This is a genomic window from Dehalococcoidia bacterium, from assembly GCA_025054935.1.
Classification (GTDB): domain Bacteria; phylum Chloroflexota; class Dehalococcoidia; order SpSt-223; family SpSt-223; genus JANWZD01.
Genome location: JANWZD010000001.1, coordinates 228,629 through 286,299, shown reverse-complemented (window position 1 = coordinate 286,299; position 57,671 = coordinate 228,629). Strand labels below are relative to the sequence as shown.

General features: G+C 65.8%; 45 protein-coding genes, 1 tRNA gene, 1 other RNA gene and 2 pseudogenes (1 of these 49 cut by a window edge). 28 read left to right on the top strand and 21 right to left on the bottom strand.

The annotated features are described in order from the left end of the window. A protein-coding gene (locus NZ773_01245; protein MCS6800557.1) for a DUF1684 domain-containing protein crosses the window boundary here: on the bottom strand, positions 1 to 710 show its 5' portion. It extends 28 nt beyond the left edge of the window; the window shows 710 of its 738 coding nt (coding positions 1-710); the start codon lies at positions 708 to 710; its stop codon lies beyond the left edge, outside the window. 16 nt (positions 711 to 726) lie between these two features. Further along, positions 727 to 2,025 (bottom strand): PEGA domain-containing protein, encoded by a 1,299-nt coding sequence (locus NZ773_01240; GenBank protein MCS6800556.1) that lies wholly within the window; start codon positions 2,023 to 2,025, stop codon positions 727 to 729. A 704-nt stretch (positions 2,026 to 2,729) separates the two neighbouring features. Here NZ773_01240 and rpoD point away from each other — a divergent pair. The 3 genes from rpoD to NZ773_01225 all read left to right on the top strand — a co-directional run bounded on the left by rpoD (position 2,730) and on the right by NZ773_01225 (position 5,048). Further along, positions 2,730 to 3,773 (top strand): RNA polymerase sigma factor RpoD, encoded by a 1,044-nt coding sequence (gene rpoD / locus NZ773_01235; protein MCS6800555.1) that lies wholly within the window; start codon positions 2,730 to 2,732, stop codon positions 3,771 to 3,773. Between the two features lie 141 nt (positions 3,774 to 3,914). Next, positions 3,915 to 4,721, top strand: coding sequence for an SH3 domain-containing protein (locus NZ773_01230; GenBank protein ID MCS6800554.1), 807 nt, complete (start codon positions 3,915 to 3,917; stop codon positions 4,719 to 4,721). Positions 4,722 to 4,745: 24 nt separating this feature from the next. Then, positions 4,746 to 5,048, top strand: a complete 303-nt coding sequence (locus NZ773_01225; GenBank protein ID MCS6800553.1) for a hypothetical protein — start codon at positions 4,746 to 4,748, stop codon at positions 5,046 to 5,048. A gap of 20 nt (positions 5,049 to 5,068) precedes the next feature. Here the strand turns inward: NZ773_01225 and rnpB are convergent. The 4 genes from rnpB to NZ773_01205 form a co-directional block, all read right to left on the bottom strand. Next, positions 5,069 to 5,432: RNase P RNA component class A (rnpB, locus tag NZ773_01220), an RNA gene on the bottom strand. 7 nt (positions 5,433 to 5,439) lie between these two features. Next, positions 5,440 to 6,210 (bottom strand): 50S ribosomal protein L11 methyltransferase, encoded by a 771-nt coding sequence (locus NZ773_01215; GenBank protein ID MCS6800552.1) that lies wholly within the window; start codon positions 6,208 to 6,210, stop codon positions 5,440 to 5,442. Further along, positions 6,192 to 6,323, bottom strand: coding sequence for a hypothetical protein (locus NZ773_01210; protein ID MCS6800551.1), 132 nt, complete (start codon positions 6,321 to 6,323; stop codon positions 6,192 to 6,194). The genes NZ773_01215 and NZ773_01210 overlap by 19 nt, the downstream gene beginning before the upstream one ends. Further along, positions 6,320 to 10,753 (bottom strand): DUF2298 domain-containing protein, encoded by a 4,434-nt coding sequence (locus tag NZ773_01205; protein MCS6800550.1) that lies wholly within the window; start codon positions 10,751 to 10,753, stop codon positions 6,320 to 6,322. Before NZ773_01205 ends, NZ773_01210 begins: the two co-directional genes overlap by 4 nt. A 117-nt stretch (positions 10,754 to 10,870) precedes the next feature. Between NZ773_01205 and NZ773_01200 the strand changes: the two genes are divergently transcribed. From NZ773_01200 to NZ773_01180, 5 genes are all read left to right on the top strand, one after another. Beyond that, the gene (locus NZ773_01200) at positions 10,871 to 12,274 is read left to right on the top strand and encodes an FAD-binding oxidoreductase (GenBank protein ID MCS6800549.1); all 1,404 of its coding nucleotides are present in this window, start codon (positions 10,871 to 10,873) and stop codon (positions 12,272 to 12,274) included. Between the two features lie 166 nt (positions 12,275 to 12,440). Beyond that, the gene (locus tag NZ773_01195) at positions 12,441 to 12,890 is read left to right on the top strand and encodes a single-stranded DNA-binding protein (protein MCS6800548.1); all 450 of its coding nucleotides are present in this window, start codon (positions 12,441 to 12,443) and stop codon (positions 12,888 to 12,890) included. Positions 12,891 to 13,316: 426 nt separating this feature from the next. Then, positions 13,317 to 14,726 (top strand): MFS transporter, encoded by a 1,410-nt coding sequence (locus NZ773_01190; protein MCS6800547.1) that lies wholly within the window; start codon positions 13,317 to 13,319, stop codon positions 14,724 to 14,726. After that, positions 14,723 to 15,022 (top strand): DUF4190 domain-containing protein, encoded by a 300-nt coding sequence (locus tag NZ773_01185; protein ID MCS6800546.1) that lies wholly within the window; start codon positions 14,723 to 14,725, stop codon positions 15,020 to 15,022. The genes NZ773_01190 and NZ773_01185 overlap by 4 nt, the downstream gene beginning before the upstream one ends. A gap of 162 nt (positions 15,023 to 15,184) precedes the next feature. Continuing rightward, on the top strand, positions 15,185 to 15,517 hold the full coding sequence (locus NZ773_01180) for a hypothetical protein (protein MCS6800545.1): 333 nt from the start codon (positions 15,185 to 15,187) through the stop codon (positions 15,515 to 15,517). Between the two features lie 62 nt (positions 15,518 to 15,579). Here the strand turns inward: NZ773_01180 and NZ773_01175 are convergent. Continuing rightward, a tRNA-Asp gene (locus NZ773_01175) sits at positions 15,580 to 15,653 on the bottom strand. Positions 15,654 to 15,788: 135 nt separating this feature from the next. On the opposite strand from NZ773_01175, the gene NZ773_01170 reads away from it, so the two are divergent. Next, positions 15,789 to 17,210: an OB-fold domain-containing protein gene (locus NZ773_01170; GenBank protein ID MCS6800544.1), complete on the top strand. Its 1,422-nt coding sequence runs from the start codon at positions 15,789 to 15,791 to the stop codon at positions 17,208 to 17,210. Between the two features lie 82 nt (positions 17,211 to 17,292). On the opposite strand, the gene NZ773_01165 is transcribed toward NZ773_01170, so the two are convergent. Then, the gene (locus tag NZ773_01165) at positions 17,293 to 18,099 is read right to left on the bottom strand and encodes a transcription elongation factor GreA (GenBank protein MCS6800543.1); all 807 of its coding nucleotides are present in this window, start codon (positions 18,097 to 18,099) and stop codon (positions 17,293 to 17,295) included. Positions 18,100 to 18,211: 112 nt separating this feature from the next. On the opposite strand from NZ773_01165, the gene thrC reads away from it, so the two are divergent. Further along, positions 18,212 to 19,576: a threonine synthase gene (gene thrC / locus NZ773_01160; GenBank protein ID MCS6800542.1), complete on the top strand. Its 1,365-nt coding sequence runs from the start codon at positions 18,212 to 18,214 to the stop codon at positions 19,574 to 19,576. 50 nt (positions 19,577 to 19,626) lie between these two features. Here the strand turns inward: thrC and NZ773_01155 are convergent, their stop codons facing one another. After that, positions 19,627 to 21,486: a cellulase family glycosylhydrolase gene (locus NZ773_01155; GenBank protein ID MCS6800541.1), complete on the bottom strand. Its 1,860-nt coding sequence runs from the start codon at positions 21,484 to 21,486 to the stop codon at positions 19,627 to 19,629. A 73-nt stretch (positions 21,487 to 21,559) separates the two neighbouring features. Between NZ773_01155 and NZ773_01150 the strand changes: the two genes are divergently transcribed. Further along, positions 21,560 to 22,222, top strand: coding sequence for a carboxymuconolactone decarboxylase family protein (locus tag NZ773_01150; GenBank protein ID MCS6800540.1), 663 nt, complete (start codon positions 21,560 to 21,562; stop codon positions 22,220 to 22,222). A gap of 134 nt (positions 22,223 to 22,356) precedes the next feature. Here the strand turns inward: NZ773_01150 and rsmG are convergent. The 8 genes and pseudogenes from rsmG to NZ773_01110 all read right to left on the bottom strand — a co-directional run bounded on the left by rsmG (position 22,357) and on the right by NZ773_01110 (position 27,375). Next, positions 22,357 to 22,911 (bottom strand): annotated as a pseudogene (rsmG, locus tag NZ773_01145) (16S rRNA (guanine(527)-N(7))-methyltransferase RsmG). A 68-nt stretch (positions 22,912 to 22,979) separates the two neighbouring features. Then, entirely contained in the window at positions 22,980 to 23,177 is a 198-nt protein-coding gene (gene rpmF, locus NZ773_01140; GenBank protein ID MCS6800539.1) for a 50S ribosomal protein L32, read from the bottom strand. Between the two features lie 3 nt (positions 23,178 to 23,180). Further along, positions 23,181 to 23,702: a DUF177 domain-containing protein gene (locus NZ773_01135; GenBank protein ID MCS6800538.1), complete on the bottom strand. Its 522-nt coding sequence runs from the start codon at positions 23,700 to 23,702 to the stop codon at positions 23,181 to 23,183. 124 nt (positions 23,703 to 23,826) lie between these two features. Then, on the bottom strand, positions 23,827 to 24,315 hold the full coding sequence (locus tag NZ773_01130) for a hypothetical protein (protein ID MCS6800537.1): 489 nt from the start codon (positions 24,313 to 24,315) through the stop codon (positions 23,827 to 23,829). 14 nt (positions 24,316 to 24,329) lie between these two features. After that, positions 24,330 to 24,818, bottom strand: a complete 489-nt coding sequence (gene coaD, locus NZ773_01125; GenBank protein ID MCS6800536.1) for a pantetheine-phosphate adenylyltransferase — start codon at positions 24,816 to 24,818, stop codon at positions 24,330 to 24,332. Between the two features lie 3 nt (positions 24,819 to 24,821). Then, positions 24,822 to 25,370: a 16S rRNA (guanine(966)-N(2))-methyltransferase RsmD gene (gene rsmD, locus NZ773_01120; protein ID MCS6800535.1), complete on the bottom strand. Its 549-nt coding sequence runs from the start codon at positions 25,368 to 25,370 to the stop codon at positions 24,822 to 24,824. 4 nt (positions 25,371 to 25,374) lie between these two features. After that, positions 25,375 to 26,502 (bottom strand): trypsin-like peptidase domain-containing protein, encoded by a 1,128-nt coding sequence (locus NZ773_01115; GenBank protein ID MCS6800534.1) that lies wholly within the window; start codon positions 26,500 to 26,502, stop codon positions 25,375 to 25,377. A 69-nt stretch (positions 26,503 to 26,571) separates the two neighbouring features. Beyond that, on the bottom strand, positions 26,572 to 27,375 hold the full coding sequence (locus NZ773_01110; GenBank protein ID MCS6800533.1) for an SDR family oxidoreductase: 804 nt from the start codon (positions 27,373 to 27,375) through the stop codon (positions 26,572 to 26,574). Positions 27,376 to 28,124: 749 nt separating this feature from the next. Here NZ773_01110 and NZ773_01105 point away from each other — a divergent pair. The 5 genes from NZ773_01105 to NZ773_01085 are packed head-to-tail and all read left to right on the top strand — an operon-like array spanning position 28,125 to position 33,702. Continuing rightward, the gene (locus NZ773_01105) at positions 28,125 to 28,904 is read left to right on the top strand and encodes a hypothetical protein (protein MCS6800532.1); all 780 of its coding nucleotides are present in this window, start codon (positions 28,125 to 28,127) and stop codon (positions 28,902 to 28,904) included. After that, complete coding sequence (locus NZ773_01100) at positions 28,904 to 30,709, top strand: fumarate reductase/succinate dehydrogenase flavoprotein subunit (GenBank protein MCS6800531.1); 1,806 nt, start codon at positions 28,904 to 28,906, stop codon at positions 30,707 to 30,709. The genes NZ773_01105 and NZ773_01100 overlap by 1 nt, the downstream gene beginning before the upstream one ends. Then, positions 30,709 to 31,464 carry a succinate dehydrogenase/fumarate reductase iron-sulfur subunit gene (locus NZ773_01095; GenBank protein MCS6800530.1) on the top strand — a complete coding sequence of 252 codons (756 nt, stop codon included), beginning with the start codon at positions 30,709 to 30,711 and terminating at the stop codon, positions 31,462 to 31,464. Before NZ773_01100 ends, NZ773_01095 begins: the two co-directional genes overlap by 1 nt. Positions 31,465 to 31,519: 55 nt before the next feature. Continuing rightward, positions 31,520 to 32,548, top strand: coding sequence for a glycosyl hydrolase (locus tag NZ773_01090; protein ID MCS6800529.1), 1,029 nt, complete (start codon positions 31,520 to 31,522; stop codon positions 32,546 to 32,548). Between the two features lie 14 nt (positions 32,549 to 32,562). Continuing rightward, entirely contained in the window at positions 32,563 to 33,702 is a 1,140-nt protein-coding gene (locus NZ773_01085) for an LLM class flavin-dependent oxidoreductase (GenBank protein ID MCS6800528.1), read from the top strand. A 6-nt stretch (positions 33,703 to 33,708) separates the two neighbouring features. On the opposite strand, the gene mgtE is transcribed toward NZ773_01085, so the two are convergent. After that, positions 33,709 to 34,992 (bottom strand): magnesium transporter, encoded by a 1,284-nt coding sequence (mgtE, locus tag NZ773_01080; protein MCS6800527.1) that lies wholly within the window; start codon positions 34,990 to 34,992, stop codon positions 33,709 to 33,711. A gap of 150 nt (positions 34,993 to 35,142) precedes the next feature. Between mgtE and NZ773_01075 the strand changes: the two genes are divergently transcribed. The 6 genes from NZ773_01075 (at position 35,143) to NZ773_01050 (ending at position 47,558) form a co-directional block, all read left to right on the top strand. After that, positions 35,143 to 35,502 (top strand): hypothetical protein, encoded by a 360-nt coding sequence (locus NZ773_01075; GenBank protein MCS6800526.1) that lies wholly within the window; start codon positions 35,143 to 35,145, stop codon positions 35,500 to 35,502. Positions 35,503 to 35,564: 62 nt separating this feature from the next. Then, a complete protein-coding gene (gene ftsY, locus NZ773_01070; GenBank protein ID MCS6800525.1) occupies positions 35,565 to 36,503 on the top strand; it encodes a signal recognition particle-docking protein FtsY in 939 nt (312 codons plus the stop codon). A gap of 3 nt (positions 36,504 to 36,506) precedes the next feature. Further along, a complete protein-coding gene (locus tag NZ773_01065; protein MCS6800524.1) occupies positions 36,507 to 38,846 on the top strand; it encodes a DUF2298 domain-containing protein in 2,340 nt (779 codons plus the stop codon). Positions 38,847 to 38,850: 4 nt separating this feature from the next. Further along, on the top strand, positions 38,851 to 40,596 hold the full coding sequence (locus NZ773_01060; GenBank protein ID MCS6800523.1) for a glycosyltransferase family 39 protein: 1,746 nt from the start codon (positions 38,851 to 38,853) through the stop codon (positions 40,594 to 40,596). A gap of 57 nt (positions 40,597 to 40,653) precedes the next feature. Then, positions 40,654 to 43,737, top strand: a complete 3,084-nt coding sequence (locus NZ773_01055; GenBank protein MCS6800522.1) for a TIGR03663 family protein — start codon at positions 40,654 to 40,656, stop codon at positions 43,735 to 43,737. Positions 43,738 to 43,742: 5 nt separating this feature from the next. Beyond that, the gene (locus NZ773_01050) at positions 43,743 to 47,558 is read left to right on the top strand and encodes a glycosyltransferase family 39 protein (GenBank protein MCS6800521.1); all 3,816 of its coding nucleotides are present in this window, start codon (positions 43,743 to 43,745) and stop codon (positions 47,556 to 47,558) included. Between the two features lie 79 nt (positions 47,559 to 47,637). On the opposite strand, the gene typA is transcribed toward NZ773_01050, so the two are convergent. Then, positions 47,638 to 49,500, bottom strand: coding sequence for a translational GTPase TypA (gene typA / locus NZ773_01045; protein MCS6800520.1), 1,863 nt, complete (start codon positions 49,498 to 49,500; stop codon positions 47,638 to 47,640). 129 nt (positions 49,501 to 49,629) lie between these two features. On the opposite strand from typA, the gene NZ773_01040 reads away from it, so the two are divergent. From NZ773_01040 to NZ773_01025, 4 genes are all read left to right on the top strand, one after another. Next, positions 49,630 to 50,631, top strand: a complete 1,002-nt coding sequence (locus tag NZ773_01040) for a Gfo/Idh/MocA family oxidoreductase (GenBank protein MCS6800519.1) — start codon at positions 49,630 to 49,632, stop codon at positions 50,629 to 50,631. 101 nt (positions 50,632 to 50,732) lie between these two features. After that, positions 50,733 to 51,854 carry a DUF362 domain-containing protein gene (locus NZ773_01035; GenBank protein MCS6800518.1) on the top strand — a complete coding sequence of 374 codons (1,122 nt, stop codon included), beginning with the start codon at positions 50,733 to 50,735 and terminating at the stop codon, positions 51,852 to 51,854. 10 nt (positions 51,855 to 51,864) lie between these two features. Beyond that, positions 51,865 to 52,857: a flippase-like domain-containing protein gene (locus tag NZ773_01030; GenBank protein ID MCS6800517.1), complete on the top strand. Its 993-nt coding sequence runs from the start codon at positions 51,865 to 51,867 to the stop codon at positions 52,855 to 52,857. 20 nt (positions 52,858 to 52,877) lie between these two features. Next, positions 52,878 to 53,324: a MaoC family dehydratase N-terminal domain-containing protein gene (locus tag NZ773_01025; protein MCS6800516.1), complete on the top strand. Its 447-nt coding sequence runs from the start codon at positions 52,878 to 52,880 to the stop codon at positions 53,322 to 53,324. 135 nt (positions 53,325 to 53,459) lie between these two features. Here the strand turns inward: NZ773_01025 and NZ773_01020 are convergent, their stop codons facing one another. Beyond that, positions 53,460 to 54,281, bottom strand: a complete 822-nt coding sequence (locus NZ773_01020; GenBank protein MCS6800515.1) for a methyltransferase domain-containing protein — start codon at positions 54,279 to 54,281, stop codon at positions 53,460 to 53,462. Then, complete coding sequence (locus tag NZ773_01015) at positions 54,253 to 56,547, bottom strand: DEAD/DEAH box helicase (protein MCS6800514.1); 2,295 nt, start codon at positions 56,545 to 56,547, stop codon at positions 54,253 to 54,255. Before NZ773_01015 ends, NZ773_01020 begins: the two co-directional genes overlap by 29 nt. Positions 56,548 to 56,669: 122 nt before the next feature. Here NZ773_01015 and NZ773_01010 point away from each other — a divergent pair, with 122 nt between their 5' ends. Further along, the gene (locus NZ773_01010) at positions 56,670 to 57,416 is read left to right on the top strand and encodes a YebC/PmpR family DNA-binding transcriptional regulator (protein ID MCS6800513.1); all 747 of its coding nucleotides are present in this window, start codon (positions 56,670 to 56,672) and stop codon (positions 57,414 to 57,416) included. A 22-nt stretch (positions 57,417 to 57,438) separates the two neighbouring features. Beyond that, positions 57,439 to 57,618 (top strand): annotated as a pseudogene (locus NZ773_01005) (methytransferase partner Trm112). Positions 57,619 to 57,671 lie beyond the last annotated feature (53 nt).

Below are 57,671 nucleotides of genomic sequence, written 5' to 3'. Positions count from 1 at the left end.
AACCGCTTCTCCCCGGCGCGGATGGCGACAGGAAGACGGTTTTCGGCGGGAGGAAGAGGGCAGCTCCACTCGTCGTTGTAAGCGCAGTAGGGGTTATACGCCCGATTGAAGTCGAGCAGGTAGCTGCCATCTCCCCGGTCGAGCAGTTCAAGATAGCGCCCGCCGCCGTAGGTCTCGCTGCCGTTGGTGGTGTCGGCGAACGGCACAAACAGGGTGGGGTCATCGGGGTCGGCCCGATAGACCGTCAGCCGGCACGCCACGCCTTGCCAGACAAACCGGACCTCCCCCCAGCGGAGATACTCCATCACCTGCCCGGCGTTTGTTACCAGCGGCACCGCCGGATGGTCGGCGAACTCCTCCACGTGGACGGTCAGCACTGCGGAAGGATCGACGGGGTAGTAGCGAAGGCCCGCAAAGCGCTCCCGCTGCTCCGGTCGGAGCGGCGACCCCGGATCGTAGCGGAAGAGGCGGTCGCGCTCTGCCCGGAGCGCTTCGAGCGGCTCCCCGTCCTCGGCTGCGCGCACAGGGTCGCGCAGCGGAGCAGCGGGGAGAGCGCGAGGAGCGCGCAGCCAGAGCCCGATGCCGATGGCGCCGAGGAGGATCGCTGCGCCGACCCAGATGGCCGTCGGGACGAGGAGGCCGATCGGGCTGAGGAGAAACGCCGCCAGCGCAGCAAGAAGGAACAGCGAGGAGAGCGCGCGTACCCGCATGGCCTCAGTATAGGAGCTAGCGCGCGAGCAGCGCGCCCACCGCGCCAAGCGCGGTCGCGAGCCCGAGCAGCTGGAGGGGCGTCGTTCCCGTTGCCGTCCCGATGACGATCGCCGCGCCGCCCGCGCCGAAAATCGCCCACGGATGCCAGCGCCGCCACCACCGACGGCGCGGCGGCGTGACATCGAGGTCGAACGGCGCGTCGGCTGACGAGAAGCGGACTGCGCTCTGGCCAAGCGCGCCGTCAGCAGGCGGCGAGACGGGAGCGAGGGCGTACTGCACGGTCACATCGCCGCCCGGCTCAATGGCTATCTGTTGGGGAAGGTAGCCGTCCGCCTCGATCGTGATGCGGTGCGCGCCGCGGTCGCGGTCAACGACGACGAGCGGCGTGACCCCTGCCTCGCGACCGTCCCAGCAGACCCGCGCCCCCAGCGGCATACCGATGATCCGGATCGAGCGGGGTGCAGCCGGCGCTTCTCCAGTCACCGTCGCCGGTTCCTCGCCGCCGGACGCCGGTTGCGCAGGCGCGTCGGCACTCGACAACGTCTCGTGCGGAGGCGAACTCGGAACCAGCTCGCGGCCGACACGCCACGCCTCGATCGCCTCCAGCAGGGTGTCGCGGGCAGCGTCAACGCTCTCAAAGCTCGCAGGCTGCCCCGAGACGAGACGGCTCAGCACGTCGACGAGCGCGCCGCCGTGATGAAGCTGCTGACGCGCTGCCCGAGGGTCAAACCGCTCCCCGAGGCCGAGCGCAAGTGCCAGCACCGTGCCGGCATGGCGAAGCTCGGCAGCGAGGGCGAGGTCGTCCTCCTCTGCTGCGGCAAGTCCGGCATCGACCACCACCGCTTCATTGTCGGTGTCGTTGTCACCGCTGAGGATGATGTTTCGTGCCGAGAGCGCGCCGTGCCGCAGACCAGCGCGCTCCAGGGCCGAGATCGCCTCCAGCAGCGTGCCGGCCAGCTGAGCGAAGGCAGGGGGGCTGAGCGGACCGCGCTGAGCGACAACCGCCGCCAGCGGCGCACCCTCCACCCACGCCCGGACAGCGAGCGACCAGTCGCCCTGTTCATCAAAAGAGAGAAGCGGCGCAATCGCCGGCGTGACGACTGCACTGAGACGCCCTGCGCGCTCGCGAACCCGCCGCCGGATCGCCTCATCGACCGTCGGTCCATACAGCCGAAGCGCCACCGCCTTTTGGCGCAGGAGGTCGAAAGCGCGGACCGTTCCTCCCGCTGCGGCGGTGGCGTGAAGCAGCCGGTAGCGGCCGCGAAGCACGGTCCCGGCGTCTAATCCCGTCAGCGTATCTGGTTCGACAATCATGGCGGCATCATACCGCAGCGGCGGACGCGGCCGAAGAAGATACCCGCGGCCGACACGCATTTTTCCCTCGGGAGGAAACGCGCATCGGCCGGTACCGCTTCATCGAGAGCACCGCAGCAGCCGGAGGACGGGGGAAGCGAAGTCCTTGCCGAGGTCATCCGAACCTGCGGCGGCGCGCCCTTGCCCGCGAGGAGCGCTCCTCACCTGATTCCCGCGGCGCTGCAGCGCGAAGCGCCGTTGCCCTCGAGACTGGGTCGAGCCCGACTGCGCCTAGTGAAGGCGGCGCCCGCCTCCCGCAGCGCCGCAGCACTGTTGCGCCAACGGCTCTCAAGAGCGCCACGATGACTGCCGCTCGTCCGGCTGGCGCTGCCGGGAACGAGGTCGGAAAGGCGCCCCAGCGTGCAGGGAGCAGCGGCGCGCTCAACTCATTCGCGTCATCCGCGCAAATTCTCGTGACAACTACGTTGCAGCAGGCATCTTGACAATGATGTGCTGCTTTGGTAGGATGCGACTACGTTTGAAGATGGCGATCCGGTCGGGATACCACCTTCCCGTCCGACACGGAGGTTGAGGTGAGTCATCCCACCTCGCAACCGGCGCCCCACCTTCCGGCCGACAGCCGTCTCCCATCCTCGGCGCGCTCTGCGCGATCGTCTCGCTCCCGAGAAGAGAGTGAGTTCCTCTCGTGGGCGCATTTCGAAGCGATGTCGGCGGGCTCCTCCGATGACGATCTTCCTTCCGAAGCGGAGCTGATCGCAGCCGAACGAGGCGACGACCCGGTCGCTGCTTTGCTCGAGGCGGAGGAAGACCTAGAAGCGGCCTTTGAGCAGGCGCGCGACAGCGCAGACGGCTCGATCCGGATGTATCTCCGCGAGATCGGGCGGATTTCCCTCTTGACCGCGCAGGATGAAGTCGAACTGGCAACCGCCTACCGGGCGGGCCGCGAGGCAGAGCAGCGGCTTGTCGCCGCCGAGTTGTCGGACTCGGAGCGAATCGAGTTGCGCCGAGCGATCGAGCGCGGACGAGAAGCGGAGCGCCGCTTGATTGAAGCCAACCTGCGGCTCGTCGTTTCGATCGCGAAGCGGTATATCGGCCGTGGCCTCTCGCTTCTAGACCTGATCCAGGAAGGCAATATCGGGCTGATGCGGGCGGTCGAGAAATTTGACCCGACGCGAGGGTTTAAGTTTTCGACCTACGCGACCTGGTGGATCCGCCAAGCGATCACGCGCTCGATCGCAGATCAAGCGCGCACGATCCGCGTCCCGGTCCACATGATCGAGACAATCAGCCGCCTGATCCGCGCTTCTCGAACCTTGCAGCAGCAGCTCGGGCGCGAGCCGACTGCTGAGGAGATCGGCGGAGAACTTGGGATCAGCGCCGACCGTGTCCGCGAGATCATTCGCTTCTCGCTGAAGCCAGTGTCGCTCGAAACGCCGGTGGGCGAAGACGAGGATGGCGTGCTTGGCGACCTGATCGAGGATAAGAGCGCGCCGGCCCCCCTCGAAGCAGCATCGAAACGGCTCCTCCAAGACCAAGTCGGGCGTGTCCTGCACTCGCTCAGTCCGCGTGAACGCCGTGTCCTCGAGCTGCGCTTTGGGATTGATATCGGCCGGAGCCGAACGCTTGAGGAAGTCGGCCACGAGTTGGGCGTCACCCGCGAGCGGATCCGCCAGATCGAGTCGAAAGCGCTGCGCAAGCTCCGCCAGCCGAGCCGGCGCAAGCGTCTGCGCGAATTTTTCAAGGACTAGCCACATCTAGCAACGAGCCAGGCATCAGCCGTCAAGCTATGGCGTCTTGCTCCCGGGTTGGATAGACTTTTTGCGTCGCCCATCCCAATCAGCGCGGTGTGATCGTGCGGGGGCCGGCGCGCCGCAAGGTCGGAGGAGCGGATGAGCTTGCCGTTTACCGGGGGAGGACGCCGCTGTGGCACCTGCCGGTTCTACCGCCCATCGCCGATCCCGGGGCAGGGGTGGTGCACTCATCCCGAGCTCGTCAAGCCCCCCGCGATGGTCCTAGTCAAGGCGCGCGAGCTGAACTGCGCGCGTCCCCTTTCCGAAATCCCCGACCGCTGGGAGCCCGCCGACCCTCGGCATGCGGCTGCGCCTCGCCCCTCCCTGCGAATCCGCGCTGTCGCCCCTGAGCCGGTCGCGCCGCCGCGCCAGCCTGCCACCGTGCCGACCCGCCCTCTCGCTGTCGACCCGTCCTTCGACCTGCCGGAGCAGGCTGCGGAGGCGCCTCCGGAACTCGGCAACGAGGAGCGAGAGCGCGCCGGGGCAGTTCCTCCCACGCCGGCCGATCCCTTCCCAGCAGCGCCGCAGCGCAGCGCCCGTTGGCTGGCGGTGCTGGCGGTTCCCCTCGTTCTCTGCCTGCTGCTCGGCATCGGCGGCACGGTCGGGTTCCTAGCGACAAACGGGTTTGGCACGGGGCTCGTCGGCGGAGCGGTGGCGACCCCGACCCGGCCTGCGGGCGTCGCGGGGATCGCGAAGCAAGATTTTCGCCTGCGAAGCGAGGCGCGAAGCGACAGCGAACAGCGCAGCGTCGTCCGCAGCGGAACGCGGCTGCGGCTGATCAACAGCGCGGCCGGCGAGATCCTCGACCCCACGTTGCCTGAGCCAGCGAAGTGGTATCTTGTCCAGACGGCGGATGGCACGGCACAGGGATGGGCCTACTCGGGGTGGATCGAGCGCCAGTCCTAACTGCCCCGAGGAGAGGAGTTCCGGATGAACCATGAGGAACGAGTGAGCGTCCTCTTCGACCGCTATGTCGGCGCGCTCAGCATCACGATGGGGTCGCGTCAGATCACCGTCGATTCGCTCCCCGCAAACACCGAGTTCCTGCTCAGCGGCGATAGCGAAGAAGACTTGCGGGCGCTGTGGCTGTCATCCGAGGAACTGGACTATCTGATCAAGATGATCCGGCACATCCTAGACAGGATGAAGATCAGCGAGGGGGCGCGGGAGGCGCTGAGCCGCCTCCTCCCGCGGGCGGAAGCCCTTCTCGACGAGGCAAAGGCAGCGCGCTAGCGCGTAGCCGAAAAACACATGACCCGACCGGGCCTATAAGCCGAGTTCTGTACGGAATGCTCCGCGGCGACCATCTCTCTGGGACGACGATTACTCGCCGCCTCATGCGGCCTACCCGGGGGCGGGGCGGGCACCCTCCTGCGGCCGAGGTATGCGGCCGCCCCCCTATTTGGCCTTGCTCCGGGTGGGGTTTGCACGGCCGACCGGTCACCCGGTCGCCGGTGCGCTCTTACCGCACCATTTCACCCTTACCCGCTGATGGCGGGCGGTATGTTTCTGTTGCACTTTCCGTGGGGTCGCCCCCCCTGGGTGTTACCCAGCACCCTGCCCGCTGGAGCTCGGACTTTCCTCTCGCCACTGGCGAGCGGTCGCCCGGCCCGGTCGAGTCTATTTAAGTATATCCGAGAGAAAGGGGAGGAAGTTCGCTCTCCTCGCGAAATCGCCAGACGGTTGTCCGCTTTACCGGCCGATCCTCGAGCGCCGCCTCCACCGGCACCTCATACACCGCAAGCGGCATCAGCCAAGGACGCGGCAGGTAGCGCCGGCCGAGGTCGCCGATCAGGACAGCTGCCCCCGACGCATGCGCGCGACGCAGAAAGCGCTGTACCCGTTCAGCGGTCTCGCGCTCATAGAAGATGTCCCCGGCGAGCACGACCTCCCAGTCGACCCTCTCGCTGCCGAGCAGGTCGCGCCCGTCCATCTCGACCGCAACGCCGTTCACCTCGGCGTTCAGCTGTGCTGCGGTCAGGGCAAAGGGGTCGATGTCGTTCGCGACAACCCGCCTCGCGCCCGCACGCGCCGCCGCGATTGCAGTGAGTCCCGACCCTGAGGCGAGGTCGAGAACGGTACGCCCTGAGACAGTTTCTGGGTGGTCGAGCAGATAGCGCGCAAGGGCGAGCCCGCCCGCCCAAGCAAATGCCCAGTAGGGAGGCGGCAGTTCGGCCCCTCCTGCCTCTTCGGTCCGCTGCCAGACAGTGAACGGCTCCTCAGCAAGATAGAGCGCAAGCTCCGGCACAAAGGCGGGACGCCGTATTGCGGTCGCATCGCGGATCAGAGCAGCGCGTTGGCTCGGCGTGAGGGTGACCGGCGCTCCTTGGGGCTGCCAGCGCTCGAATCGCGCCGCCGCCGCTTCAACCGCTCGTCTCAGCGGGTCGTATGACATGCTCCGGCACAGGGGGCGACATTAAATGTCGTCGCGACAGGCGGATGAAGAACGAGGAAGAGGAAGAACAGCGCCACTGCAAGGCCGACGACCCAGCTGAGGCGAGCGATCACAGCTTGACTCGATAGATCGTGGTGCCGGCATTTCTGTACACCGCTTCGAGCCGGTCCGTCATCTGGTCGAACTTGGCGAGACCTGCCGGCGGATAGTAATTCCGTTCCACTGTTCCCACGATCACATAGCGGACGCCGTAGCGGGCGAGAAACGCTGCCGCCGCATTCGGATCGGTCCCCGTATAGAAGGCGGTGACGTCGGCGATCCGCTGATCGACAAGGTGCTGATAGCCCCACCGCTGCTGTTTCTGGTGCCAATCCCAGCCGATGACGGTCGGCAGGCCGGTATAGACCGTAACCCGGGACCCCCAGCGATAAAACGGGGTCACGCCTTCAACAATGATCGGCGTCCCGTCGAGGTTGTCGCGCAGCCAGCGGATCGCGTCGAGGTCATGACGCAGTTCGATCGGCCCCCGCTCATCCTGGTAGACCGCGTGCGCCATGTAGGCGGTTCCGTCCAAGGTGGGCGGCAGGGGGAGAAAGCGGTCGCGCAGCCGCGCCGGGGTCGCCGCGACCGGGTAAATGAGGGCGCCGGCGAGCAGGAGCGCAAGGGCTGTCGTCCAAACCGCGCGGCCAGCCATCGCCGCGCGGGACGCCGTTCCGACAGCCAACGGTCCGTCGAGCACAAGCCGCCAGAAGGCGTAGGCTGCTGCCACCGCCAGCAGCACCCACGCTTGGAGGTAGAACTTGAAAACCGTGTTCATCCGAGCGATGTCGCCCCGAACGGTAACGATGTCGACGAGCGCTCCAAGCGCAAGCCCGAGGACCAGCAATGCAAGCACAGCTAGGTCGCGTCGGGTGTCGTGGTCCGGGCGGAGCGTGCGCCGCAGCGCAAGGAGCAGCGCCGGCACAACGAGGAGAACAATCAGTGCGGGCGTCGGCAATCCGAGCAGCGCGAGGAGCGCCGCCACGAATGCGACCGCGCCGAGCCCCATCACCGCCGCGCCGACCGGGGCGCGGCCGAACCGAGCGGCGAGGGAGAGGACATGCGGCAGCCGGTCCCAATGGCGCGCCACGATAGCAGCAAGGCGGTCGAGGCCCGTGCCGCGAGCGCAGCGAGCGCTTTCATAGGCCAGCCACGAAACGCCAAGAAAGAGAAAGAGGCCGTGGACGGCGAGATATTGGTGCAGCGGCGTCGTCTCCTTGGACAGTTCGACCCCGCTGTAGAACAGTTCATAGTGTTGGTGAAATGGCAGAAACGCGAGGTAACCGACGGCGAGAATAACCGCTGCCCGCCACGCGACTCCCCATCCCCACGCCGCAAAGGGATGGGAGGGAAGCGGAAGCCGAAGGGAGGCAAGGGTACGCGCCACTACGCCGCTGCGCCGTCGCTGTAGCCCAAGCGGCAGGGTGCCAATGCCGACCGCAGCAATGGCGAGGACGGTGTAAGTCGGATAGTCCCAGGTATTCGCTGCCCGCAGCATGCCCGTTGCGAGCCCGACAAAAAGCAACGGCACGATCCCTCGCCCGCCGAGGGCAATGTTGAGCGCGAGGCTGATGACGAGGAGCGTAAACGGCAGCGCGATCAAATGGGCGTGGAGGTCGGCGAACAAGAAGGTGAAGTAGGGAAACTCGGTGATAGAGATCTGAGGCGGCATCATCCGCGAACTGCGCCAGAAGTCGAAGGCCGGCATCGTCGCTTCACCCGCCGCGATCCGAAGAAGACCGCTCCACGCTTGCGCCGCGCCGCTGAGGAAGGGCAGCTGCGTCCGGACGGCGGCGGCACCAGCAGCGCGAAGCCCGTCGAGCAACTGCGCCAGACCGTCCAGGTTGCCGGCAACGCAGACAAAGATGGCGGCGATCACGCCGCCGGCGATTGCCGCGCCTTCCCCGCGCCGGTCGGTGCGGCCGACGCGCGTGAGGGCGAGCACGACCGAAAAAGCGAGCGTGGCGGCGAAGGCGAACAGCGTCGCAACAGCGAGGTTGTAGGCGATCTCGGGAACGATGCCGGTCAGCTTGATGACCGTCGCGACGATCACTTGGCCGAAGTAGTAGTAGTTCAGGTAGCCGCCTGCGAACCAAGGGTCGTAGGCGGGGAAATACGTGGAGCGGACGACTGCGGTCAGGTAGGCGAGGTCCATCGGCTTTTCGCCGCCTCGCGCAGGGTGCCACAGGTCAGGATTGAGCGCCCGGATCCAGACAAAGGCGAGAAAAGCGGCCAGAAAGACGGCCTGCCCGGCGAGGATCATGCGCTGGCGGCCGCGCAGGTCCGCAAGCAGGCGATGCCCTCCTCGCCAGAGCACCGCTGCCGAGCCCGCCGCAATGACCGCGGCGGCGAGGAGAATGCTCCACCGCTCAAACGGCACGATGCGGGTGCTTGCGCCGAGAAAGGGGAGCCACGCGACAAGCAGCAGGCCGAGAGGTTTGGCGAGCAGAACGCCGCGGTCGGGCAGCGCGCGGCCCGCGACCATCGCCAGCGGCAGCGCGAGAAGGCCGATCGCCTCAATCGCGACAAGCCACAAGAGCAGGGGCACCCGGGCAGCAACCCCCTCGTCGGGGAAGATCGCACGCCAAGTCCCCCCGGCCCACTGCGCGGCAGCGAGCGACGGGGGAAGCATCAGCCCCGTTGCGGGGCGCGCCGTGCCGGCGGGGGGGGTGGGCCCGGCGGGGAGAAACGGTGCCAGCTGCTGCTCGATCTGGGCCGCCGTCAGCGGCTCGGTGCGCCTGAAGAGCAAAACGAGCGGATGGTCGTAGACGCTGTACGACTCATCGGCGAAGCCAAGGTCGAGTCGCGGCGAGGGGAGAAAACGCTCGAGCCCCGCGGGCACCGGCAGCCCCGGGCGGACAAAGGGGTTCTCCATCAAGGCGATGCCGGCGAGCGAGGGATATCTCGCCTCAGCATGGACGAGGGTGAACCCGAGTTCTCCCCCGAAGAGCCGGCGGTAGTATTCGGTGGTCATCGGATAGCGCTCGGGCAGCCGCGGGATCGTGCCGTAGAGCCGGTTGCTGTAGAAGAGGAGGTAGTCGGCAGTCGCGAGCGCTGTCGCCATCGCCCGCAGCTTGGCAGGGTCATCGGGGTCGTAGAGGTTCAGCTCGACGATCCGGTACATCCCGAGATTGGGCAGCCCCTCTTCCCAATGCTCTTTCGCAATCGTGGCGCCGGCAGGAACATTCGCTGTCATCCAGGCGGCCATCGCGGTGGCCGGATGGGGGCGCGCGTAGATCTGCACATAGGCAAGACCCCACAGCGCCGTTGCGCCAACGACGCCGCTCATCAGCGCGCCCCCTGCTGCTCGGCCTCGCGGGCTGAGGCGGGCGAAAGCGCTGGTCAGGTCGAGCAGGAATCGAGCGGCGAAAAGCGCCAAAAAGGGGATAAGCGGCAGCAGGTAGCGGAGAAACTTGACCTCAAAGGCGCCATTGATGGCGAAATACGGAACCGCCCAGAGAAGGAGAACAATCTCGCCGCGCTGGCGCAGGACTGCCGCTCGCCCGACCGCCCAGAGGAAGCCGAGCCAGCCCGCAATCCCGAACGGCAGGCCGAGCCCGAACAGCGATAGCTGGTGGATGTGATACCAATACTTCGGCGTATCGATGTATTGGCGCGTGTAGGGATAGTCGCGGATGCGGCGGACCATCTCGCTCTGCTCGGTGATGTTGGCGAGAAAGGTCTCCCGGTCGAGGAGCGCAAACGGCTGCGTGACGACAAAGAAGAAGGCGGCAGTGCCGAAGGTGACGATCAGCCCCCCCAGCAGCCGCTCAACCGGGCTCAGCCGTCCCTCGGGCGCGCGCTTCCAGACGGCGAGAAGATGCGCTCCGACGATCGCGAGCGCAAGCGGCGCAGCGCTCACCTTCGTGGCGAGAGCGAGGCCGAACGCCGCGCCGAGCAGCGCTGCTCTACCGAATGTCGGCCGCTCGATCAGCAGCAAGCAGAGCAGGGTCGCCGCCAGCAGAAAGAAGACGAGCACGGTGTCGACGGCGTAAAAGTGCGCGAGCTGAATGTGGAGCGCCGCAAAGGCAACAAGCGCCGCGGCGATTGCGCCGAGCAGGCGCCCGCTCAGCTTCAGGCCGACGAAATAGGTCAGCAGCACGGTTCCGGTGTCGAAGAGCGCGCTCAACGCTCGGGCGACCAGGCGGAGATCAGAGGTCGCGAACGTGGGCTGCAGGCTGCTGGCGCCATGGGCAACGGCTTTCAGCAGATAGAGCGGGAACGACCCATAGGCAAAGAACCGGGGATTGAGCGGGCTCAGCGCCGGGTCAAGCAGGACGGCGAGGTCGATCGGCCAGGGCAGGCGGATCCGCCCTTCAACCGTCATCAGGATGAACCGTTCGTCTGGATGGTAGAGACCGCCGTTGTCCCAGTTCAGCCCAATTAGGCGCAGCGCGAGCGCGATGCCGCCGAGCGCAAGAGGGAGCACAATCGAGAGAAGTCGGGAACTCGCCGAGGGGGCAGCGGCAAGAGGATGAGGTGCCTGCTCAGCAACGGACGTCACAACCGGCGATTCTAGCGGACAACTCCCGTCCTCGCCTTGAGCACGCTCGCCGCGCCGCTCCGCCGAACGGTCGCGCTCAGTAGTACGATAGGAGAGCGCGCCCCTTGAGGAGTGACGATGAGCGCGACAGAGACTTTAGCGCGTGAACTGCGCCCGAGGCTGCCCACAGGACGGGTGCTCACCGACCCGGCGCAACTCGACAGCTTCTCGTACGATGCCTCGTTCTTTTCGTTTCTCCATCCGCATCCGCCTGACGTTGTCGTCCAGGCATACACCCGTGACGACGTCGTTGCGGTGCTTCAGGTGGCCCATCGGCTTGAGGTGCCGGTCACCCCGCGCGGCGCAGCGACAGGACAGACCGGGGGGGCGGTGCCAGTGCGGGGAGGGATCGTTCTCGACCTCTCGCAGATGAAGCGGGTTGTCGAACTGGATCAGGCCAATCTGCAGGTGTTCGTCGAGCCGGGCGTGATCCATGCCGACCTGAACGCGCTGCTAGCGCGTCAGCGGCTGATGTTTCCCCCCGACCCGGGGTCGTCGCGGATGTGTTCGATCGGTGGCGTCGTTTCCAATAACGCCCGCGGAATGCGCGCCATGAAGTACGGCGCGACGAGCGAGTGGGTGCTCGGGCTAGAGGTGGTCCTTGCAGACGGCACAGTCATCTGGACAGGATCCCCCGGCTCGCGCGCCCTTCAGTCGGCGAGCGGCTATGAGCTATCGAAGCTGTTTTGCGGCGCTGAAGGGACGCTCGGCGTCATCACGCAGTTGCGGCTGCGCGTTCGCCCGCAGCCAGAGGCGCGGGGATTGACCCTTGCCGCCTTCCCTCGACTGGAAGAGACCGCGACTGCTCTTAGCGCTGTCTTCGACGCCGGCATTCTGCCGTCTGCGGTCGAGATCTTCGACGAGCGCATGATCCAGACCGCGAACCGCTACCGGCCGGACTTAGGCCTGCCGGCCGCGGCTGCGCTCCTGCTCTTTGAGGTCGATGGCAATCCGCCCGGCGTCCGCTATGATGCCGCCCGGGTGGCCGAAATCGTCCGCCCGTGGGCCTCCCACATTGAGTGGGCCGATGCGCCGGACCGGGTCGCCCAAATCTGGGAAGCGCGCTCGGTCGCCGGCGCCGCGGTCGGGCTGCTGCAGCAGCGCGGCGTCCGCGCCTATGCGGGAGAAGATATCTGCGTGCCCATTGCGCGCCTCGGCGAGGCCTTAGAGCGCATTCAGGCGATCTCCTCTGCGTACGGTCTTCCCATCGCTTCCTATGGGCATATCGGTGGCGGGATCGTTCACGCGGCGCTGGTCGCAGACCTGACGGATGTCGACCAGGTCCGGCGGGTTGAACTGGCCGCCGACGCCATCAACCGCCTAGCGCTTGAACTGAACGGCACGGTCACCGGCGAGCACGGCGTCGGGTGCGTGCGCGCCCGCTACCTTCCGCAAGAACACGGGCCTGCGCTGGAGGTGATGCGCGCCATCAAACGCGCGCTCGACCCGAAAGGCATCCTCAATCCGGGAAAGTTCGTCTAGGCGCTGAGGTTGCAGCGGCGGCGCTGGTGCGCAATACTTAACCGAACATGCGTTCGATCTTCTGCTCGAGAAGGCGCTCTCACAAGCAACTGCTAGCCTCGACGGCGCGCATCCGAGAAGATAGGCAGCGTGAGAGGCAAGACCGAAGGGGGATGCAATGGCGGGCATGGCAATCATTCAGATCATTGGAAACCTCGGCCGCGATCCGGAAACGCGATACACGCCGGAAGGGCGGCAGGTGACCAGTTTCACCGTCGCCGTGAACCGCGTCTCGACGCAGGGCGGCGAGCGGCGGGAAGAGACCGACTGGTATCGGGTGAGCGCCTGGGGAGCGAACGCGAAGTTTGCTGAGCAGTACCTCCAGAAGGGACGGCGCGTCTATGTCTCGGGACGGTTTGCGCCTCGCACCTTCATCGGCCAGGACGGCCAGTCGCGGCTGTCGCTCGACATCACGGCGGATCACATTATCCCGGTCGATGCCGCGCCGCGGGCGGATGTGAACGAGCTGCCTGCTGTGGGGGCGAGCCTCCCCGGCCGGGCAAAGCCGAGCCAGCCGGAGACCTTTGGCGAAGAACTGAACGACGAAGAACTGAACGAAGAGGCGATCCCCTTCTAAGCGACGGGCGAGGCTGACGGCAACGTCCCGCGCCGCCCTCTCTCCGAGCGATAACGCAGCGCGGTCGCTGCGCGAGCGCCGCTCTGCTGCCGAAAAGAACGATTGAACCGATCGACACCCTGCCTCGAGGCCGAACCTGCCCGATGCCGTTGCGACGCCGCGCCTGCCCCCGCTGTCGAGGGGATCAATACCTCGCTGGGGAGCAGCCCCCCTGCTGGATTTGTCTCCAATGCGGCCACCGGGTTCCTCTCCCGGGCGCGCCAGTCGCCCAGCCAGCATGGGAACGCATGCTCGACGAGATCCGCGAACGGGCCAACCTGTAGCAGACCGACGTGTTGCGGACGGCGCGCACTCTCTTTGACAATGAGCGGTCGTCGGCGGTTCGCTGTCGCGCGACGTGGACACAAAACTTGAAGGTTTGTCGAAATGCGCGAACAATCTGCCGCCTCGCCTGTGGTATCGCCGCTCCTGCTCCCAACCCTGATGCTGGGCACTTTTATGGGGGCGCTGAACGCCTCCCTCGTCACCCCCGCCTTCACCGAGCTCGGGCGTGCCTTTGCCATCGACGTCCGCGACCTGACGTGGGTTTTTACCCTCTACATCCTCGGCAACGTCGCCGGCCTCTCGCTGATGGCGAAGCTGTCAGACATGTACGGCCGCCGGCCGATTTATATGCTGTGCCTCGGCCTCTTCGGGCTGGGGTCGCTCGTCTGTCTTCTCGCGCTTGATTTCTGGATGCTTCTCGCCGGACGCGCCATCCAAGCGTTCGGCGCGAGCGGCGTCATTCCGGTGGCGACCGCGCTGATTGGCGATGTCTACCCTCGCGAACGGCAGGGAGCGGCGCTCGGCTTGATCGGAACCCTCTGGGGGCTCTCTGCCATCGTTGGGCCGGCGCTCGGGGGGGCGATCCTTGCCGTCCTTGGCTGGCGCGGCCTGTTTCTGATCAACCTGCCGATTGCCGCCGTGCTGGTGCTGCTGGCGGTCCGCGTCATCCCCGCAGTTCGACGGTCGGTCAGCGGCCGGTTTGATTTCGCCGGTCTTCTCCTCCTCACTGCCGCGCTTACCGCCCTCGTCTACGGCCTCTCGCGCCTCAGCGGCGATCGCCCTTGGCTCGGCCTCTTTGAGCCTGCGGTCGGCGGGGTTCTTCTGCTCGCTCTCCTGCTCGGGGTGCCGTGGGTGCTGGTCGAGCGCCGGGCGGAGAACCCGATCGTCGACCTCCGCCTCTTCCAGAACCGGCAGATCCGCTTGGTCTATCTGCTCAGCATCGTCGGCGGGGCGATGATGGCGACGCGAGCGTTTGTGCCGACAACGGTCGAGGTGCTTCTCGGCGTCGAGCCTGCCGCCGCCGGCGCGATCGCGGCGCTCGTGGCCGCGGTGATGACGGTCGCTACGCCGCTGAACGGGCTGCTCATCGACCGGTTTGGGCCGCGCCTCGTCTTGCTCGTGGGCAGCTTCATTGCCGGGGTCGGCTCGATCTGGATCGGCGTCGCTCAGCAAACGTGGGTCGGTGTCATCGGCGGCTTCGTCGTCAGCGGCATCGGGCTGTCGGCCACGCTCGGCACGCCGCTCCGCTATATCGTCATTCGGGAAACGCGCTCGAGTGAGCGCGCGATCGCCAACGCGCTCCAGTCAGTCATGAACAGCATCGGCAGCTCGGCGGCTTTCGCCCTGACCGGAGCGGCAGTCAGTTCTGCCGCGACGCCCGTCGCCGGCTATGAACTTGTTTTTGTCAGCTTCGGCGTGCTCTCACTCGTTTCGGTGCTGCCGATCCTCCGGCTGCGCGGGAAGGAGCGCGGCTCCCGCCCCCTCCCGACCCCCCAGCATGGCGCGGCATGATCGAGTACCCGCCCCCTGCGCGAACTAACCTGTTCGCCCTCATCAGCCTCCTGACGGGCGCGGGCGGGGTATTCTCGTGCTTCATCTCGCCGCTCTGCAGTTTCCCCTTTGGTATCGTTGCGATGGTGGTGGGTCTCCTCGGCCTCCGCTCCCTTCGCGCCGACCCGAGCCAGACAGGCCGCGAACTGGCGATCGCGGGCATCGCGCTTGGCGCTGCGCAGCTGGTTATCGCTTCGCTTTTCGCCCTTGCCGTCATCCTCGTCATCGGCGCGTTGGCGTTCATCGGCAGCCGCTGACGAGGCTCGCGAGGACGAGACGTCTGGCGGCGGCTCATCCGTTAGACTTTGCTCGGAGAGCGTTCGGAAGGCGAAGGTCGCGCGTGCCGCCGAGCCGTCCTTCAGCCCCTCTTGAACGAAACGGCGCGCCGCACACTACTCAGCAGAGAAGCGAGGACGAGGATGAACGCACCGCACACCGCTCCGACGATCCAAGATCCGCGCCCGCAATACTTCGACGACCCGAATCTCGACCGGCTGATGGCCGTGCTCATCACGATGGCGAACGAGCTTTGGGTGACGAAAGACCGGCTGATGATCCTAGAGCGGCTGCTCGCCAAGCGCGGTAGTGTCACGCCGGAAGAGGTCGACCACTACCAGCCGAATGAGGAAGAGAAGAAAGAGCTTGAAGCGGCGCGGAAAGCGTACATCGCGCGGGTGCTGAGCGGGCTGACGATCGATCCCCGGCCGGTGGAGGAGATCCGTCAGATGAAAGGGATTAAGCCGCTCACCTAGCAGGAAGGCTGGAGAATGCAGAAGAGCCGGGAAACTGCCCGGCTCTTTGTCGCAAGAAACGGCGACCCCGAAGGGATTCGAACCCTCGATCTCCACCGTGACAGGGTGGCATGTTAGGCCGCTACACCACGGGGCCAGAGGAGGCACCCTCATTGTACCGAAGCAGGCAGACCGATTGCAAGGCGCGCGCTGCGCCATGGCTGGCGTTGACGCTCCGAATCCGCGATTCGTATACTGTTGCCCCCATGATGGCGAGAGCTGAGGACTGACCGTGGCTGTTGGGATCTTGTCGTTCGGAGCGCACATTCCGCGGTATCGGCTCGCCCGCAACATTGTCGGCAAGGCCTGGGGATCGTCGTTTGGAGCGGGAGAGCGCGCAGTTGCCAACTTCGACGAGGATGCCCTGACAATGGCCGTGAGCGCGGCTGAGGCGGCGCTGGCGGCACTCTCCGGCCCGCTCCCGGATGCGGTGTTCTTCGCGAGCAACTCATCGCCGTATCACGAAAAGCAAGGCTCGACCCTGATCGCGGCGGTCTGCGGGCTGCCGCGCACCGCCTCAACCCTCGACGTGACGGGCTCGCACCGCGCCGGCACGGCTGCGCTCAAGAGCGCCTTCGACGCGATCCGGGCCGGTTCCGCGCAGCGGGCGATCGTTGCGGCCTCGGAGGTGCGCGTCGGCGAGCCGGGCTCGGACCTTGAACAGACGACCGGCGACGGGGCTGTCGCCTTTGTCCTCGGTGAGGGCACGCCGCTTGCGACCTTCGACGGGATCTATTCGCTGAGCGAGGAGTTCACCGACATCTGGCGCACTGAGCGCGAGCCGATGCCGCAGCGGGGCGACACCGCCTTTGTGACCGCCTATGGCTACCAGCGTATCGTTCGCGACGCGATCGCGGGAGCGCTGCAGCATTTCGGCCTCGCCCCCAGCGACATCGCCCGGGTGGCCGTCGCCGCTCCCGACCGGCGCGCCTATACGAGCGCGCTCGCCGGCCTCGGTTTTCCCGCCGGCAGCATTCCAGACGACCCGCTCCTCGGCCAGGTTGGCGACGTCGGGTCGGCGTTGCCGCTGCTCCTGCTTGCGTGGGCACTTGAAGATCTGCAGCCCGGCGACCGCGTTCTCGTCGTCTCCTACGGGAGCGGCAACAGCGATGTTCTGCTCTTCCGCGCGACGGACGCGATCGGCCAAGCGACGCATGGGCGCGGGGTGACTGCGGAGATTGCGCAGCGCCGGCCGCTTGAGAACTACGAGCGGTTTCTCGCTTTCCGCAACGTCATCGAGCAGGAGCCGCTCCAGCCCTACTCGTCGCTCGCGCTGCTCTGGAAAGAGCAGAAACAAGACCTGCGGCTCCTTGCCACCCGCTGCACCGTCTGCGGCGATATCAGCTTTCCTCGCCAGCGGATCTGCCGCCGCTGCCGCGCGAAGGATCAGATGGAAGATTTTCCGCTTGGGCGCCGCGGAACGGTGTACACCTTCACGCGCGATCACTTATTCCCCACGCCTGACCCGCCGACTGCGATGCTCGTCGCTGACCTTGACGGGGGAGGGCGCTTCTACGGCCAAATGACCGACGCCCCAGCCTCGCTGGCACGGATTGGGCTGCGCGTTGAACTGACCTTCCGCCGCCTGCACGAGGGCGGCGGGTACTACAACTACTTCTGGAAGCTGCGGCCCATTGATCTCGCCGCAGGCTAGCCTCTCCCTGCGGCTGCCTGCTCGCCTCCCTCTGCTCATGGGCGAGGGCCTTGCGGGAGCGCCTGCCGGCCGCGCCAGCCCGCTACTCGATCTTGACGACGCGGTAGCGGACCCGCCCTGCCGGCGCCTCGACCGAGATTTCGTCGCCCACCCGGCGGTCGAGCAGCATGCGGCCCGTCGGCGAGTTGGTCGAGATGCGCCCAGCGCGGATGTCGACCTCACTGGGCGAGACGAGAACGAAGCGGACCTCTTCCTGCTCGTCAAGGTCGATCAGTGTCACCGTTCGGCCGAGAGCGACGCGCTCCGCCCGATCGGTATGGGTGACGACCTCCGCCATCCGGATCTGCGCCTCCAGTTCGCGGATCCGCGCCTCAACCTGCGCTTGGCGGTCGCGGGCGGCATCGAGCGGCGCATTCTCCCGAAAATCTTTGTCCGCCATTGCCCGCGCCAGTTCTTCAGCGATGAGGGGGCGCAGGGCGTAGAGCGCTTGCAAGTCTGCCTTCAGCTGCTCGAGCCCCTCTGCCGTCATCTGGATGCGCTGAACTTCGCGCACCTCATTCTTGCCGTTCTTGCGTGTCGTCGGCCGGCGGACCCGCACGTGCGCTGCGAGGTTCTCGCTCGTATAGCCGTGCTTCTTGGCGTAGGCGAGCATATCTCGCACCGGCTGAAGCTTGCCCGGCGAGCCGGCGGCGGTCCGGGAGACCTCTTCGACGTAGCGCTCAATATCCGACGGGCGGAGCGAGCGCACCAGCTGGTCGGAGTTGAACCACCGCACGAACCGCAGCACCTCCTGCTGCGCATTCGCAAGATCCTGCGTGCTTACTTTTTTCTGCCGCAGGGAGTCGAGATACTCCCTCGAGAGTTCACCAACGGACTTCGAGTCATTCATCGCTGCTTTCCCCACCTCTGTAGCCAGTATAGCCAGCCATTTCCGCGGGAATCAACGCAGGCGCGGCGGGGAAGTGATGTAGAATGGAGCAGCATATCGGGAGTACTGCCGCATGAATCGCGCCTCGTTGCGCTGTATCGCCTGCGCTGCCTCCTTCCCAACAGACCAGCCGCGCTATCGCTGTGACCACTGTGGCGACCTTCTCGACGTCGTCTACGACTTTGGGCCGATCGACCCCGAAAAGCTGAAGCGGCTCTGGACCGAGCGGCTCGCCTCTCCCAACCCCATCGACCGGAGCGGCGTCTGGCGCTACCGCGAGCTGCTGCCGTTTTATGACGACGAGTCGCAGATCGTCACCTACCCTGAGGGGAACACGCCGCTGCTCGATGCCCCGCGCACCGCGCGCTACTGTGGCCTCAACCGCTTGACCGTAAAGCACCTCGGCTTCAACCCGACCGGCTCTTTCAAAGACAACGGCATGGCGACGGGCGTGACGGAGGCGCGCATCCTCGGCATGACGGCTGTCCTGTGCGCCTCGACCGGCAATACCTCCGCCTCGATGGCGGCCTATGCGGCGCGCGCGGGCATGCTCGGGATTGTGCTGGTGCCCGACGGGCAGATCACGTTCGGCAAGCTGTCGCAGGCGCTCGATTACGGCGCCCTGACGCTGATGGTCGAGGGCGATTTTGACGACGCCCAAGAACTGATGCGTGACGTTGCCGACGAAATCGGCATTTACGTGCTCAACTCGATCAATCCGTTTCGGCTCGAAGGGCAGAAGACAATCGCAATCGAGCTCCTGCACCAACGCAACTGGAACCCTCCCGACCGGATCGTCGTGCCGGGCGGCAACCTTGGCAACAGCTCCGCGATTGGAAAGGGCCTAAAGGAGCTGTACGACCTCGGGTTTATCGATAAGCTCCCGCGCGTCACCGTTGTCCAAGCCTCTGGCGCCGACCCGTTCTATCGGACGATCACGAGCGGCGACCCGACGCGCCTTATCACCGTGCATCCCAAAACGCTCGCGACCGCAATCAAGATCGGGCGGCCAGTCAGTTGGAAGAAGGCGATGCGTGCCGTTGACTGGACAAACGGCTGGGTCACTGAGGTAAGCGAGCAGGCGATTGCGGATGCCAAAGCGATGGTCGGCCGCGATGGGATAGGCTGCGAGCCGGCATCGGCAGCTGCGATCGCCGGGATCGCCCAGCTCGTCGAATCGGGCACAGACACCGCCGTCAGCCCGGATGAAGATGTCGTCGCGATCCTGACGGGAAATGTGCTGAAGGACCCCGATTACACGGTCCGCTATCACCTCGGCGAACTCTACGAGGAGTTCGTCACGGAAACCCGCGTCATCCAATGCTCGCAGCCGATCGCGGGAACGTTCGCCAATCGGCCGATCCGCGTGCCGGCGGACCGGGCCGCGATCATCCGGGCTATCGAGCAGTTCCGGCGAAGCGAAGCTCTCAGCCGCTGACGCAGCCTCGGGACCGCCGCCGCTTCCGCGCCCGCAGACTATCCTGGCGCTTACGGCGCGTCGGCACGCGCTCGGCGTCGCGCGTCTGCGGTGATGGCAGTCGGAGGCGCGCCCGGAACGTTCACCAGCGGGAGGAAGCGCCGATCGACTAGGTCGCTGACCTGAACCTCAATCCGGACCGGCCCGCCAGTGCGCCAGGCGTCCCCCCCAAGCACAATCGCGCCGACATGGGTCCCTCGAGGGAGACCGCCCGTCACTGTGACCGTGATCATCGTCCGCTGGCCGCGTTCGAGCGAGCCCCCGGTCGGCGCGACGGCCAGCCACGGCTGGTCGGGAGCCGCGGTCCATGTCAGCGCGGCGCCGCCGACGTTCTGCAGCGAGAGCGTCACCGTGGAGCCGGACGTCGGAGTGAGCCAGAGGGTGACCGAAGCGGGAATGGGCATCAGATAGCCGCTCAGGCTGACTGTCGTGACCCCGCTCTCTGCCCAAGCGCCGCGATTGCCCGCCCAATCCATCGGCTGAACCCGAAACTGATAGGTCTGGCGGTCGGCGACCTCGACATCCAGCAGGGTATCGGCGATGTTGGAGACGAGCGGTTTCCAGGCTCCGTCTGGCAGCACCCGATACTGAACGTCATAGCTGGAAATGCCGCTGATCGCGTCGCTTCCCGTCCAAGCGAGAGTGAACCACGTGTCGGCGATGACAGGCAGGATCGGCCGGACGATCGCCACCGGCGGCTCCTGTTCCCAACGAGGCATGGCGGCGAGAGCGCTCATCGCGAGAGAGGGAGCTCCGTTGCCTCGAACGAGGGAGAAAAAGCGGTTGGGATCACACCGCACTCGCCACGGGTCAATCGCAAAGTCGAGGTTATAGATGAACATCGGCCCAACCCACGGCCAGTTTTGGTGGGCATAGCGGAAGGCGCGGACAAGGTAGTCGGCTTGGGTCGCCTCGCTGACATGCCATGGCGCGCGGTACGGGTCGTAGGTGGCGAGGTCGCACCGCGGTGCCTCGAAGTTGTGCAGCCAGCCAAATTCGGTGATCCACACGGCCGGGTCGTCGCCGAATTGCTCCGCGATCTTCCGATGATCCTCGGCGCGCCGGAAGTACACGCCGAGCGGCGCCGCGCTGGCCGGCGTCTCCGGCGCGTAGGGCCCGCCATAGGCATGGCTGGCGATGGCGTCGAAGAAGCCTTTTGCGCCATGCTCATAAAGCGCGCGGAGATAGACAAGGTCTCCCCACGCCTCGGCTCCTGTTCCAGCGTCTCCCGTCGTTGCGAGGCCGCCGAGCACAATGAGCGCGTTCGGGTCGGCCGCTTTCACCTTGGGGTAGAGCGCTTTCAGCATCCGCGCATATTTCGCCGGGTCGGGGGGCCGCCCGCCCCATTCGAGGCTCGTATTCTGCTCGTTCCAGATCTGATAGGCCTGGATCTTCCCGCGGTACCGTGTTGCGACGGCGGCAAGGAAGTCGGCCAGCGCGCTGTCATCGAGCGGCGGGGCATTGCGCGCCTCTGTTCCGGTGGCCCAGCTCGGCGGCTCGTCCACGCGCAGCAGGATCCGCATCCCCCGCGAGACAGCGCGCTCGACATCGCCATCAAGACCAGCCCAATTGAAAGAGTGACGGTCCGTCGGCTGTACCGCCTTCCATGACCCGATCACCTTCACCCAGTTGAAGCCGATGCTCTTCGCTCGGTCGAGCCGGTCGGGCGCTGCAAGGGTCATTACGCCATAGCCAATCCCTTTCGCCGGAGCAGGAGGCGGGAGGGGCGCAGCGGACGCGCGCTCGGGCAGCTCGCGCAGCAGAAGGGGGATCAGAACGATACTCACGAGAAGAAGAGCGACGAGGACGCGCACGCGCAGATCTTGGTGGAGAACAGCCAAGCAGTCAACTCGGACGTCGTTCTCTGCCAAGCCTGCCGCGCCTCTGCCCGCTGCTCCACCCGCTCGCACGCTAGACTGCGCCGGAGACTCACGAGGAGGAGCAATGGCAGACCACGCGCTGCTGGAGCGGATCCAGCGAGAACGCGGCTACACCCTCAGCTACCACATTGTTTACGGTCACCTTGAGCCGACAGTGCTCGAAAAGTGGGGCGACCTCTACCGGACGCTCAATCTCGTTCCGAGACGCCTGACCAACCGTGAGCGCGAAATCATCTGGATTGCCCTGCTGACCGCCCAGCGACAGCGGGTGGGCAGCCTCCACCTTGACCGTGCCGTTGCAGCCGGCGTTCCCCCTGAGGAGATGCGAGCAGCGGTTGCGCTCGCCGCCGCGGGCGACGGGTGGACCGCGCTCGCCTTCGGCGCGGAGCACTGGGCTGCTTGGCTCCAGAGCAGCCCGGAGGAGCAGTATCAGCGCTTGGTTGACACCGTTCGCGGAACGATCGAGCCTCGGCTCGCCGACCTCGCGCTGCTGACAGTGCAGGCGATCCATCAGCGCGCTGGCGCCTTTACCTATCATCTCCGCCGTCTGCACGATGCCGGTGCCGCGGAAGTCGAGATTGCCGAAGCGCTCAGCTACCTCCTGCCGACCGCGGGCGCCCCAACGCTGCTCTGGGCAACCGACCGTTGGTTCGACGCCCTCCGCGCCGGCGTGCTTCCTCCCAGCCCGACGTTCGGTGTCGCGAACTTCGAAACGCTGCGCGCCTGAGCCGACCGCTCCCCGCGGCTCCCGAGAGGGCGCTTGCTGGGAATGCCCGGACGACGGGGATAGGCAGGGGGGGTCGGCGCATCTTTGCTGACCTCGACGAGGAGCCGGCGGCTGAGGCCGGGCAGGTCCACCGGGATGACGCGCAGGCCGGCAGCGCCGAGCGGGCGCATCGCCTGCTCAGCAGCAGTAAGTTCGCCGCCAAGGTCGCCGGACTTATGCAGGAGCGCCCGGCCGCCGACCTTGAGGAACGGCACTGTCAGCTCCAGCAGGGTCGGCAGGGGAGCGACAGCGCGAGCGAGGGCCCGGTCAAACTGTTCCCGCAGGTCGGGGCGGTGCGCCGCTTCTTCAGCACGGGCAGCAACGACCTGCACTCCTCCAAGTTGAAGAACCCGCACCGCCTCGAGAAGAAAGGCCGCTTTTTTGCCCGTTGCCTCGATGAGCGTGAGCGCAATCGCGGGCCAGACGATCTTGAGGACGAGCCCAGGGAAGCCGGCGCCGCTGCCGACATCAACCACGGTCTCGGCTCGCTTTGGCTGCCAAACGGCGGCCACCGAGAGCGAGTCCGCAAAATGCCGGAGCGCGATCCCGGTCGGGTCGGTAACGGCCGTCAGATTGATACGCTGGTTCCAAGCGAGAATGAGCCGCGCGTACTGGTCGAGCTGAGCGAGCCGATCGTCGTCGAGCGGCACCCCCAGCGGAGCGACCCCAGCACGCAGTGCCGCCACATCGAAGACCGGCGCGCCGTCCGCCACCGGGCTTAGCGTGAGTCTGGCAGTTGCGCCTTCTCGGGAATGACCTCACGGCCGTTGTAGGTGCCGCAGTGAGGACAGGCGCGGTGACTAAGCATGGGCTGACGACACTGCGGACAGGGCTGCAGTTGGGGCTTCGTCAGATGGTGGTGGCTCCGGCGACTCAACTTGTAGGAGCGCGGAGTTTTCTTCTTCGGAACAGCCATCGATTACTCCTGAAGGTGCAGCTGCCAAAGCGCTGCCCAGCGCGGGTCGACGGGCGCGTCGGCGCACCGGCAGGCGGTTTCATTCCGGTTAACGCCGCAGGTCGGGCAGAGGCCAGCGCACTCGGCGTGGCAGAGCGGCTGGATCGGACGCGCCATCACCGCATATTCGCGGATCGCATCGCTCAGGTCGAGCAGATGGTTGTGGTCGATCAGGAAGGGGTCGTCTTCAGGGGGCAGGGGAAGCGGAAAACCGGACACTGGGTCGATGGTGGGATAGAACACTTCTTCGAACGTAATGGTGAGGGGATGCTCAAACAGCGCAAGGCAGCGGCTGCACTCCTCAATCGAGTGGAGGCCGGCAACGACCCGCGCAAGGACCCCCTGGTTGGTGCGGAGCAGTTCGACCGAGCCGGTCACCGCCGTCCGCTGCCGGCGGTCGTCCACGCCGCTGATGTCCCCTTCCACGGGAAAGTGGCGGGTTTCCCCAACAGGACTGCGAAGAAACTGCGAAACGTTGTACTGCATTGTGATCGAGGGTGTTCTCGCCTCCGCCGGCGAGAACGCGCTTTCGTCTTCTCACCTCAAGAGGAAGGAGAGCCGGGGCGCACCCCGGCTCTTTGTCAAGTGTAGCCCGAGGCGGCTATTCGGTTCAACCGCGGCCAGCACCTTGCTGCACCTGTTCAATATAGCGGCGAAGCTGACCTTCCACCGACTCAATCTGCGCCAGCATCCGCCGGATAACGTCGATCGAGTATTCGTCGGCTTCGCGGCGGGTTGCTGCTGCGTCGGCGTTCGCATCGGCCTCGATCAGCTGGGCAGAACGCTGCGCCTGCGCAATGATCTCTTGGGCGCGCTCCTGGGCCTGGCGCACAATGTCGCTCGATTGCAGCCGCTGCTCGATCTCCTCGCGCGCGGCGGCCAGCATCGACTCCGCTTCAGCTCGCGCTTGCGACAAAAGGAGGTCGCGCTCTTCGAGGATCCGCCGTGCCTCATGCATCTCTTTCGGCACCGAGATCCGCATCTGATCGATGAGGTCGAGCAGCTGGTCAGGGTCGACGATGATTTTGCCAAGCCCGGGCACCCGGGTGCCCTGGGCGACCAATGCTTCGAGACGGTCGATCAGATGGAGAATGTCCACGGCCGTCGCCTCCTCTACCGCCGCGCCAGCTTCTCGACGATCGCCCGTTCCACCGGCTTCGGCACGTAATTGCCGACTGGCTCGCCGAGCGCCGCCAACTCTTTCACCCGGCTGGAGCTGATGAAAGAATATTCAAGAAGGGTCATCAAAAAGACCACTTCCACGTCTGGTTCGAGAGAGCGGTTCGTCATCGCCATATCGGCCTCGTAGAGAAAATCCCCCAGCGCCCGGATGCCGCGGACAACGACACTGCAGCCAAGGCGGCGCGCGGTGCGGACAGTCAGGCCGGTGTACGATTGGACGTGGACATTTGCGAGCCCTCGCTCCATGACCGCCGCTTGAAAAAGGGCCACGCGCTCCTCCGTCGAGAAGAGCAGCTGCTTCGGAGGAGCATCGTAAACGGCGACGATCACCTCGTCGAACAGCCGAGAGGCGCGCTCGGTGACGTCGAGATGGCCATTCGTCACCGGATCAAAGGTCCCGGGGTAGAGGGCACGGACCACCGCTCACTCCCCACGCCGAAATAGTGAGACGCAGGTGTCGCCATGGCAGCGCAGCGTGACACGCCGCAACCGCGGCGGAGCTGGGGCTGGGTCGCGCTGCCGAGAATGTTCGAGAACGATAACCGTTTCCGGCCCCACCACCGGCGAGCCGGCAAGCTCGGCCAGTACCGCGTCGACGTCAGGATCGGCGTACGGCGGGTCGAGGAAGATTATAGAGTAGGGGTCTGTCAGCGTTGCGAGCGCCGACCGAACCGCTTGGCAGCGGACAGTAGCCCGGTCGGTGAGGCCGAGCCGGCGCAGGTTCTCCGCTATCGTGCGGCACGCCTCGGGATGACGCTCGACAAAGGTTGCGTGCCCCGCCCCCCGGCTGAGTGCCTCGATGCCGAGTGCTCCGCTCCCCGCGTAGAGATCGAGCACGCGCTCCCACGTCTCCGCTTCGCGCTCAAGCAGGTTGAAAATGACGCCGCGCAGCAGGTCGGAGGTGGGCCGGGTCGCGCCAGTCTTGGGAACAAGAAGCGGACGTCCGCGGCAGGTGCCGCCGGTCACCCGCACGGCTCTAGGAAGGACGCTCGACTAAGGTGATCTCGAGCGTGCGCTCGACGCCGTCGCGATACACCTTGAGAGGAACGCGGTCGCCGACCCGCAGTTTCTGGATCACATCCGCCAGGCTCCGCGTAGCATCGAGCCGCTGGCCATTCAGTTCGGTGATGATATCTCCTTGGCGCAGCCCGGCGCGCGCTGCCGGGCTGTTCGGCTCCACCGCCGGCAGCCGCGGATTCTCCGAGTAGATCACCACTCCATAATCGATCGGCAGTCCTTGCGCCGCCGCTACCGCTTGGCTGTTCGGCAGATAGCGGATCCCGAGCCACGGCCGAACAACGCGATTTTGTTCAAGCGCTGACGCCACGATCGGTTTGGCGCTGTTGATCGCGATCGCGAAGCCGATGTTCTGGGCGCGGCTCGCAATCACGGTGTTGATGCCGATCACTTGGCCAAGAGCATTGACGAGCGGGCCGCCGCTGTTGCCGGGGTTGATCGCGGCGTCGGTCTGGATCAGGTCGTGCAGCGGCTCCCCCCGGTTGGTCTGGTCAGCTTCGATTGTCCGGTTGACAGCGCTCACCACGCCGGCGGTCACGCTATTCTGATAGGAGCCGAGGGGGCTGCCGATCGCGATCACCAACTGCCCCGGCCGGAGCCCCGAGGAATCGCCGAGCTCCGCAGCAGGATAGTCGCCGTCGCGCAACTTGACAATCGCCAAGTCGGTCAGCGGGTCCAGCCCCAGCGTAGTCGCCTCGACCCGACGGCCGTCGGCCAGCACTGCCACAATCTGGCGGGCACCTTCGATGACGTGTTTGTTCGTCAGGACATAGCCCCGGCGATCGAAAATCACCCCCGACCCGAAGCCGCTGATCTCCCCCGTGCGGTAGAAGGAGATCCGGTTGCTGGTCTGCAGAGTGACCACCGCCGGTCCGACGCGCTCGGCGGCTTGGATAATCGCAGACTCTTCTGTCAGCCGGAGCGCAACATTCACCTGCGCCGCCGGCGACCGGTCGATGACCGCCGGCCGATACCCCACGAGCGGCGGAACGAGGATCGCCGCGGCCGCGCCCGCCGCGCTTCCGACGATCAGACTGATGAGGGCGACGAGGCCGAGCTGATAGCACCCCGGTCGACCAGACTGCATGTGCGCGCTCCCAGCAACTGAAATGGTAGCACCGATCGCATCAGGCCGCCGTGCAGGAGAGCCCGGCCGCTAGGGGGCGCCATCGGCTCGGCGGAGCGCCGTCATGTCGATCGTCGGGCCGAGCCATTCCAAGCCGCCCATCACATTCATCACGTGGCCGGTGATATAGGCTGCATCCGGCCCGACCAAATAGGCGACCGCTCCCGCGATCTCCTCCGGCCGACCATAGCGCGGGATCGGTTGCTGCGCGAGCAGGGTCTCCGCCATCGCCGAGCGCGGCCGCCCGCTCTCGGTCAGGTGGGGGGCGACGATGTTCGCGGTAATCCCGAGGCGGCCGTACTCGAGCGCGACCGTCTTCGTCAAGCCGATCAGGCCGGCTTTCGCCGCCGCGTAGTGGGCGAGCCCCATCACCCCGAACTGCCCTGCCGAGGAGATAGAGACAATCCGGCCGTACCGCCGCTCGACCATTGCCGGGAGAACCGCGCGGGTGCAGAGAAACGCTGCTGTCAAGTTCAGATCGAGCACCTGCTGCCAGTCTTGGAGGCGCGTGTCAGCAACATATGCCGGCCGGCCGGCACCCGCCACGCGCACGCCCCCGGCATTGTTCACCAGGATGTCCAACCGACCATGACGCGCAAGAATGCCGCTGACCATGTCGCTGACTGCCGCTTCATCGCGGACATCGGCAATCGCCACCTCAGCATGTCCTCCTGCCGCCGCAAGCGCGGCCGCGAGCTGCGCAGCTTTGGCGCGGTCGCGTCCGTTGATGACGACAGCGGCTCCCTCGCGCGCGAGACGCCGCGAGATCGCCGCCCCGATCAGCCCCGCGCCACCGGTGACAAGCGCCACCTGTCCCTGCAGCGACCCGGTCATCTTCGTCTCCTCACTCGCCGTGCTGGCCCGGCGCACACGTGCGGGCGCAGGTCGCTTCCCAGCCCCGTCGGTCCACGCCTGCGTTCTTCAGGATAGAGAAGAGCGCCCTCGGCAGGTAGCCCAAGGAGATGAACGGCTGCGGCGCCGACGATGTGCTCCGGCATCCTGCTGTAATACGCCCTGTGAGAGAGGCGCTCCTTTTCGTTCCCGCTATCGAGGCGGACGCGCCGTGCCAGAGCGAATTTGGCTCCTCCCGGAAGCAGCCCCGGATTGCAGAAGAGCGCCCGACAACTCTGGCGCGGCACAGCAAGCCGCGGGAAATACTGACCGCCCCTCGGCCGGCGAGTCGCTTCCCGCTGCCGTCGTCTCGGTCAGCATGTGCGCTGATGGCGCTCCCTGGTGCGGCCTTTTCACACGTTGAGAACGGAGTGAACCTTCGGCCATTGACCGCAGCAAGAGCGGGATCTCCGCGCTCTTTCCGCCTCGTTTTCGGAGCAGCAGCGAGAATATTTCGTCGCATCGAGACGAGATGTTTTGCGCGCCGTACGCTGTATATCGTCAGATCGTTGTTGCGTTGCGGAGATGCGCCCCAATTTCGAAAGAGAGGAGCGCTCTCCTCTTCACCCTTTTCCCTTTTGACAATCGGTTCTAGAACGGCTTTGGTATACTGACGACGAGAGTCATTGCCGCACCAGCCAATAGCGCAGGCAAAGGAGGAGCGCGGTGTCTTTGCGAACAGGAGTGAGCAGATGACGACGGAAGCCCTTCGTCCCGGCCAGCAATTCCGTCCCGCAATCGAACGGAAAGACCGTTGGTGGGTCGAGCCGCTGATCTCCGGGCTCGTCTTGGTAGCGTTTGGTCTCTATGCCACGTGGGCAGCCCTCTTCGGCAACGCTGGGTATTACGCGGCGCCCTATCTCTCGCCGTTCTACTCGCCGTGCCTAGTGGTGACGTGCGAGCATGTGAGCTTGCCGCTCTTTGGAGCGTGGTGGGCGTTGTCGCCAGCCATTCTGATCCTCTGGGTGCCGCTCGGCTTCCGGACTACCTGCTACTACTATCGCAAGGCGTACTACCGGGCGTTCTTCTGGTCGCCTCCCGCCTGCGCAGTGCCGGACGCCAGAAAGCGCTACAGCGGGGAGACGAAATTCCCCTTCATCCTTCAAAACCTCCATCGCTACTTCTTCTGGCTGTCGATCCCTATCCTCGTCTTCCTCTGGGTCGACGTCTTCATGGCGTTCAACTTTGACGGGCGCTTCGGGATCGGCTTGGGGACTGTGATCCTTGCGGCGAACACGACGCTGCTCACGCTCTACACGGCGTCGTGTCATGCCGGGCGGCATCTCTGCGGTGGGGGCCTTAAGCAGTTCTCGTCGGCGCCGGTCCGCTTCTCCCTCTGGAAGATCGTCAGCCGCCTCAACGAGCGACACATGCAAATCGCGTGGGTCAGCCTCATCGGCGTCGCGCTGACCGACCTCTACGTCCGGCTTCTTGCCGCCGGCATCATCAGCGAACCACGGTGGGTGTTCTGATGGATGTCACTGCTCGCTACGAGACTCACGAATACGATGTCGTCGTCGTCGGCGCCGGGGGCGCCGGGCTGCGCGCCGCGATCGAGTCCGCCGCTCTCGGCGTGAAAACCGCCATTATCTGCAAATCGCTCCTCGGCAAAGCGCATACGGTCATGGCCGAGGGCGGGATAGCCGCCGCGCTTGGCAATGTCTGGCCGGAAGACAACTGGAAAGTGCACTTCCGTGACACGATGCGCGGCGGGAAGATGCTGAACAACTGGCGCATGGCGCAGATCCACGCCATGGAAGCGCCAGACCGCGTCCTCGAACTGGAGTCGTGGGGGGCGCTGTTCGACCGGACGAAAGATGGGCTGATCCTCCAGCGCGACTTCGGCGGGCATCGCTACGCGCGCCTCGCGCATGTCGGCGACCGGACCGGCCTCGAGATGATCCGGACTTTGCAGCAGCATGCGATTCACCAGCCGATCGACATCTTCATGGAGATGACAGTGCAGCGGCTGCTGCTTGACGGCGGCCGGATTGCCGGGCTTGTCGCGTACTGGCGCGCGAGCGGCGAAATCGCGGTGTTTCGCGCCAAAGCCGTGGTGCTCGCCACTGGCGGCACTGGCCGGGTCTGGAAGATCAACTCCAACTCCTGGGAGTCGACAGGGGACGGCATCACGCTCGCCGCAGATGCCGGCGCCGACCTCATCGATATGGAGATGGTCCAGTTCCATCCCACCGGTATGGTCTGGCCGCCGAGCGTGCGCGGGATCCTCGTCACCGAAGGCGTCCGCGGCGACGGAGGCACCTTGCGCAACAAAGACGGCGAGCGGTTTATGTTCCGCTACATCCCGGAGTATTTCAAGGCGGAGACCGCCGACAACGAGGCCGAGGCCGACCGCTGGTACGAGGATAAGAAAAATAATCGCCGGACGCCCGACCTCCTGCCTCGCGACGAAGTCGCCCGTGCGATCAATGCCGAGGTGAAAGCCGGGCGCGGCAGCCCGCACGGCGGCGTCTACCTCGATATTGCGACGCGGCGTCCCCCGGAGTACATCAAGCGGCGCCTCCCCTCAATGTATCACCAATTCCTCCAGCTCGCCGGCATCGATATCACGAAAGAGCCGATGGAAGTCGGGCCGACCTGCCACTACATCATGGGCGGGGTCCGAGTGGACGCCGAGACTACCGCCGCGACGGTGCCCGGCCTCTTTGCCGCCGGCGAAGTCGCTGCCGGCCTCCATGGCGCAAACCGTCTCGGCGGCAACTCGCTCTCAGACCTGCTGGTCTTTGGACGGCGCGCCGGCCTCGCCGCCGCTGAATATGCCAAGTGCGTCAAGACCCTGCCGGCGCTTGACCCCGCTCAAGTGCAGGCGGCGGTGGCGGCGATGCTTGCCCCGTGGGAACGCCACGAGGGAGAGAACCCGTACGCCATCCATGCTGACCTGCAGGACCTGATGCAGACCCACGTCGGCATCATCCGGACTGAAAGCGAACTGCTCATCGCGCTCGAGGAGATCGCCAAGCTTCGCCATCGGCTCAGCCGGGTCGCTGTCAGCGGCAGCCGGATGTACAACGCCGCTTGGCACCTCGCCCTAGACCTGCACTCCATGCTGACCGTCGCCGAGGCGACGACCCGCTCCGCCCTCGCACGCAAAGAGAGCCGCGGCGGTCATACCCGCGAAGACTATCCCAACGCCGATCCCCAACTCGGCAAGGTGAACTTTGTCACTCGGGTGCGGAATGGCGAGTTCACGGTCACGCCCGAGCCGCTGCCCGAGATGCCGGATGAACTGAAGAAGTTGTTCGAGGAGTCGCACTGATGCCGACCGTCAACTACACGATGCGCGTCTGGCGTGGAGACGCCAGCGGCGGCGCTTTTCACGATTATGTCATGCCGGTCGACGAAGGAATGGTGGTGCTCGATGTCATCCACCGCATTCAAGCGGGCCCCCAGCCTGACCTTGCCGTGCGTTGGAACTGCAAGGCCGGCAAATGCGGCTCCTGCAGCGCCGAGATCGACGGCAAGCCGCGCCTGATGTGCATGACGCGGATGGATCAGTTTCCGGCCGGCGCGACAGTCACCGTCGCCCCGCTGAAAACCTTCCCGATCATCCGCGACCTCGTCACCGACGTCTCGTTCAACTACGAGAAGGCGAAAGAGGTTCCCCCCTTCAAGCCGAAGCCGGTCGACCCCGACGGCAAGCGGCGGATGTACCAAGAAGACATCGATCGCTTGCAGGAGTTCCGCAAGTGCATCGAATGCTTCATGTGTCAAAACGTCTGCCACGTCATTCGGGACCACGAAGAGAACAAGAAAGCGTTCTCCGGTCCGCGCCTCTTCCTCCGGTTCGCCGAACTGGAGATGCACCCGCTCGATACCAATGACCGCATCCCGCTCCTGCGCTATCAGGCGGGGCTTGGATTCTGCAACATCACCAAATGCTGCACCGAGGTCTGCCCCGAGCACATTCACATCACCGATAACGCCATCATTCCGCTGAAAGAGCGCGTTGTCTCGCGCTACTATGACCCCGTGGCATGGGTTGCCCGCAAGCTGACGGGGCGCGGTACGTAGCGCGAGGCAGGGGGCCGGCAGCGCGCGCAAGGACGCTGCGGGGCAAGGGAGAAGCATGACAGACCCCGGCTTTCTTTTCGGCCCGGGGCCGCTTGGAAATTGGGACGACGACCGGGCCTCCAGCCCGGGCGTCCGCCACGCCGCCGACGGCTATCGGATGTGGTATTACGGCCGCGAGCGCGGTTTCCCCGGCGTCACCCCCGAGAATGAGCGCAGCGTCATCCCGATGGGGCGCACCGGTCTTGCGATCTCGCGCGATGGGGTCCAGTGGCAAAAAGTCTCAGGACCGGGGTTCCGAGGCTCGGTGCTCGACCCCAACCCGCAGCCGGGCTGCTTCGACTCGTTCCAGGTCGGCGGGACGGACGTCCTGCTGTGGGAAGGCGAGTACCGTCTCTACTATCAAGGCGGCTGGCAGAGCGAAGGTCTTGTCGGCACGCAGCGGCGCAAGGGGTTCCCGCTCAACGTCGGGCTGGCGGTCTCCCCCGACGGGATCCACTTTCGCCGCGTGCCAGGTTCCTTGCCGGGCGGCGCGATCCTCGCTCACGGTGCTCCCGGGGAGTGGGACGAATGGTACGCCGGCTTTCCCCGCGTCACCGTCCTGAGCGACGGCACGTTCCGCATGACCTATTCCGGGGCGGGCCGAAACGGTCCCGCGATCGGGATGGCCGACTCCCCAGACGGGTTTCACTGGGAGAAACGGGGGCCTATCTTTTTCCCCTCCAGCGACGAGGCAGCGTTCGATGCGCGCTCGGTCGGCTCCCGCTCGATCGTCGCCTACCGCGGCCGGCTGCTGATGGTCTACGAAGCGATCGACGCCGAAGGACGGTTTCGGCTCGGCATGGCCGAAGCCGATGAGTGGCAGTCGTGGCGCCGGGTCGCCGGCCGCGGCCCGAAAGGGTCGCTTATCGACTACGGCGCTGCGGGCTCGTTTGACGAGCGCGCAATGGGAACGCCCTACCTTGTGCCGGAGCCGGACGGCTCGCTCAAGCTGTATTACGTCGGGTTCAGCGCTCAAGGCGTGTCCGGGATCGGGCTGCTCGTCTGCGAGGGAGACGATATCACGCGCTGGGAGCGCTACCGCTAGCGGAGGAGGGAGCGATGCGCTTCTCGATCTACCTGAATCCTCAGACCCCCGGACCGGACGATGACGGCCGCGTTATCGACGAGGTGCTCGGGCAGGTCGATCTCGCGGAGCGGCTCGGTTTCAGCGATGTCTGGCTGACCGACCATCAGTTCACCGGCTACAACGCTTACTCCGAGCCGATCACCCTTGCCGCCGCGATCAGCCAGCGCAACCGCTCGCTGCGGATCGGGTTTGCGGTCGCCGTCCTCCCGCTTCGCCACCCCATCACCTTCGTCACTGAGTGCAACCTGCTCGACCAGTTGTCGAAAGGCCGCTTGGTCGTCGGCATCGGCGCGGGCAACTCGCCGGATGAATTCGCCGGGTTCGGCTTCTCCGCGAGCGAGCGCCATGCGATGATGGAGGAGTTTCTCGCTGTAATGGAACAAGCGTGGAACGCGCCGCCGGAGGGATTTCGGTACGACGGGCGCTACTACCGAGGCGTGGTGAACGGCCGGATTATCCCCGCCCCATATCAGAAGCCGCATCCGCCGATCGCGTACGCCTCGGCGACCCCCGCTACCCTCGAGCGTATCGGCCGGAAGGGATGGTCGCTGCTCGCCGGCCCCCACGACCCGGACAGTCTCGCAAGCCGCCTGTATTACTACTTCAAGGGCCAAGACGAGGCCGGGTTGGACGAGGCGGCGCGCCAGCGGGCTCTCGATCACACAGGCTTCAACCGTCAGATCTACGTCGCTGAGCCCGGCGAGGACTGGCTCGATACGCTCGGCGACGCGATCGAGGTCTATCTCCGCAAGAGCGCGAAAGCGAATGTCGGCATCGACGACCTCTCCAAAACCGACCTTGAGCAGCGCAAGATCGGCTACCTCAAAAACTGGCTCATTGCCGGAACTGCGGACGAAGTGATCGAGCGTCTTCGCCCCTTCGCCCGCCTCGGCTTCCGCAATCTGATGTGCTGGTTCGCCTTCGGCCATCTCGAGGACCGGATCGTGCGCGCTTCGATCGAACGGTTCGCGACGCGCGTTCTGCCCGTGCTGAAAGAGACCCCGGTCGATGAGGACTGGATCGCCCGCATCCGCGCCGGCGAGGTGACCGGGAGGACCCGCAACGTCGACTCCCCGGCCGAGCCGCTCCTTCCGACGCAGCCGATCCCGTAACGGGCGCTAGATCCCCAGCAGCCTGCTCGCGATAACGAAGTAGATAAGCAGGCCGGTGCCGTCGACGAGGGTCGTAATAAATGGGGTCGAGACGACCGCAGGGTCGATCCGGGTCCGGCTGATCAGCAGGGGCAAGAGCGAGGAGACGATCGCCGCCCAGAGAACGATGGTCACGGTCGAAAGGGCAACAACCGGGCCGATCTCGACCCCGACCCCCAAGGTCCAGGCGCGGATGTAGGTCGCTATCCCCATCGCAGTGCCGAGCAGCGCCGCGACCCGCACTTCGCGCCAGAGGACGCGCCCGAGGTGACCCAGATTGACTTCGCCCATGCCGAGCGCTCGAACGAGGGTCGTCACGATTTGCGATCCGGCATTGCCGCCGGTGCCGATCAGCATCGGGATGAAAAATGTCAGCGCCACCACTTGGGAGATCGTCTCCTCGAACGCCGCGATCACCGTTCCGGTGTAGGCGCCGCCGACAAAGAGGATGAGCAGCCAAGGAAGCCGCTTTCGGACGAGATGCAGGATCGATGCCCGAAGATACGGCTCTTCGAGCGGTTGCGAGCCGCCGAGGCGCTCGATGTCCTCTCCTGCCTCCTCCATCAGGACGCTAGCGGCGTCATCGGCGGTGATAATGCCGACAAGGCGGTCCTCCTCGTCGACGACCGGCAGCGCGAGGAGCCCGTACCGGTCGAGGAGGCGAACGGCTTCCTCTTGGTCGGCATCGACGCGGGTCTTGACGATCTCCGTCACCATGAGGTCGCGGACCGGGGTCTCCGGCCGAGTGAGGACGAGATTGCGCAGGGAGAGCACCCCGAGCAGCCGGTTCGTTGCCGGGTCGGTGACGTAGATGTAGTAGATTGTCTCCGCTTCCTCCGCCACGGCGCGCAGCGCGACTAAGGCCTCATCGGCAGTGAGATCGGGACTGATCGCGACGTAATCTGTCGTCATGATCCCGCCGGCGCTGTCCGGCGGGTAATTCATCAGCCGGCGTAACTCCTCGACGTCATGGGGGTTCATCTCGATGAAGATCGCCTCGGCATCATCGTCCTCGAGTTCGCCGGCAATGTCGACGGCATCGTCGGGGTCCATCTCTTCGAGCAGCGCCGCTGCCTGGGCGCGGCTCAGTTTCCCCAAAAGCCGTGCCGCGTCGGCAGGATCGAGCTCGGCAACGATCTCCGCGAGCGCGTCATCCCCCAGCCGGCTCAACAGCTCGGCGAGTTCGCTCGGGCTCCGGCTGAGCAGGTCTTCTGCGAGCTCCTCGCGCGGCAGCGCGCGCAGCGCCGCCACGTCAGTATTCTGTGCTTGGACCAAGCGACACCTCGAGAAGGTGGAACGACATTTCCCTGGCGCCGGAGGCGCGCTCCTGAAGCATATCGAAGTCGGGCGGTCGCATGGGAAACGCTCGATCGGGGAGAGGGGACCTGCTATCTTCCTGGCGTGATCCTTCGCTTCAGCGCAATCGCTGCCGCCCTGATCGTGGTCGTCGGGACAAATCCGGGGGTCGCCGGCGCGGTCACTTTTGTCCCCGCGAAGCAGGTCCGCGTCAGCTACTATCTTCCGACCGGGCGAGCTACCTTTTCCGGCATCCCGCCGTTTGTCGGGGCGGCTGCCTGTTCGTGGGACATCCCCCTCGGCACGGTCGCCGTCTTCAAGGATGGCCGGCCGGTGATCTGCCTCGACCGAGGAAATCTCGGCAGCGAGGGATGGATCGATCTCTACGCTCCCGACCGGGAATTCGGCCGCGATATTGAGCGTGCCTACGGTCAGCGAACAACAGTCCGCCTCTTTCTTCCCTAGCGACATGACGCCGGCAGCGCGATGGTGCTGCGCCGAGAGCGGTGCTAGCATTCGAGAGAGCGATGTTCGAGCGCCTTCGCAAGATCGACTTTGGCCTCCGTCGAACCCGAGACGCGGTCTTCCAGCGCGTTGCGGCGGTCTTTGAGCGCCGTCAGATCGATGATGCTTTCTGGGAAGCGCTGGAAGAGACGCTGATTAGCGCCGATCTCAGCCTGAGCACGACGGAAGAGCTCCTCAGCCGGCTCCGCGAGCGTGTCCGCGAGGAGGGGATTACGGATGCGCACCGCGCCAAGCAGGCGCTGCAAGAAGAGATGAGCGCCGTGCTGCGCGAGGTGGAGGAGGAGGACGACCGCCCCTTTGAGCGGGAACCGCGGCGATTTCCCGACGGCCGACCCTTCGTACTCCTTATCGTCGGCGTCAATGGAACTGGCAAAACGACGACTATCGCCAAACTTGCGCACCGCTGGCACCGGCAGGGGAAGCGGGTACTGATCGGCGCCGCAGATACCTTCCGTGCCGCCGCCATCGAGCAGCTGAAGGTGTGGGCGGACCGGATCGGCGTCCAAGTTGTGGCCCATCAGCCCGGCGCCGACCCCGGCGCTGTTGCCTACGACGCCGTTGAAGCGGGACGCAGCCGGGGAGCAGATGTGGTCATCATCGATACCGCTGGCCGGCTGCACGCGAAGACGAACTTGATGGAGGAACTGCGGAAAATCCGGCGCGTCATCGCTAAGGTCGACCCGACCGCGCCCCATCAGGTGCTGCTCGTCATCGATGCCACCACCGGCCAGAACGGTATCCTGCAGACGGAAGCGTTCGCCCAAGCCGCCGATATCGACGGGATCGTGCTGACAAAGCTCGATGGCACTGCCAAGGGCGGGATCGCTTTCACCATCGCCAATGAGCTGGGCCTGCCGATCCGCTATCTGGGGACTGGGGAACAGCTCGACGATCTTGTCGACTTCGACCCAGCCGAGTACGTGCGGCAATTGTTCGAGTAGCCCATGTCCGCGCTGATCGAGGCAGTCGCGCTGCCAGTTCTCGGCTGGTGGCTGCTCTCCACCCTGATTGGGCTTGCGGCGGCGCCCTTGGCACTGCGCCTCTTTCCGGAGCTTGCCGACCGCGGCCTCAGCCTCGCGCGGCCGCTCGGCATCATTTTCACGGGCTTCTTCTTCTGGATTGGCGCTTCGCTTTCTCTGTTTCCGCCAAACCGCGGGGCTGCGGTGCTCGGCGTGGCTCTCCTCGCTCTCGGCGGGCTGGCAGCGCTCGGCGGACGCGTGCAGGCAGCGCTGCAGCTTGCCTGGATGCGCGACAACTGGCAACGGCTGCTGGCGGGCGAGGCGCTTTTTGCGGTGATCTTCATCGGGTGGGCAAGTGTCCGCGCCTACGCTCCCGAGATTGCCGGCACCGAGAAGCCGATGGAGCTGCTGTTCCTCAATGCGGTGCTGCGCGCCGACGCCTTCCCTCCCCCTGACCCCTGGCTTGCCGGCTACACCGTCTCGTACTACTACTTCGGCTATGTCCTCGTTGGGATGCTCGCCCACCTCGCCGCAACCCCGGCCTCGGTCGCGTTCAATCTCGCCTTGGCGCTCGTCATGGCGCTCTCCGCTCACGCCGCTTTCGGGCTCGTCTCGTCGCTCGTCATTGCGCGCTGGCCTGCGGCCACGCCGCGGCAGACCATGCTCGCCGGCCTGCTTGGCACGGTGCTGCTGGTCGGGATGGGCAACTTGGTCGGCCTGCTCGATTTCGCGCGGTCGCGGGGCTGGGGCACCGCGGAATTCTGGAGCGCGCTTGCCATCGACGGGCTGACGCATCCCTACCGTGCCGCCAGTTGGACCCCAACAGAACACTGGTGGTGGTGGAAGGCGACCCGGGTCATCAACACGTTCCGTGACGGCCAAGGAATCGACTACACCATCAACGAGTTCCCGATCTTCAGCTTCGTGCTCGGCGATCTGCATCCGCACGTGCTGGCCCTGCCGTTTAACCTCCTCGTTGTCGGCATCGCTGCTGCTGCCTTTCACTCTCCGTATCCTTGGGGAATGCGGTGGGCGCGCGCTCACCCCTGGCAGGCAGCGGCACTACCGATCTGCGTCGGCGCGCTCGGCTTTCTCAACTCGTGGGACCTGCCGACCTACGGCGGGCTCGTCGTCGCGGCAGTCGCCCTGAGCGCGTACCGCAAAGCTGGCCATCTCGACCGCCGGCTGATCCGCGATGTCGGCCTGTTTGCCCTCGCGCTTGGAGGAGCAAGTCTCGTTCTCTACCTTCCGTTCTACCTTTCGTTCTCGTCACAGGCGTCGGGCATTCGCCCTGTCGTCCAAGTCGCGACCCAGCCGCACCATTGGGCGCTCTTCTGGGGCCCCCTGGCTCTCCCGGCCATCGCCTTCGTCGGCTGGCAGCTGGGGCAGCTCGATGCCGGCTGGCGCCGCGCGCTTCAGCCGGCGCTCCTCATCGGGGCCGCTCTCCCAGCTGCTTGGCTGCTGGTGACGCTGCCCGCCGCCGTGCGCACTGGGACAGCGCCGCTCGTGATCGACTCTCTGCCGGCGAAGGCGGCGATCTCGCTTCCTCTTGCCGCCATCGTCACCCTTGCGCTCCTAGTTGCCTTTCGGACCCCCTCGCGCCCTGATGCCTTCGCAGCGCTGCTCCTCGGCACCGCCTTCCTCTTGCATCTTGCGGCCGAACACTTTTTCATTCTGGACGTTTTTGGGAACCGAATGAACACGGTCTTCAAGCTGTATTTCCAAGCGTGGACCCTCCTCGCCGTCGCAGGGGGCTACGCTCTTGTCTCGCTCTGGCCGCAAACGCTGCGCCAGTGGAAGCGCGGGGTGATCGTCGCGGCATGTCTTATCCTGATTGCAGGGGGAATGTATTACACGCTTGCTGCAACGTGGAGCAGGGCTGACGGCTTCACCGGGCAGCCGACGCTCGACGGCTTGGCGTTCGCCCGCGCCGCTGCCCCCGGGGAAGCGGAAGCGATCGACTGGCTGGCCGCTCAGGCGAGCCGAGGCGCCGTCGTCGTTGAGGCGACAGGGGGGCAGTACTCCGAGTTTGGGCGGGTCTCGGCGCGCACCGGAATTCCGACGATCCTCGGCTGGGCAGGCCATCAGCGTCAGTGGCGCGGGTCCGACGCGCCGTTCCGCGGCCGCGATGCCGAGATCGACCGCATCTACACTGCTGCAAGCCGCGACGAACTGCTTGCTCTCCTGAAGAAGTACAACGCAGAGTACGTCTTTGTCGGCAGCCTCGAAAGGCAGAAATACGGCGCAGGCGTCGGAGAGCGGCTGGCGTCGCACCTTGATGTGGCATTTCAGAATGGCAGCGCAACGATTTTCCGAGCCCGCTAGCGCGGTGGCAGAGCTGTCGCCCTCCGTCCGCAGCGCGAGCGGCAGCGCGCCTCCCGCTCTCGAGGCGATGCTCAACCGCCCCGCGGTTGCGGTCCCGCTCGAATGGCTCCTCTACGGCGTGGCGATTGTCGTCGCTGCCGGACTGCGGCTTGGGCTCGCCGCGAGCGACCCGCTCTCGCTCGGTGAAAGCGCGACCGCGCTTGCAGCGCTTGACCTCACTCTCGGCCGCCCCGCGGGGAGCAGCGCGCCGCTCGCCGACCTGCTCACTGCGCTGGTTTTCTTCCTTGCCACTCCCTCAGATCTCGCTGCCCGCTTTCCGTCGGTCGTCGCTGGAACGGCGACAGTCGCCCTGATGCCCGCGTTCCGACCGTTCCTCGGGCGGCTTGCCGCCCTTCTGGCCGCGTTTTTGCTCGCCGTCAGTCCCTTCTCGCTCGCCATCTCGCGCCGCGGGGAACCGGACGCGCTCGCTCTTCTGGCGGCGGTGGTGGCGCTGCTTGGTCTCCTGCGCTTCGAGCGGGATGGCCAGGCCGGCTGGGCCGCGACGGCCATTCTCGCCTTCGCCATGCTGCTGACGAGCGGTCCTCGCGCGGTCACCCTCCTCCTCGCGGCTGCCGTCGCTCTCGTCATCGCCCGGCTGCTCGGGACGTCGACGCCGCTCACGGCGCTCCTGACGCGGTGGCGCACTGAGAGGGGGCAGACCCCCTCGCTCGGCGGTGCAGTGCTTGCGGCGCTCCTGTTGTTCCTTCTCGTCTCGACCCGGTTCTTCCTCGACCCGAGCGGGCTCGCGCTGCCCGCGGTCAACGGCTGGGTCCGCGAATTTACGACCGGCGGCAGCGCGCTCCTGCCGCCCCTGGCGTTGGTGAGCTACGACCCGCTCACGCTCGGCGCGGGGACTGCGGGCATCCTGTGGCTGCTGAGCGGGAGAGCGCGCGAGCCGCGGAGCCGGCAGGCGCTCGCTTTTCTCGCTCTTTGGAGCGGTGTCGCGCTTGCCGTCGCGGTGCTCGGCGGACAGCGCCTCGTCGGACCGCTCGCCGCGATCGCGTTCCCCCTTGCCCTCCTCGCCGCCACCGCGCTTGCGGATGTACTTTGCGCGCTGCGACGCGACGACCTCGCGCGAGGAGCAGCGCTGCTCGGCGCAATCCCCCTCTTGGTCTACGCCTATATCCAATCGGCGGTGCTGACACGCAGCGATGGGGGAACGCCGCTGCAGTGGCTGGCCGTTTTTCTCAGTCTTGCCCTCGCCGGCGGCTACAGCGTGCTCGTCGTTGCTTCCCTCGGCCGGAACGCCCTGCCGGTGACGGCACTTGCCGGAGCGGCGCTCCTGCTGATGGGGTCGATCCACGCCTCGTTCGCGCTGAACGCCCGACCGAGCGCCGGGGAGTGGGTGCTGCCAGACGTTCCCGGCCCCGCCGCGCAGATCTTTCCCGAGCAGATTGCGGAACTGCGCGCCGCGCGGGGAGGCATCATCGCCTACGGTGTCGCCCCGGAGCTGCGGGTTCCGTTTGCCTGGCTCCTCCGCGATCAGCCGGGCATGCGCATGCGCGCTGACCTCGCGGGAGGGCTCGATGCAGCGATTGTGCCGGTCGGCACGTCTCTCCCGGAGACGGCAGCAAGCGGGATACGCAGCGTCTACGCTCTTGGAAGTTACGGTCCGCCAGAAGGGGCGCGTTCCTTCTGGCGCTGGTATGTCTGGCGCACGGCCGGCGAAACGGGATTTCGCCGCGAAGCTCTTCTGGTCATACTGAGATGACACCGCTTCGACTTCTTCTGCGAGCTGGCCGCACCCGTGCCAGCGAGGAGCAGGCGCATGACTCGAGCTCTTCTCCCTCTCCGCTCGCTCTCCGCTCGCGGCGACGCTGTTGACCGGGTGTTCAGCGTCGTCAGCGTCACTTGGGAGACGCTGGCCTACGCTGGGCTGACCCTTGTCGCAGCCATCATGCGGTTCTGGGATCTCGGAACGCGCGCGATGCATCACGATGAGAGCTTGCACGTGCTCTATAGCTGGTATCTCTACGCCGGGCGGGGCTACCAGCACGACCCGATGATGCACGGCCCCTTTCAGTTTCACGTAAACGCCCTGATCTACTTTCTGTTTGGCGACAACGACGTCACGGCTCGCCTCCTCTACGCGACCTTTGGGACCGTCCTCGTTCTCCTCCCCTTCTTCATGCGCGACCTCCTCGGCCGCGGCGGCGCGCTCGTCACGGCGGTGCTGCTCGCCTTCTCGCCGACGATGCTGTACTACAGCCGCTTTTCCCGCAACGACATCCTGATGGCGGTCTTCACCCTCCTCTTGGCACTCGCGGCCTGGCGGTACATCGAGCGCAAGGAAGTTCGCTGGCTCTATCTCGGGACGCTGATGATGGCGCTCGGCTTTTCGGCAAAGGAGACCCACTACATTACCGTTGCGGTGTTCGGCAGCTTTTTCACCGCCTATTGGCTGTGGGATCTCGCTGGGAAAGGGCGCCTTCCTCGCTTGGAGGAGGTGCGGGACAACAGGATCTTCGGCGTCCTGATCCTGCTCGGCACGCTCACTCTGCCCCTGCTCGCCGCTTTTGCGAAGCTGACACCCCTCGTCTCGACAGACCCGACTGTCATCGCTTTTGGGCCCTGGGTGACCACGCGGGCGATCTTCTCGCAGTTCGTGATCGCTGGCATCTGTTTTGTCATCTCGACCGCCGTCGGCTTGTGGTGGAACCGAACCGTCTGGCCGGGATATGCGGCGCTCTTCTGGACAGTGTTCGTGCTCCTGTACAGCACCTTCTTTACCAATCTGCCGGGGATCGGGTCTGGGGTCTGGGGCAGTCTCGCCTACTGGCTCGACCAGCATGGGGTGCAGCGCGGCAACCAGCCGTGGTACTACTACCTCCTGCTGCTGCCGCTCTATGAATTCCTTCCGCTTGCCCTTGCCGGCGCAGGGATTGCCTCCCTCGTTCGCCACCGGGAGAGGCTGACACCATTCGTTGCGTTTCTCTTCTACTGGTTTGTCGGCTCGCTCGTTGCGTACAGCTGGGCAGGCGAGAAGATGCCGTGGCTGCTTGTCCACGTCGCGCTGCCGCTGATCGTGCTTGCGGGTCGCTCAGCAGGCTGGTGGCTTGAGGGGGTGCGGTGGAACTCGGACGTGGCGTGGCGGGCCGCCGCGGTGGTTGCGCTCTTCATCGCGGCAGCGGTCGTTCTTGCGGCAGGGGCCGCCGGCCTGATTCAAGCCGCCGCCGACCTCGCACCGGGATGGAACGGCCAAGCGCTCGCCCTGATCGGGATCGCGCTGCTCCTTGTCGGGGCCGCTGTTCAGGTTGGGGCACCGTTCGGGGGCTCGGGGATCGTCCGCGCCGCAAGCGGCGCGATCGTCCTGATCCTGCTCGTCCTCACGATGCGCGCTGCGTGGACTGTCACCTACAAACACGGCGATATCGCCACCGAGATGCTGATCTACACCCAAACCTCCCCGGATATCCCTCGGCTGTACCGCGAAATCGAACGGCTCTCTCTCCGGGCTACAGGCGGAAAAGAGCTGCGCATTTCCGTCGACAGCACCAGCGGCTTTACTTGGCCCTGGGCGTGGTATCTCCGCCACTACCCGAACGTCGACTACCCCTCCTACAGCGGTGCTGCTGCTCCGCCCGCCGGGCAGGTGGTGCTTATCCACGCCAACAATGTGGAGCGGATGCGCCCGTATTTGAGCGACTACACCCCCGGGCAGCGCTACCGTCATCGCTGGTGGTTCCCCGAGGATTACAAGAGCGCTATCGAGTGGGTGGCCGCGATGGGCTCCCCCTTGGCCGCTCAGCCGGGACGCCCGAACAGCGCGTTTGGGTTCAGCGATGCCGTCGCGGCGTCGCTCAGTCCCACCGGGCTAGAACGGCTGTGGCAGTACTTTTTCAACCGCGACCTGGGCAAGCCGCTCGGCTCGGAAGACGGCTATTTCTTCGTCAAGAGCTCCCTTCTCGCCGGCGAGCCGCTGACCGCCGGCCCGGCGCGGCCGGCGCAACCGGATGAATACGCTCTCGCGCTTACCCCTCTTCAGCCGAGCGCAGCCTTCGGCGCTCGCGGCAGCGGCGCAGGACAACTGCTCGAGCCCCGCGGCATCGCCGTCGATGGAGACGGCTTCATCTACGTCGTCGATACGGGTAACCATCGGGTGCAGAAGTTCGATCCCTCCGGCCGCGTGGTCGCTCAGGTCGGCCGCCGGGGAACGCTTGATGGTGAATTCACCGAGCCGTGGGGGATCGCCATCGCGCCTGACGGCACCGTTTGGGTCGCTGATACCTGGAACCATCGCCTCCAGCAGTTCACCGCCGATCTCCGCTTTCTGCGGAAGTTTGGCGAGTTCGGCGAGTCGGTCGGGCAGGTGACGGGAAATCCCGGCCGGTTCTACGGGCCGCGCGCGATCGCCTTCCTCGATGACGGGTCGCTGCTCGTCACCGACACCGGCAACAAGCGGATACAGCGCTTCCGGCCGGACGGGCAGTTTCTCGGCGCCTTCGGCGGCGCCGGCGCCATGCTCGGGCAGTTCCAAGAACCGGTCGGGATTGCCGTTGCTCCCGATGGCACGATCTTCGTCGCCGACACTTGGAACCGACGGATCCAGCGGTTCGACGCGAGCCTGCGCCCCCTGGGGGCGACCCCGATCCGCGGCTGGGAGAGCACCGGCATTCTGAACAAGCCGTATCTCGCGGTCGACCCGAGCGGCAATGTCATCGTCTCCGACCCCGAGAACCACCGGCTGCTCCGGTTCTCGCCGGAAGGGCAGCTTCTCAATGTCGTGGGCCGCTTCGGCGCCGAGCCCGGGAGCTTCAATCTCCCCATTGGCGTCGCCGTCGGGCCGGACGGCGCGCTCTTTGTCGTTGACAGCAATAACGCTCGCGTCCAACGATTTGACCCGCTTCCCTAACCGCGATGGCACCAGCGGCGCCCTCCTCCCGCTCGGCGACCCGGCTCCTCTTCCCGTCGCAGCCGCGCCGCCTCCTCGCTGGGATCGTCGCCATTGTCCTCGCCGTCGCCGCCAATGCTCGCTACCTGAGCCAGCCGCCGGACCTCATCGCTGCTGGGGCGGCGTTCCTTATTGCAATCGCGCTGGCGCAGTACGCGCTGCCCGCCACCGGTCCTGACGGCTGGGAGAGCACAGGCCGTTGGCCGCGGCTGACGGCCGCGCTTCCGTCAGCTTTTGCCGGCGCGGCTGCCTTCCTCTTCCTTGGAGGCTCCCTCTGGCTGTTTTCAAGCGACCGCAATCCAAACCTCGCCTGGCTCCTCTACCTCGCCGCTGTTGCGATGACACTCGGCGCAGCCTTCCTGCTGCCGGCCGGCACGCGGACACCGGTCAGCCCGCCAATCGGCCGAGCTGAACTGGCCATCCTCGCCCTCGCGACCGCAGTCGGGCTCTGGTTCCGTACCGCAGAACTAGCGACGCTCCCCTTCGGAGTGTGGTACGACGAGGCGGTCGTCGGCCTTGGCGCCCAGCAGATCCTCGCCTCGCCGACATACCGGCCGATTTTTTACGTCGAAAACCAAAACCCGGCGGCGAATATCTACCTTGCCGCCCTCGCGATGCTCGTCTTCGGAGAGACTCCTCTTGCCTTGCGGGTGACCACAGCGATTGCGGGAACCGTGGGGATCCCCGCGATCTACCTCCTCACCCGCCGGCTCTTCGGCTCGCCGCGGATCGCGCTCATTGCGGCGTGGTTTCTCGCCGTTTCCAGCTGGCACGTCACCCTAAGCCGCTTTCCGACCAGCACCGCAATCTTCAGCATTACCCTCGAGACGCTCGTCCTGTTTTTCCTCGTGCGGGGACTGCAAGACCGCCGGCCGCGCGACTTCGTTATCGCCGGCCTTCTTGTCGGGTTCGACCTCCAGTTCTACTTCCCGTCACGGATCTTCCCGGTAACCCTCGCCGTTCTGCTCCTCGCGGCTGCGCTCTGGCGGCGATCGCTCTGGCCATCGATCAGCCAAGGCGCACTCCTCCTCGCCCTCGCGGCGCTGATTGCGGCCGGGCCGTTGGCATGGTTTGCAGTCCGCTTCCCCGAGGAGTTCAACCGTAGGCTTGGGGTCGCAAGCGTGATGCCCGAAGTGGAGCGAGCCGGTCACTGGGGCCCGCTGCTCGACAACATCGAGAAGCACCTGCTGATGTTTAACGTGGCGGGGGACCGCAATGGCCGCCATAACCTTCCCGGCCGGCCGATGCTCGACCCGCTTCTGGCGCCGCTCTTCGTTCTCGGCGTGGGGCTGACGTTGGGACTGCTTCGCCGCCCGACTGGGCCGACCCTCATCATCTGGTGGGGAACGATGCTGCTTGGAGGGATCCTCTCCCTCAACTTTGAAGCTCCGCAGTCGCTGCGCGCATCGACCGCGCTGCCGCCGACGCTCATCTTTGCGGCGCTGCCGCTCGGCGCGCTCTGGGACCGCTGGGTGCGCAGCCCCTGGGGGACGTACGGCAACCCGGCGGCCGCCGCGCGCAGCAGCCGCACCCCGCTCTCGCTCGGAGCGCTGCTGGTTGGAACGTTTCCGCGTCTCCCCGCGCGGTGGCATGGCCCGTCGGCATGGTCGCGAGCTTGGCGAGCGGGGGGCACCATCGCTCTCGGCAGCGCCCTCCTCTTCGTCGCCGTCGTCAACCATCATCGCTACTTCGTCGCCTGGGCAAACGACTTCGCCGCCTTTGCGGCCCATTCCGCGGCCGAAACGCTCGTTGCCCTGCGGCTTCGCGAGCTCTCTCCGAACGATGCAGTCTACCTCAGCCAGTTCTTCTCCGGCCGACCGCCTACAATCCGGTTCCTCGCCCCGAAGGCGCCCGAAGGCGCCCTGTTCAACGCCGCAACAGACGTACCGGTGCGCGCCGTTGCTCCGCGGACCTTCTTCTTCCTCGACCCGAGCGAGCAGGCGGCGTTCAGCCAGCTTCGGCTCTATTATCCCAGCGCCCAAGTCGAGGAGCTGCGTCCGCCCTTCGGCGGACCTCCGCTCGTCTACGCTGTTCAGCTCGCGCCGGCCGATATCGTCGCCATCCAAGGCGTTGAGGCGCGCTACTTCGCGCACGGAACTGAACGCGAGCGGCCCGATCTCAGCCGCCGCGAGACCGAGATCAACATCGACCCGGCCACGCTCGGCCTCGCGGTTCCGGTGCTTGCGGAGTGGCGGAGCACGCTCCACGTTCCCCGGCACGGCAGCTACCGGCTGCTCCTTGAAGGACCGAGCAGTGCCGAGCTGTTCCTCAACGGCGCGCGCGTGCTCACCGGAGGCCAGGCAGCGCGGCTGACCCTCGCAGCCGGCAACCACGCTCTCCTGCTCCGAGCTCGTGCCGACCGCCCAGGCCAACCAGTCCGATTGGCCTGGGAGCCGCCGGGCGGCACGCTCAGCCCGATCCCCTCCAACCTCTTCTATCTCCCTCCCGTTGCGGCGACAGGGCTGCTCGGCGCGTATTATCCCAACGCCGAGTGGGCAGGAGAGCCCGCCCTTCTCCGGATCGATCCGCAGATCGGCATGTACTTCCACATTCTGCCCCTTCCTCGCCCCTACAGCGTGGAGTGGCGCGGCACGCTCCGGATCGACCAGCCAGGTGTCTACCGCTTTGGGACAGAGCAGATCAGCACTTCCCAACTCTTTCTCAATGGCCGGCTGATTATCGACAATCGTCGCGGCAGCGAACTCCACGAGGTAGATGTGCCGCTCGAGGCAGGGCTGCACGATCTCCAGCTGAAGTTCGTCGACCGCGATCCCTATTCGCGCATCTACCTCTACTGGACGCCGCCAGGGCGACGACGCGAGCTGATCCCGTCAGCGGTGCTGCTGCCTCCCCAAGGGAGCGATCTTCCCCCGAGCCCGACCGTGCCTGCGGCTCCCCGAGAGGCCGCCGTCCGCGTCCCGAGCGGCGTCGTGCGCTTCGCAAGCGGCCCGCCGCTCTCGCTTCGAGTCGAGATGACCTACGGACTTTCCCCTGAGGGACGGCTTGAGGAGCCGCGCGCTGCTGCTCTTGACCCTACCGGCGCTCTGCACGTGCTTGATGGAGGAGCGCGGCGAGTGCTCGTCTTCGATCCCCAGGGGCAGTTTATCCGCGCGTATGCGGGTCCAGAGCCGACAGCAGGCGGCCTCCAAGAGCCGACCGGGATCGCCATCACCCGATCGGGGCGAGTGTTCATCCTTGATGCGACAACAGCCGGGATCCACGAATACCGCCTTGATGACGGCCGGTTTGTGGGGCGGCTGCCGTTAGCGCGGTCCGACTTCTACAAGCCGCGCGGGTTATCGATCGATGAGGCGGACAATCTCTATATCTCCGACACGGGGCAAAACCGCGTGCTCAAGTTCGCTTCCGACGGCCAGCTGCTGACCATCTACGGCGGGAGAAAGGGCGCCGGTCCGGGCGAGATGCTGGAACCGACCGACGCTGCCCTGCTTCCGACCGGCGACCTCCTCGTTCTCGACACCGGCAACAAGCGTCTCCAATGGTTCGACCCCGGCGGCCGCTATCAAGCGGAATGGCCGATCAACTGGTCTGTCCCGCTGAACGGACCTCACCTCGTGCTCGACGCTGCTTCCCGACCGGTGGTCACCGACCCGGACCGAGGCCGCCTCGTGCGCTACGACGTTCGTGAAGGGGTCCAGCAGGTTGGCGGCGCGCCCGGGCTGTTCACGCTGCCGGTTGAGATTGTCGCGGCGGACGACGGCAGGTTCTATGTCGTCGATACAGGAGGCAGAAAAGTCGTCCGCATCGTGATTGAGAACTAGCCATCCGTCTCCGCCGGGTGCCTGCTCCCGCCTGCAGCCGGGCGGGCAAGCGGCCGCTGCCTGAGGAGAGCGCGAGCGGCTAGAGCGCGAGAGCCGCCTTCGCTTCCTGCTTGCGCGCCCGAGCGCGTTCGTGCTCGCTGAGCAGCCGCTTCCGCAAACGCAAGCTCTTTGGCGTCACCTCAAGCAGTTCGTCGGCGGCGAGAAAGTCGAGCGCATCCTCGAGGCTGAGGCGGCGCGGCGGCGTCAGCTTGACGGCGATCTCTGCTGTTGAGGAGCGAATGTTCGTCGCCTTCTTCTGACGGCAGACGTTCACCGGAATATCCAGTGCCCGCGGCGCCACGCCGACAATCATCCCTTCATACACCTCGGTCCCGGGTTCGATGAACAGCTGGCCCCGCTCTTGGGCGCTCGCCAGCCCGTAGGCGACGGCGCGGCCCGACTCGGTTGCGATCAGAGCGCCGCCGCGCGACGCTGCGAGCGGGCCTTGCCACGGTTCATAGCCGAGAAAGAGAGTGCTCATTGTCGCGTTGCCGCGGGTAGCAGTCAGCAGCTGGGTGCGCAGCCCGATAAGCCCGCGTGTCGGAATGCGGTAGACGAGCCGAACGTCGGTCGTGCCGGCGCTTGTCTCCCGGTGGCGGATATTCACGAGCCGCGCGAGGCGGGGCCCAACAAGTTCGGCGACGGCGCCGACGTACTCGTCGGTCGTGTCGATCACGAGCTCTTCGACCGGCTCCTGAAGCTGACCATCGACCCGCTTCACGATCACTTCCGGCCGCGACACTTCGAACTCATAGCCCTCGCGACGCATCGTCTCGATCAGGATCGAGAGGTGCAGCTCTCCCCGCCCGCTGAGGAGGAAGCGGTCAGGACTTTCGGTCTCCTCTACCCGCAGCCCGAGATTCGTCTCCAGTTCGCGCTCGAGCCGATCGCGCAGTTGGCGGGAGGTCTGGTATTTGCCCTCGCGGCCGGCGAAGGGCGAGGTATTGACGCCGAGCGTGATCCGGACTGTCGGCTCATCGACCGCGATCGCCGGCAGCGGCTCCGGGAATGCCGGGTCGGCGATTGTGTCGCCGATCGCGACGTCGTCGAGCCCGACCAGCGCAACGATCTCGCCAGCCGCGATCTCGGTGACCTCGACCCGTTTCAACCCTTCGAACACGAGAAGCTGCCGGACCTTGCGCCCGCTTTCGGGGGCGATGGCTCCATCGCTTCGCACCCGCACCACCGGCGCGCCGGTTCGAAGCGTTCCGCGCATGAGGCGGCCGATAGCGATCCGGCCGAGGTGCGGGTCATAGTCGAGCGCGGCGATCAGGGCTTGAACGGGCGCATCCCGTTCAACCGTCGGGCACGGGATGGCGGCGAGGATCGTTTCGAACAGGGGGGTCAAGTCCGGCGCGAGCGCGTCGGGCTGAACACCGGCGCGCCCCTCTTTGGCGACCAGATAGACGACGGGAAACTCCAGCTGATCAGCGTCGGTCGCTACTTCAAGGAAGAGGTCTTGGGTCGCTTCGAGCGCCTCGAGAGGACGGGCGCGCGGCCGGTCGACTTTGTTGATTCCCACGATAGGGCGCAGCCCGAGCGCAAGGGCCTTCTTGAGCACATAGCGTGTCTGCGGCATCGGTCCTTCGACCGCGTCGACAAGCAGGAGACAGCCGTCGGCCAGCGTCAGCACTCGTTCCACTTCGCTGCCGAAGTCAGCGTGGCCGGGCGTATCGATGATGTTGATCTTGACGTTCCGGTAGCGGATTGCGGTGTTCTTGGCCAAGATGGTGATGCCGCGCTCACGCTCCAACTCATGCGAGTCGAGAATGAGGCTCCCCACCTGCTGGTGCTCGCGAAAGACCCGGCTCTGTTTCAGCATCGCGTCGACAAGGGTCGTCTTCCCATGGTCGACGTGCGCGATGATCGCAAGATTGCGAAGATCAGTCCGTTGGGTGCGCATGGTCTCTCTCTGCTGCACAAAAAAGGCGCGACGACGCGCCCGCTGCTCTGGCTGTTCTGTGAGCTTTGTCACAAGTATATCGCCTCTCTTTTCCTCAGGCTGCTACGATGAGGCGTTGGAGCGAGAGCGATGAGCGTCGGATGGGGGATCATCGGGATCGGCCGGCACGCTGACGCGCGGATGGCGCCGGCGATTGTCAACAGCAGGAACGCTCGCCTCGTCGGCGTCTACAGCCGAGATCAACGCCGGGCAGAGGCCTTTGCCGCCAAACACGGCGCGCCGCGCGCCTACAGCGACCTTGCCGCCTTTCTTGCAGACCCGACGATTGAGGCGGTCTATATCGGCTCTCCGAACGATGTGCACTGCGAGCAAACGATCGCCGCACTGCGCGCCGGCAAGCATGTCTTGTGCGATAAGCCGCTCGCCGTGACAGTGGAACAGTGTCAACGGATGATCGATGTCGCCGACGAGTGCGGCCGGCTCCTTGCAACGGGGTACAACAACCGCTACCAGCCCGGACATATCGTCGTTCGAGAGCTGATCCTCTCGGGTGAGATCGGGGAAGTCGTTTTCATCCGGTCCGACTGCGCAAACGCCGGCCTCGTCCGCCATGCTGAATGGCGCTACCGCGCCGAGCGGGGCGGCGGGTCGCTGCTCAATATCGGCATCCATGCCGCCGACCTTCTCCGCTACGTGACCAACAAGGAAGTCGAGCTCGTCGCAGCGCTCGATGACGCGGTGGAAGGAGGGGTCGAGGAGCTGTCAGTCTCCTCCCTCCGTCTCGATGGAGGAATCTTCGCCCAGATGCTCTCGAGCCGACGCTTGCCGTATCCCGCCAACGGTCTTGTCGTCCACGCAACCCGCGGGTACGTCCGCACCGCGGGCACGATCTCCTACGACATCGCCGGGCAGGTTGAAGTCACGCTCCCGAACGGCCGCCGGACGTATGAGTTTGTGCCGCCACGGCCGAACTACGATGTGTACGTCGCCGAGATTGAGCAGATTAGCTCGGTTATCCTCGAGGGCGGAACGCTCCTCGCCACCGGCTATGATGGCTTAGAGGGCGTACGGCTGACCCACGCGATCGCGCGCTCGGCCGCCGAGCGGCGCGTCGTCCGCATTGAGCGCTAGAGCAGGACCGCTCGCCGACGCGCTTGCTTCCGCGCATCAGGTGGACGCCTCCAGGTTGACACTCCTATACTCGGCCCTGCTCGAGCGCCTCGGAGGAACTGATGATCCAGACATCGCCCAGCCGGCCCGCGGGGCCGCGCTATACCGGCAAGCCGAAAGTGGCGGTCCTGTTCACGTCACCGGAGACTGTCCTCGACGACTATGACCGTCTCATCCGGCTTGCCGACGTCGACCAGGAACTCGACCGCAGCGTCGATACGATCCTGAAGGTCAACATTTCGTGGCAGCATTGGTACCCCGGCTGCTCGACCGCCCCGTGGCAGCTGGACGGCACGATCCGCTCGCTGAAGGCGCAGGGGTTTGACCGCCTTGTCGCCGTGCATAACAGCACGGTCGTGGTCGACGCCCACGAGGGAGCGATCAAGAACAAGCATCAAGCGGTGACAGACCGGCACGGCGTTCCTTCCGTTCACCTCGAAGAGCCGCCGGTGAAGTGGATCCGCTACGAGCCGCGCGCCAAGATGGAAGTGCTGAACGATGTCTACCCCGACGGCATCTACATCCCAGACTTTTTGATCGGCAAAAACATCATCCATCTCCCGACCGTGAAGACCCACGTCTTCACCCAGATCACCGGGGCAGTCAAAAATGCCTTCGGGGGGCTTCTTAATTTCCAGCGGCATTGGACCCATTCGGTGATCCATCAAGCGATCATCGATCTGCTCGCGATCCAGTACGAGATCCATCCCGGCGTCTTCGCTGTCATGGATGGCACCATCGCCGGGGACGGCCCTGGACCCCGCTGCATGGTGCCCCACGTCAAGAACGTGATCCTCGCCAGCCGCGATCAGGTGGCGATTGACGCCACCTCAGCGAGGCTGATGGGGTTCGACCCCCTCTCGATCGGGTTCATTCGCAATGGGCACGAGCGCGGTCTCGGCGTCGGCGACACGCGCGCGATCGAGTACGTCGGCGATGACATCTCAAACGTCAACTGGCATTTCCACGGCAATCAAGACACGTTTGCCAGCCGAGGACAAAAGCTGATCTATCACGGTCCGTTGAAGCCGCTCGAAAACCTGCTGCTTCGCTCTCCGCTGGTGCCGTGGAGCTATCTTGCCTCCAATATCTATCACAATTGGTATTGGTACCGCGTCCACGGGCTGAAACGGATCCAGAAGATCAAAGAGGGCCCGTGGGGCGCGCTGTTCAACCAATACTGACGCGAACCGAATGAACCTCGCACGCTTCCGCGGGCGCATTCTCCTCTCGCTCGCCTTTGGCGTTCTCGTGCTGCTTGCGCTCCTCGTCTATGGCGACCTGTCTGAGACTGTCGCCGCAATCAGTCGCTTCCAGGTCGGGCTCCTGCCGGCCATCATCGGCCTAACGCTGGCCAACTATGTCATCCGCTTCGGGAAATGGCACTACTACATCCGGCTGCTCGGGGCGCGCACGGTCGCTCCGCTCGATAGCCTGCTTATCTTTTTCAGCGGCCTGAGCATGACCATCACCCCGGGAAAGGTCGGCGAGTGGCTGAAATGCTACCTGCTCCAGCAGCAGAGCGGCATTCAGTTCAGCCGGGCAGCGCCGATTATCATCGCGGAGCGCTTGACTGACGGTCTTGCTCTTCTAATCCTCGCCAGCGCCGGGATCGTTGTTTTCGGGCTCGGGTTTGAGGTGATGGTGGGCACGCTCCTCTTGGCCGCGATGGTGCTCCTCCTGAGCCAGTATCCGCCGCTCGCTGTGGCTGTGCTTGCCCTTGCTGAGCGCCTCCCCCTCATCCGGACCCGCGCGCACCACCTTCGGCATTTCTATGAGGGCAGCGCGGTGCTCTTCCGCGGTCCCAGCTTCGGGTTCGGGATCGCCCTTGGCGTTCTCTCCTGGGCGGGCGAATGCGTCGCCTTCTTTCTCGTCCTCGCCGGCCTCGGCCTCGAGCCGAGCGGCATGCTCCTCCTCCAGGCAAGTTTTATCCTCGCAGTCTCATCGCTCGCAGGCGGTCTCTTCCTCACCCCGGGCGGGCTTGGGGTCGCCGAAGGCGGGATCGCCGCCCTGACCAGGCTGCTCGTCGGGGCGCCGAGCGACGTTACCGCCGCCGCCACGATCCTGATTCGAGCGTGTACACTGTGGTTCGGCGTCGCAGTCGGTGCCGGGGCGCTCTTTGTCTACAGCCAGTGGCGGTTCACCCGTCTCGGGCTCGCGGCGCCGACTGCCGATCCGTCGCCGTGACAGACGCGAAGAGGGAGGCGATGACGGAGAGCCTGATCACCGACGAAGCGCGCGCCATGATTGGGGTCACCAGCGAGCCGGGCGTCCACCGCGTCGACCGGAGCCAGATCCGGCTCTTTGCCGAGGCGATTGGCGACCCCAACCCGCTCTACTTTGACGAAGAGTACGCCCGAACGACCCGGTGGGGCGGCATCATCGCTCCCCCGACCTTCGTCTACAACCTCAAGCCGGGCGCGTTTCCGGAACTTCCGCTCAAGACCACTCGGCTCCTCAACGGGGGCGACGAGTTCGAGTACTTCGGCGTTGTTCGTCCCGACGACATCATTGTCGTGATCGCGAAATGGACCGACCTCTACGAGCGCACCGGTCGGCTTGGACAGATGGTCTTCACGGTCTGGGAGACGACCTACACCAATCAGCACGGCAAGCTGGTCGCGAAACATCGCGCAACTCGGATCCGCTACTGAACCTCCCAGGCTGCGGCGCGCTCCTCCTCGGGCCGACAGTGCTGGGCAGCGGCGCCGGCGGCCAGCGCGGGGAAACGCAGCTGGTGCCCCGTCGCCTCCCTGCCTCTGCAGCAGCGCCCTATGCCCCCACGTCTGCTACCAGCTGACGATCCCGATCGTCACCGGGTCCCAGCTATAGGCAAACCGGCCATCGCGCTCGATCAGCCGCTCGCGGACAATCCGTTCGAGACGCGCGTCCTTCTCACTTCCCGGCCGCACCCACGTCTGCCGGCGGGCGAAGTCGAGCGCCCGCTCGGGCGAGTCGTAGGAGGGGCCGGGCACCTCGAGCGTGACAATGTTCGGGACGACCCGCCGCGCGAGCAGCAGGATGATGAACTCGCGAAGGGCGGGGAGGGTCTCCCGCGGCTCGCCGTGCACTGCCGGCCAGAGCGCGTCGGCGGGCGCGGTGGGCTGCCGCTCGAAAAGCACCGCTATCCGGCGCGGAGCGCTCCGCTCCATCATCGCGAGAAAGGGGCCGATCTCTTCGATGTCATAGCCGACGTGGCAGATCAGGGCGACATCCGCTTCGAGCCCGCTCATCGGGAAGCGGCCATGGACGATCCGGATATTGCGGATGCCGTAGTTCTCCATCCCTTCTTGGAGCACCGCCAGCATCCCTGCGGACGGCTCGACGGCGATCACCTCGCGCGCCTGAAGGGCAATCGGAAGCGCGTAGCGTCCGCCGCCGGCGCCGATGTCGAGCCAGCATTCGTGGGGACGGATCATCGTCCGCAGGACATTGAGCACAGGATCATCCTGACGGTGAGGATCGGCGCGGAAGGCAGAGGCAACTGGGGCGTAAAAGTCGGCGCCATCCTCGACTTCGCGCACGCGGTCGACTTGTTCGCGGTTGGCGCGGACACGGCGCCGCCATTCGGCAATCGCTTCCTCAGCGCTCGGACGTAATGGGTCGGCCATAGCGATGGTCCTCCTCCGGGGGGCGGTCGATCGGAGAATCGGGTTCGGGAATGTCGAGGGCGGGCTCGGGCGGCTCGGCAATTGCCGCGATCGAGGGGATCAGCGGCGTGAACCCCACTGAGCCGGCGCGCTCGACAAGGAGGTGTCGCGCCGTCCGAGCGACATCCGCCAGTGCCGGGTCGAGCCCGGAGGCGAGCAGGGCGCTCTCGAGCTGCCGCAGCCACATCGCCGTGTCGGTCAGCCGCCCGTAGACGTCTCCCGGGTCAACAGCGTAATCCTCGCACAGCTTTGCCAAGGACTCGCCGCGCACGGCGCGCCAGACGAGGCCGTGCAGCGCAGGCGGGCCCAAACCGGCAGAAACCGCGAGGAGGTTCTCCTGCTCGTGGCGCTCGATTACCCGGCTTTTCAGCCAGATGACCCGGTAGAGGTGAGCAAGTCGCGGCGGCAGAGAGGGAGGGCGCCGTCCCCGCCCCGTCCGACCGCCGCCTTCAAGCCAGCTCGCGACCTCGGCGAGTTCTGTCGCCAGCAGCCCTTTCAGCGCTCCCCCGATGACGAGTTCGCTCGTGAGCAGCGCATTGCCGTGGAAAAACCGCCGGAGAAACGCCGCCCGCAGCGTCACGCGCCTTCCATCCCAATAGCCGTAGCGGCCGAGTATCGATTCGAGCCGGCGGGCGTGGTCGATGATGTCGTTCTCGATTTGGGCGCGCCGGCGAACGAGGAAGAGGGGCTCCCCCGACCGGCTCCTTTTCCCTCCTCGCGCAATCGCCTCTGCCGCCCGCAGCTTCTGAAAGGTTGCGAACGAGCGGCGGTACATCTCCACCATCCCCTCCGCTCCATACCGGTCGAGCAGGTAGAGCGCCGAGGCGTAGTCCAGTTGAAAGGCGCTTGTGATCGGCTCGGGTGGCAGCTTGAGCAGCCGCTCCAGATGGTCAAAGAGGTCGAAGGGATGCTTTAGGACCACAACATGGCCGAGGCGATCCTTGCCTCGCCGGCCGGCACGCCCGGCCATCTGCAGAAATTCGCGCTTGTGCAGCGGGCGCCACCCCCGTTCGTCCCGCGTGGAGAGCTGCTCGAGAACGACGGTGCGGGCGGGCATGTTGATCCCCAGCGCCAGCGTGCCCGTTGCGAAGACGACACCGATGCGACCGGATTCGAAGAGTCGCTCGACCAGTTCGCGCAGCGCCGGCACCAAGCCCGCATGGTGAAACGCGACCCCGCGCGGCAGCGCCGCCGCCAGCCGGTCGAGCTGCGCCATCGCCAGCTCCTCGCTCCCGATCCGCTCTTCGACGGCCCGGATTTCGCGCTCGATGTCGTCGCGCGCCGTCGGGTCGAGGAGCAGGTCGAGCCCGGAGTCGACAGTCAAGTCGCATTGCTCTTCCGTCCGCCGTCGGCTCATGACGAAAACAATCGCGGGGAGAAACTGGCGCTGAGCCAGGTGCGCGACGACCTCGGCAGCGAGAAGGTCCGGGTTCTCGGGGTCGCGTGTCCGCCCGCGCGGGCGAGCCACGATCTTCCCGGAGGGGTCGGCGACGCGGAGCAGCTTGCTTCCATCGAAGTAGTAGACATCGAGCGGAACGGCGCGTTGATCATGGGTCACCACAACCGTCGAGCCGTGAACCTCGTGCAGCCAGTCTGCCACCTCGGCGACGTTCGGAAGAGTGGCCGAGAGGCAGACTAACTGAACGGAGGGAGGAATGAGCAGGACAACCTCCTCCCAGACCCGCCCCCGGTCGAGGTCAGCGAGATAGTGAAACTCATCGAGAACAACCGCCCGCAGGTCGCGCACCTCGTCTCCCCCCTCGCTGACGAGGCGATTGCGCAGGATTTCCGTGGTCATGACGAGGATCGGAGCACGATCGTTGATCGCTGTCTCGCCGGTCACCATGCCAACGCGCTCTGCCCCCCAAATGGCAACGAAATCGCGAAATTTCTGCGCCGAGAGCGCGCGCAGCGGCGTGGTGTAGATCAGGCGCTGGCCGGCATCGAGCGCGTCCTGCACCGCAAACTCGGCGATGACGGTTTTGCCTGTGCCGGTTGGCGCCGTGACGAGGAGCGAGTGACCATCAGCGAGCGCAGCGATCGCGTCGCGCTGAAAGGGGTCCAACTCGAACGGGTAGCGGGCGGCGAACTGCGCTGCCCGTTGACGCGCGACAGGAGTAGGCCGGAACGCCGACGGCCGCCAGTCGCTTGCTGCGACAGCGGAAGAGCGAGCGCCGGCTTCGCTCCCGACACGGCGACGCGACTGCCGCGGTGATTCGTCCGACATAGGGTGTCCTGATCGTGGTTTCTCGAATGGTACCCCGAATGCTGCCTTGTCGGCTCTCGAAACGGCAGCCTATACTTCGCGCATCCTAGACGCGTGTGACGGTTCGTTTCGGAGCGTTCTCAATGGCTGGCCACTCGAAGTGGGCCCAGATCAAGCGGCAAAAGGGCGCCGCTGATATGAAGCGGGGCGCAATCTTTACGAAACTGGCGCGGGAGATCACGATCGCCGCGAAATCTGGTCTGCCCGACCCAGAACATAATTTTCGGCTGCGGCTCGCGATCCAGCATGCCCGCGAAAATAACATGCCTGCTGAAAATATCGAGCGGGCGATCAAGCGAGCAATGGGCGCCACTGACGCCACGGAGCTTCATGAGGTGCTGTATGAGGGCTACGGCCCCGGCGGAGCGGCGCTGCTGATCCAAGCGATGACTGACAACCGCAACCGGACGGTCGCGGAAGTGCGCAATGTCCTTACGCGCAGCGGCGGCAGCCTTGGCGAAGCGGGGTCAGTCGCCTGGCAGTTTCGCAATCTCGGCGTCATCACCGTCGCCGCGACCGGCCACGATCCCGACGAAATCGCGCTCGAGGCCATCGAAGCGGGCGCCGAAGACGCCAAGGTCGAAGGCGACGAGGTCATCGTATATACCGATCCTGCCCAGCTTGAAGCCGTCAAGAGCGCGCTTGAGTCGGCCAAGCGCTCGGTCCTTCATGCCGAAGTTTCCATGGTGCCTTCGACACCGATCCCGCTCAACGCGAAGGACTCGGAAGCGCTGATACGCCTGATCGACCGGCTTGAGGAGCTGGACGACGTTCAGCAGGTTTTTACCAACGCTGAACTCGACGACGCTGTCCTCAGCAGGCTCGGATAAGCTTACTGGGAGGAGGTTGCCGATGAAGCGCGACTTGATGGATATCCTCGCCTGCCCAACGTGCAAGGGCGAATTTGAGCTGAAGGTCGAAGAAGAGAACGATCAGGAGATCGTTCGGGGCACCCTCACCTGCAAGCAGTGCGGCGAAGTCTATCCCATCACGGACACCATCCCCGACCTTCGTCCGCCGAGCCTCCGCGAAGCGAGCGGCGCCGACGACTTTGAAGACCTCGATGACTTTGACGAGGAGGAGTC

Coding starts and splice junctions, on each gene's coding strand:
- NZ773_01100 (MCS6800531.1), top strand. CDS start 28,904: ATGGATGTCACTGCTCGCTACGAGACTCACGAATACGATGTCGTCGTC.
- NZ773_01035 (MCS6800518.1), top strand. CDS start 50,733: ATGATCCAGACATCGCCCAGCCGGCCCGCGGGGCCGCGCTATACCGGC.
- NZ773_01020 (MCS6800515.1), bottom strand. CDS start 54,281: ATGGCCGACCCATTACGTCCGAGCGCTGAGGAAGCGATTGCCGAATGG.
- rpoD (MCS6800555.1), top strand. CDS start 2,730: ATGTCGGCGGGCTCCTCCGATGACGATCTTCCTTCCGAAGCGGAGCTG.
- NZ773_01150 (MCS6800540.1), top strand. CDS start 21,560: ATGGCAGACCACGCGCTGCTGGAGCGGATCCAGCGAGAACGCGGCTAC.
- NZ773_01115 (MCS6800534.1), bottom strand. CDS start 26,502: ATGCAGTCTGGTCGACCGGGGTGCTATCAGCTCGGCCTCGTCGCCCTC.
- NZ773_01050 (MCS6800521.1), top strand. CDS start 43,743: ATGGCACCAGCGGCGCCCTCCTCCCGCTCGGCGACCCGGCTCCTCTTC.
- NZ773_01015 (MCS6800514.1), bottom strand. CDS start 56,547: ATGTCGGACGAATCACCGCGGCAGTCGCGTCGCCGTGTCGGGAGCGAA.
- NZ773_01110 (MCS6800533.1), bottom strand. CDS start 27,375: ATGACCGGGTCGCTGCAGGGACAGGTGGCGCTTGTCACCGGTGGCGCG.
- NZ773_01180 (MCS6800545.1), top strand. CDS start 15,185: ATGAACGCACCGCACACCGCTCCGACGATCCAAGATCCGCGCCCGCAA.
- NZ773_01230 (MCS6800554.1), top strand. CDS start 3,915: ATGAGCTTGCCGTTTACCGGGGGAGGACGCCGCTGTGGCACCTGCCGG.
- NZ773_01010 (MCS6800513.1), top strand. CDS start 56,670: ATGGCTGGCCACTCGAAGTGGGCCCAGATCAAGCGGCAAAAGGGCGCC.
- ftsY (MCS6800525.1), top strand. CDS start 35,565: ATGTTCGAGCGCCTTCGCAAGATCGACTTTGGCCTCCGTCGAACCCGA.
- NZ773_01055 (MCS6800522.1), top strand. CDS start 40,654: ATGACTCGAGCTCTTCTCCCTCTCCGCTCGCTCTCCGCTCGCGGCGAC.
- NZ773_01185 (MCS6800546.1), top strand. CDS start 14,723: ATGATCGAGTACCCGCCCCCTGCGCGAACTAACCTGTTCGCCCTCATC.
- NZ773_01195 (MCS6800548.1), top strand. CDS start 12,441: ATGGCAATCATTCAGATCATTGGAAACCTCGGCCGCGATCCGGAAACG.
- NZ773_01085 (MCS6800528.1), top strand. CDS start 32,563: ATGCGCTTCTCGATCTACCTGAATCCTCAGACCCCCGGACCGGACGAT.
- NZ773_01025 (MCS6800516.1), top strand. CDS start 52,878: ATGACGGAGAGCCTGATCACCGACGAAGCGCGCGCCATGATTGGGGTC.
- NZ773_01090 (MCS6800529.1), top strand. CDS start 31,520: ATGACAGACCCCGGCTTTCTTTTCGGCCCGGGGCCGCTTGGAAATTGG.
- NZ773_01135 (MCS6800538.1), bottom strand. CDS start 23,702: ATGCAGTACAACGTTTCGCAGTTTCTTCGCAGTCCTGTTGGGGAAACC.
- NZ773_01200 (MCS6800549.1), top strand. CDS start 10,871: ATGAGCGCGACAGAGACTTTAGCGCGTGAACTGCGCCCGAGGCTGCCC.
- NZ773_01095 (MCS6800530.1), top strand. CDS start 30,709: ATGCCGACCGTCAACTACACGATGCGCGTCTGGCGTGGAGACGCCAGC.
- NZ773_01165 (MCS6800543.1), bottom strand. CDS start 18,099: ATGAATGACTCGAAGTCCGTTGGTGAACTCTCGAGGGAGTATCTCGAC.
- NZ773_01215 (MCS6800552.1), bottom strand. CDS start 6,210: ATGTCATACGACCCGCTGAGACGAGCGGTTGAAGCGGCGGCGGCGCGA.
- NZ773_01190 (MCS6800547.1), top strand. CDS start 13,317: ATGCGCGAACAATCTGCCGCCTCGCCTGTGGTATCGCCGCTCCTGCTC.
- NZ773_01040 (MCS6800519.1), top strand. CDS start 49,630: ATGAGCGTCGGATGGGGGATCATCGGGATCGGCCGGCACGCTGACGCG.
- NZ773_01065 (MCS6800524.1), top strand. CDS start 36,507: ATGTCCGCGCTGATCGAGGCAGTCGCGCTGCCAGTTCTCGGCTGGTGG.
- typA (MCS6800520.1), bottom strand. CDS start 49,500: ATGCGCACCCAACGGACTGATCTTCGCAATCTTGCGATCATCGCGCAC.
- NZ773_01225 (MCS6800553.1), top strand. CDS start 4,746: ATGAACCATGAGGAACGAGTGAGCGTCCTCTTCGACCGCTATGTCGGC.
- NZ773_01105 (MCS6800532.1), top strand. CDS start 28,125: ATGACGACGGAAGCCCTTCGTCCCGGCCAGCAATTCCGTCCCGCAATC.
- NZ773_01240 (MCS6800556.1), bottom strand. CDS start 2,025: ATGATTGTCGAACCAGATACGCTGACGGGATTAGACGCCGGGACCGTG.
- rpmF (MCS6800539.1), bottom strand. CDS start 23,177: ATGGCTGTTCCGAAGAAGAAAACTCCGCGCTCCTACAAGTTGAGTCGC.
- NZ773_01030 (MCS6800517.1), top strand. CDS start 51,865: ATGAACCTCGCACGCTTCCGCGGGCGCATTCTCCTCTCGCTCGCCTTT.
- thrC (MCS6800542.1), top strand. CDS start 18,212: ATGAATCGCGCCTCGTTGCGCTGTATCGCCTGCGCTGCCTCCTTCCCA.